Origin of the sequence: Kribbella antibiotica (assembly GCF_004349055.1) — a bacterium.
In the GTDB taxonomy this organism is placed as follows: Bacteria; Actinomycetota; Actinomycetes; order Propionibacteriales; family Kribbellaceae; genus Kribbella; species Kribbella antibiotica.
Map to the genome: position 1 here is coordinate 1 of NZ_SMKX01000006.1, position 57,391 is coordinate 57,391.

Genomic DNA, 57,391 nt, shown 5'->3' on the forward strand with positions numbered 1-57,391 from the left:
GTTCCCCACCCGTGCCCCCTCTGTAGCCCCAGACCCTCATCCTCTCGCAGGACGAGGGTCCGGTGCTGCCTGACGCGAATGCCAAAAGCAGCAGAGTGTTTGCTCGAAGGTCTCGGCGCGCCGCCTTCTCTTTGTGCTCGAGGTGGATCTTTGAGCACCCACCAGTCATTTTTCCGGCCGGAAAGTGGTTGGTGGGTGCACAAAGTCGGGGTTGGTGCACAAAGCCTCGGACATCTTCACTCGAACGCGAGATGCAGGAGGCCTCCGGAGAATGTCGGGCGAAGGATCGCTTCCACTCGGACGTACTGCGCACGTACTGGAGTGAAGGTGGTTGTGTTCAGGCGGTCGGTAGCGACGCCGTACGGCGTGGGGTTTGTGACTGGGCGCCAGGTGGTGCCGTCTAGCCAGAGGACTCGCCAGGAGGCTGGGACTCGGCACTGGCCGGAGCCGGTGTCGTCGAACCAGTACGCCGAGGCCTGTCGGAGCTCACGGACCTCTCGCAGGTCGTACTGGATCCACTCCGTGGAGCCGCGCCGGTCCCACCAGGTGAAGCGCGGAATGGAGGTGTCGGCGGAGGACGAGGGCAGGCGGCCGTCGTCGGCGGCCTCTAGGGAGTCGCCGTCGAACACATGTGAAGCAGTGATCCGCGTACGGCGCTTCCAGGCGGCGCCAGTCGTGGTGGCCTGGGGGAAGGCGGTGATGCGGAGCCGTGCCGCGCCCATGGGGATCAGGGTGACTGTCTCCAGCGGCTCTGTCGTCTTGGCGGGGCTTGGCTGGAGCAGGCCGACCACGTTCTCGCTGTCGGTCTCCCACTGCGGGATGCGGCGCGCCTTCGCGGTCAGGGCCACCGGCACACCCGCAGTCGTGAACGGGTCCGCCCCGGGCGCGGGAGTCCGCCGTACGACGGTGAATCCGGCATCTGGCGCCAGACCGTAGTTCCACGGGGAGTCCGCATGCACAGCGAGCTCGGGCCACTCCGTCGTACCGCCGATGCGCTCGTAGCGTTCGCTGATCGCTAGCGAGTAGGTGAGCGGACCACGGTCGACCGAAACCGAGCCCTGGTTGGCGGTCCACTGCCTAGTGGTGACCTGCATCGGCAGGACCAGCTTCACGCGGTCACCGGACTTCCAGGCCCGGTCCAGCTGGATCCAGCCACCTTCCGCGCGCACCCGGGCCCTCTCACCGTTCACAGCGACGGAATAGCCGTCTGCCCAGCCAGGGACCCTTAAATACAAGGGGAAACGCGAGTTACCCTGCACAGTGAGGTTGATGGTGTCGCCGAACGGGTACTCGGTGTCCTGCACGATGCTGACAGTCTCACCGCCGCCCACCTTCGCAGTGACCTTGCTGGCGGCGTAGAGCGAGGCGGCCAGCCCGTTGTCGGTAGTGGCCAGCCAGAGCTCCTGCGCGTAGTACGGCCAGCCCATGCCGTAGTTGTGCGGGCAGCACCGGTACTGGTGGATGCCGTACTTGTAGGCCAGCATGGCGAACCCGTTCTGGAACTGCCCATGCTTGATGGTGTCGTCGAGCTCCACACTGTTCGCACAGGTGATGTAGTGCATCACCTGCTGCTTCGGGTCGTAAGAGGCAGTCAGCGAATTGAACGCCAGCTCCTCGCACCGGTCCGCCCACACAGTCTCACCGGTGAAGCGGGACAGCATCTCGAAGCTGTGCATCAGCTCGACGATGCCGCAGGTCTCGAAGCCCTGCCGCGGGTCGCCGAACCCCGGCCGCGAGTTCTCATCCCCCGCGAACCCTCCGCCCGGGAACTGTCCGTACTGTCCCAGCACAGTGTCGTAGTTCCGGTACGTCGCCGCCCGGTGCTGCTCGTTGCCCGACAGAAGCCAGTACTGCAAGGGCTCTCGGAACCCCTGGGCGATGTTGACGTTGTGCCAGGTCGGAATGCCGTTCACATAGTCGGCCGAGCCGGAGTGCATCTTGTTGACCAGGTCGAGCAGCCATGACTCACCGGTGCGGTTGTAGAGCCAGTACGCACTGTCGATGTTGTCGCCCCAGCGGAACGCACCCCACGACCGGTTGAACACCTCAGCCGGCTGCGTGTTCTGAAACCGCAGGTACTTCGTCATGAACGGTACGACGCGCTGGTCGCCGGAGTACTCGTACCAGGACCGGATCGCGCCCAGCAGTGGCATGCCCGGCCAAAAGTCGGGTCCACCCTGCAGCGAGGTCCGGAGTCGGTCCGGACCGAACCAGCCGTCGGCTGCCTGGGTGCGCAGGATGCCGTCGATCCAGCGCTGCGCTCTGGTCAGCACACCGGCGTTTCCGGTGACATAGCCGAGGTCACCGAAGCCGCGGAGCCAGTACGGCAACTCCTCCCACGCATCCTTGGTGCGGTCGACCCACCCGTTGGTGTCGTAGACCAGGAAGTCTGAGATCTCGTCGTACCGGCCGCAGAGGCCGTCGACCTGGAGCTGCAACTGCTGCTTCAGCCAGCCGCGTGGCTCGATCGCGCCCGGCGGCAGCTTCTGGAACGGCACTGGCCGCAGTGGGGCTCGCTGCGGCACGTAGTAGCCGCCACGGCCGGCTGGTGGGCCCAGCGGTCGCGCAGCTGAGGCGGTGGACGGTTCGACGGCGCTCACGGCAGCCGCCGCGGCAAGGGTGACACCGAGAAATTCACGGCGCGGCCAAACATTTTCAAACTGGCCCTTCGGAAAGGTCATGGCACGGCCTGCTTTCGGGTGATTCGGGGGCGGACGATCACACACGAGCCGGAAAAACGGCACACGTTTTCCGGCACTGATAACGTAACACCATGAAGCGCCCGGCGGTACGGATCACGGATGTCGCGGCACTGGCCGGCGTCTCCGCCGGGACGGCCTCCAAGGCGCTCAACAACACCGGCCAGCTCAGCCAGGACACCCGCGAGCGCGTACGGCGTGCTGCGGCCCAGCTCGGCTTCACACCGGACGTGCGCGGGCGCGCGCTGTCATCGGGGCGCACGTTCACGGTCGCCCTGCTGACCACCGACAGCTCCGGCCGGTTCAGCATCCCGATCATGCGGGGCGTGGAGGACGTGCTGAGCGCCGGCGAGCTGGCGACTGTGCTGTGCGACACCCGAGACGATCCGCTCCGCGAGCAGAGCTATCTGCGGTCGCTGGTGGCACGCGGGGTCGACGGCATCGTGGTGACCGGCCGACGAACCGAGCCGCGGCCACCGATCGACGTACCGCTGCCTGTTGTGTACGCGCTGGCTGCCTCGACCGATCCGGCAGATGCGTCGGTGATCGTCGACGACGCCGCCGGTGCGGCCACTGCGATCAAGCACCTGCAGGCTCTCGGGCGCACCCGCATCGCGCATGTCACCGGCCCGGCCGATCACCGCTCCGCTGTCGAGCGCGCCCAGGCGATGACGGCTCTGGTCGGCGAACCGCTGTTCGGTGACTGGAGTGAGCAGTGGGGTCGGCAGGCGACCGACCTGCTGCTCCGCACGCACCCCGACGTCGACGCGATCAGCTGTGGCAGCGACCAGATCGCCCGCGGTGTCTGCGACCGCCTGCGCGAGCTGGGGCGCGCCGTACCGGCTGAGATTGCGGTTACCGGCTACGACAACTGGCCGGTGATGGCACTGGCCAGCCGGCCGCCGCTCACCTCGGTGGATCTGCGACTTGAGGAGCTCGGCCGACGAGCAGCGCAACTCCTGCTGGATGCGATTGCCGGCAACCCGCATCACGGCGTACTGGAGCTTCCCGCGCAGCTCGTCCCGCGGGAATCGACACTAGGTCCCTGAGTAGCCCTACTTGGTGGCTTGACCTCGCCGGGCCCACCGGAACGCGACGGCCGTCCAGAGGATGGCCGGCACGCCGAAGATCGCTGCCGCGACCTCGCGGCCGAAGACCAGGAACACCAGCCCCAGCAGGAAGAACGGCGCCGCCAGCCAGGCGGCGCCAACAAATGCCGCCCAGCGCCAGCGACCGGTCGGCCGCGGCGTTGGCTGGTACAGCGACGGAGTGGGTAGGCCCACGAAGATCGGCTGCAGATCGGCATGCGTGACCGCCTCATGCAGCCGGTCGACCCGCAGATGCAGCTCCGCCTCGTCGAGCCGGCCGATCGCAAACTGCTCGGACAGCTCGTCGGTACAGACCCGCCGTTCCTCATCGGTCAGCCGGATACTGGCCATGCGTCGTCGCGCCGCGACAACGCGTGCCTCCTGACCAGCAGCCGCCGCCCGACCCATCAGGTCAGCCGGCTTCACCGGACGCCGCTCCACCATCCGCCTCACGCTCCCTTCCTACGAGTGTGCCAGACGATGGGGCAGCGCCAGGTCGGGTGTGGCGGCCCAGCGCCGTAGCGAGCAAGTGCTCGGTGCGGTGCATCGGTGCGCTGGAGGGGAGGCCTCGATGCTTTTCCATCGTGGCCTTTCCTCCAGTGCGGCGAGGTGCCGTGCCGAGTGCTGCGCAGTAGGTGATGGGTCGCCACACCCGACCAAGGTCCTCAGAGTCAGCCGAGGGCGGCCGGGAGGGTGGCGGACCAGACCTCGCGGAGCTCGGTGAGGGGGATCTCGAACTGGTCCTGTACGTCGAGGGTGTCGCCGGTGATGACGCCGATCTTGGTGTGCGGGAAGCGGCGGGCGGTGCACATGTCGGTGAAGCGGACCTCTTCAGTGCGCGGTACGGCGACCACTGCGCGGCCGGCGGACTCGGCGAACAGGAACAGGAACGGGTCCAGGTTGTCCGGCGCCCACACCCGCGCACCGACGCCACCGCGGAGGGCGGACTCGACCAGCGTCTGGGCGACGCCGCCGTCGGACACGTCGTGGGCGGCGTCGATCAGGCCGTCGCGGGAGGCGTTGATCAGGATGTCGGCGAGCTGCTGCTCGGCCGCCAGGTCGACGGCCGGCGGGCGGCCTCCGAGGTGGCTGTGGACGACATGCGCCCACTCCGAACCCGACAGCTCCTCGGCGGTCTCACCGAGCAGGTAGAGCTGGTGGCCCTCCATCTCGCCGGTGAAGCCGATCGGCGTCCGGCGGGTGACGTCGTCGATGACACCCAGTACGCCGATGACCGGCGTCGGCAGGATCGCCACGTCGCCGGTCTGGTTGTAGAACGACACGTTGCCGCCGGTGACCGGGATGCCGAGCTCCTTGCAGCCGTCGACCAGGCCGCGAATCGCCTCGGTGAACTGCCACATGACGTCCGGGTCCTCGGGGGAGCCGAAGTTCAGGCAGTCGGAGACGGCGACCGGACGGGCGCCGGTGGTGGCGACGTTGCGGAAGGACTCGGCCAGCGCGAGCTTGGCGCCGGTGTACGGGTCCAGCTTGGTGAAGCGGCCGTTGCAGTCGGTGGAGACCGCGACACCGAGGCCGCTGGTCTCGTCGACGCGGATCATGCCGCTGTCCTCGGGCTGCGCGAGCACCGAGTTGCCGAGCACGTAGCGGTCGTACTGGTCGGTGACCCAGGACTTGTCGCACAGGTTCGGCGACGCGATCAGCTGCAGCAGGGTCGCCCGCAGCTCGTCCGCAGTCGTTGCCCGCGGCAACTTCTCGGCGCCGTCTGCCTGCAGCTCGTCCTGCCAGGACGGCCGCGCGAACGGACGGTTGTAGACCGGGCCCTCGTGCGCGACGGTCTCCGGCAGTACGTCGACGACGCGCTCACCGTGCCAGTCGATCTCGAGCCGGCCGGTGTCGGTGACCTCACCGATCACGTCGGCCTGGACGTCCCACTTGGCGCAGATCTTCAGGAACTCCTCGACGTTGGCCGGCGTCACGCAGGCCATCATCCGCTCCTGGGACTCGCTCATCAGGATCTCTTCCGGCGACAGCGAGGCGTCCCGCAGCGGCACCTTGTCCAGCGAGACGCGCATGCCGCCGTCGCCGGCGCTGGCCAGCTCCGAGGTCGCACAGGACAGACCGCCACCGCCGAGGTCCTGAATACCCTCGACGACCTTCGCGGCGAAGAGCTCGAGCGTGCACTCGATCAGCAGCTTCTCCATGAACGGGTCGCCGACCTGGACCGCGGGACGCTTGGTCGGGCCGCCTTCGGCGAAGGTCTCGCTGGCAAGGATCGAGACGCCGCCGATTCCGTCACCACCGGTCTTGGCGCCGTACAGGATCATCTGGTTGCCGACGCCGGTCGCGTTGGCCAGGTGCAGGTCCTCGTGCCGCATCACGCCGACACACAGCGCGTTCACGAGCGGGTTGCCGATGTAGGTCGGGTCGAAGACGACCTCACCACCGATGTTCGGCAGGCCGAGGCTGTTGCCGTAACCGCCGATACCGGACACGATCCCCGGGAGCACGCGCTTGGTGTCCGGAGCGTCCAGCGGACCGAAGCGCAGCGGGTCCATCACCGCGACCGGGCGGGCGCCCATCGCGATGATGTCGCGGACGATGCCGCCGACACCGGTGGCCGCACCCTGGTAGGGCTCCACGTACGACGGGTGGTTGTGCGACTCGACCTTGAAGGTGACCGCGTAGCCCTCGCCGATGTCGATCACGCCGGCGTTCTCACCGATCCCGGCGAGCATCTTGCCGGCCGGCGTCTCCTGCGGGATCTCACCGAACCGCTTGAGGTGCACCTTGGACGACTTGTACGAGCAGTGCTCGCTCCACATCACCGAGTACATCGCCAGCTCGCAGCTGGTGGGGCGCCGATCCAGGATGTCGCGGATCCGCTGGTACTCGTCCGGCTTCAGTCCGAGCTCGGCCCACGGCTGCTCGACATCCGGGGTGCTGGTGGCGTTGGTGACGGTGTCGGTCGACACGTTAGGACTCCTGCACTAGGTGGGACACAGGTGGAACGGTACTGGGCTGCTCGGTGGTGATCAGGTGCGCCACGAGCAGAGGTAGGGCGAAGCCGGTCATGATCGCGGGCAGTGCGACTCCGGCGTCGTTCAGCAGCATGCCGACCAGACCACAGGTCGACAGTGCGAGCAGAGTCGGCCGGATCATCGGCAGACTGGAGTAGTAGGACCGGTACGACGCGGAGGGGACTCGCGCGGGGAGCACAGTCGCCAGCATGGCGAGCACCACCCCGACGAGCATCAGCCAGCCGACCGGACCATTGAAGAAGGCAACAGCCATCTGCAGCTTGCGGATCAGCACGTCGGCCACGTCACCGTCGAGCAACCGCGCGACGAACGCACCGAAGTGACTGCGCTGGTCCGCCGGACGCAGGTAGTCGAGGAAAGCAACAGCAGACACAGCCAGTACGCCGGCGACGCCCACACCGACCAGTGCGCGGAAGGAGATGCTGCCGCGCCAGGTGAGCCACGCCATGAGCAGCACAGCCGGGGTCAGCGCGATGATGCCGCCGAAGTCGGTCCCCCAGCCCGGTCTACCGTCCACGACGATCGCAGCGCCGCCAATCGCGAGCACTGCAAGGGCTGCCTGCACCCTGCTCTTGTCGATCAGCTTCTGCGCGACCCAGCCGGCCGTGACGAGCGCACCGACCGCGAGAGTGGCGAAAGTCGAGTTCCCGAAGCCATAGAAGCGGCCACCGATCACAGGTCCGTCGGCAAACATGCTGCCGACCTGCAACGGCGTACCGAGCACTCCGTCGACCAACAACAGCAGGTAGGCGGCCAGCGCGAGGCCGACGAAGGCGTAGCGCTTCAGGAACACCTGTGCGAGCGCGGCCGAGAGAACGCTGATGCCGATCGTCACGGCATACAGGGAGAGGCCGGGCGACGGCCAGCGCCACCACAGCGTCGCTTGGGCCAGGAAGACCGCGATGAAGAAGCCGCCCAGCGTGAGCAGCGTGAAGACGACCGTACGACGGGATGCGGGGCTCCGGCGGATCAGGAACCACACAAGCGCCAGCAGGACCGCGCCCACGATCGTCGCTGCCACCGCACCCAGCATCGGCCGTGGCTGCTCGAACCGCTGATTCGCATCCAACCGGTCCTCGATCACTGCAGCGGCATCCGTGTGCACGTCACCGGTGAACCCGATCTCGGTGCCGTCCAGTGGTGCGGCCTGCGCAGATGCGGCCGGGTCGACCGGCTTGGCCTCGCCACGGAGCACGGTGGCAGTGATGTCGGTCAGCTGGATCAGACCGGGCCGACGGGTCGAGTCACTGGTCAGCCAGCGCGGACCGTTGTCCGGCGGAAGCTGCATCGCCACGAGGGTTTCCTGGTGCGTGTCGGCCGTCTCCTGGCCAATGCCGACGAGCAGCACCCAGCCATCGGCCGCTTTGGCCTGCCCGACCAGATCCGCGACCCGGCGCAGCGCCTCCGGCCGCCCCTCGCGCAGTGGCAGCGCACCGGCGTCGACGATCGAGTCACGGCATTCAGGGCTCGCCAGTCGGGGCAGGTTGAGATCAGGCAACCAGTTCGACACCGTGCCATCCGGCCGCGCGACAGCTACAGCCGCGCCCGGGCCGAAGCCGCACAAGCGATCGCCACTGATACCGAGCCGACCCAGTGGGGCACCGGTGTGGTGCTCGGCCTGACGGTCGATGTAGGTCTGCCAGTTGGCGACCTTCCCGCCGTTGACCGCGGGCAGGTCGGCACACGGCTGACCCAGTTGGCTGCCCCAGGCACGAGTGCCGGCGCTGATCGTCAGCCAGCCGCCCACCGGACAGGTGTGCGGCCCGGCCGACTTCACCGAGATCGAGCCCACATGCGACTGGTCCACCAGCGCGGTCAACTCGGGCGATGACTTGACGTCCTGCCAGGTCAGCCCCGGTACGCCGATGACCACGACCTTCGCCAGCAGGTCGGTCGGCTGGGCGTTCGCCGTACCGGCTCCCACGCAGGCAAGGACACCCGCGGCCGCGGCAAAGAGGGTGCGGAGCAGGACGCGCCGCACCCCTGAGCGTCCCATCAGGAGGCGACGACGGCCTTCAGCACCGAGGTGAAGAAGCCCAGGCCGTCCGTGGTCGGTCCGGTGAGTGTCTCGACGGCGTGCTCCGGGTGCGGCATCAGGCCGACCACGTTGCCGCGCTCGTTGGTGATCCCGGCGATGTCGCGGTAGGAGCCGTTCGGGTTGTCGACGTAGCGCGCGACGACGCGGCCCTCACCCTCCAGGCGGTCCAGCGTCGCCTCGTCGGCGACGAACGAGCCGTCCTGGTTCTTCAGCACGATGGTGATCTCGTGGTTCGCGTCGTAGTCGCTGGTCCAGGCGGTGGTGTTGTTCTCGATCCGCAGCACCTGGTCCCGGCAGACGAACTTGCGCAGGCTGTTCTTGATCAGCGCACCGGGCAGCAGGTGCGACTCGCAGAGCACCTGGAAGCCGTTGCAGATCCCCAGCACCGGGAGGCCCTCACCGGCCTTCTTGATGATGGTCTCCATCACCGGGGCAAACCGGGAGATCGCACCGGCGCGCAGGTAGTCGCCGTACGAGAAGCCGCCGGGCAGGACGACCGCGTCCACGCCGTGCAGGTCCGCGTCAGCGTGCCAGAGCGCAACGGCCTCGGCACCGGCCACGGCCGCAGCGCGGCGGGCGTCGGCGTCGTCCAGCGAGCCGGGGAAGGTGACTACCCCAACCTTCACTGGTCGGCCTCGACGTGGAGGGTGAAGTCCTCGATCACCGAGTTGGACAGCAGCGTGTCCGCGGCCTTCCGGATCTCGGCGACCCGTTCCTCGGTCGCCTCACCGTCCAGGGTGATCTCGAACCGCTTTCCCTGCCGGACATCGGCCACGCCGTCGAAGCCGAGCCGGCCGAACGCGCCGTGCACCGCCTTGCCCTGCGGGTCGAGGATCTCGGGCTTGAGCATGACGTCGACGACAACGCGAGCCACTGATTACTCCAGGTCTCGTTCCGGGGTGACGCCGTGAATCCTACCGACCGGCTGCCCAGAATCCCGCATCGGCAAACTATTCACTCAGTACATACACGCGATGTATAGTCCAGAACATGGCAACCGCTGAACTCGTCCTGGGCCTGCTCTCCGCAGGTCCAGCGCATGGGTACGACGTGAAGCGTGGCCACGACAGCTGGTTCCCCGACGGGCGCCCACTGGCATTCGGGCAGGTCTACACGACGCTGGGGCGACTGGAGCGGGACGGACTGGTCGAAGTGGTCGAGAAGACCTCCGGCGGCGGCCCGGACCGGACGGTCTACGCACTGACCGACAAGGGTCGCAAGCACCTGGCCGACTGGCTGGTCGACCCGGTGCCGCCCGCGTGGGGCAGTGCAGACGAGGTACTGCGCAAGCTCGTTGCCGCGGTCCGCACCGGCGGTGATGCCGCGGCCTTTCTGGCCAGACAACGAGCCAGCCACCTACGTCGGATCCGTGAGCTGCAGGAGAGCCCTGCCGGCCAGGACCCGACCTCGCCGCTCGTTCGCGACTACACCGTCGCCCACCTGGATGCCGACCTGCGCTGGCTCGACAGCGCCATTGAACGTCTTTCCGAGCAGGAGACCTCATGATCGCCCTTGAGCTGACCGACATCGAGTACTCCTACCGGCGCAACACCGCCCTGCGCGGGGTCTCGCTCCAGGTCGAGGCCGGTGAGATCGTCGCGATCACGGGCGCCAGTGGCTGCGGCAAGTCCACCCTGCTGCACTGCGCGGCCGGCATCCTGACCCCGGACAAGGGCTCGGTCCGGCTGGACGGCCAGGACCTGGCGGAGCTGTCAGCCGACGCCCGGGCCGCCCTGCGCCGGACCAAGATTGGCGTGGTCCTGCAGTTCGGCCAGTTGGTTCCGGACCTCCCGCTGATCGACAACGTCGCGCTGCCGTTGCTGCTCGCCGGTCACCAGCGGTCCGAGGCTCACGAGCACGCACGCGAGTGGCTGACCCAGGTGGGCATCCAGGACGAGGCAGACGCCGTACCGTCTGAGCTGTCCGGTGGTCAGACTCAGCGGGCGGCCATTGCACGCGCCCTCGTCAGCGGTCCGTCCGTTGTATTGGCGGATGAGCCGACCGGCAGCTTGGACAGCCGGGCCGGCAAGGAACTGCTCGACGTCCTCGTCAGCACTGCTCGCTACCGCGGCGCGGCGCTGGTGATGGTCACCCATGACAACCTCGTGGCCGCTGCTGCCAACCGGGAGATCCGGCTCCGCGACGGTGTCATTCAGCACGAAGTAGCCCTGTGATGACTATCGAGACCCTGCTCCTGCTGGCCAGGACGCGGACCGATGCTGACCGCAGCCGCATCCGTCTCGCCACCGCAGCCCTCGCCTTCAGCGGCGCACTGCTGATCGACGCTGTTCACATCGGCCTGCTGGGGTCTCGCGAGCTGTCCTACGAGACCTCCAGTCGCTACGTGACCGAGCTGGGTCTTCGGCCTGGTCTCATCGCAGTACTGGTGGTTCTGTCGGCACTGGCCGCCAGCCTGGCGGTGCAGGCGCTGCGGATCGGTACTGCGGCACGCGACCGTCGCTTCGCAGCGCTGGAGCTCGCTGGCGCGACCAAGGGCCAGGTGCGGCGCTTGTCGACCGTGGATGCGGGTTTGATCGGCCTGTTCGGCGGCCTGCTGTCTGGTCCGCTCTATGCCATCCTCACCCTCCTTTTCAGCTGGTTCCCACCGCTGGTCAGGGTCTTCCCCGGCACATCCGTCACGGACGTCGGAGTCTGGGCCGCAGTCACTGTCGTGCTCACGGTGAGCGGTACGGCGATCGGTCACTTCACCTACCGCAGTCCAGCAACCCGTACGTCGTCCGTGCGTCTCCCGCGGGTGATGGGCATGGCCAGCGGCGCCGCACTCCTGGTGATCGGCCTGGTGAGCGCGGTCGCGTACGTGCTCCCCGCCATGCCGCTGACCCTCGCCGGTCTGGTCTTGCTGTGGATGACGTTGGCACCGCTGCGGATCCAGGCACTGGGCCGACGCCTCAGTGCGTCAGGTGACCCGGCTCGGCTGCTGGCCAGCGCCCGCCTGATCAATGACACCCGCTCTGTCGCGCGGCTTGGCGCCCTCCTCCTCGGATGCGCCTTCCTCGTCGGTGTTGTGACCCAGATGTCGCTCGAGATCCTCCGTGAGGCCAATAGCTACGATCTGGCGTTCTACCTGACCGGAATGGTGATGTCTGCGCTCGCGCTCGTCCTGATGGCTGCCATCGCGCTTGCTGCGCTGACAGTCGGAGTGGCCGACCAGCTCGTCGACCAGCGCCGTCAGCTCGCCTGCCTCACCGCGCTGGGAGTCGACGTGACCTTCCTGCGCCGCGTCGTCCGTGGCCAGATCGCCATGGTTGCGGCTCCGGCGCTGATGACCGGTACCTGCCTCGGCCTGCTGGCTGGCCCCAGCGGACTGGCAACCTATCTGGTCGAGCCGCTACCGCTGCTCTACCTCGCAGGCGGCCTGGCCGGTCTCCTGCTGCTGTCCTGGGGGTTCGCCGTCGGAGGTGCGTCCCTGGCCGGTTACCTGCTTCGCAATCAACTGCGGGATGCACTCGATCCCGAGAATCTGAGGGCTGCCTGATGGCCGCTGTTCCCATCCCACTGGCGGTCCGCCCGGCCCTCCTGCTCGGCGTCCCCAACCAGATCACACTGGTCCGGACGGTGATCGCCATGGTGATCGCTGCGATCGCGTTCCGCACTCACGACCTGACCTGGCTGATCCTGGGCTACGCGACGTACTGGCTGGGCGACATGGCCGACGGTGCGGTCGCCCGGCGCCGCAACGAGGAGTCCGAGGGCGGTGCGGTGTTCGACATCGTCTGCGACCGGGCCTGCTCGTTCCTGCTGGCCGCTGCGTTCATGGCGGCGTTCCCGGAGACCATCGGACCGCTGGCCGTCTTCCTTGTGCAGTTCGGCGTCCTGGACACCATGCTGTCGCTCTCGTTCCTGCTCTGGCGCGGGACGCTCAGCCCGAACTACTTCTACAAGGTCGACGACCCGATCTACCTCTGGAACTGGTCGAAGCCGGCCAAGGCGGTCAACACCGCCGCCGTGGTCATCTCACTCGTCATCGCGCATCACACCGGCGCGCAGTGGCTGCCCTACACCGTGGCGATCGGCGCTCTCGTGGTGAAGGTGGTCTCGTCGTACCGGCTGGTCGCCATCCTCCGCGGACGCACGCCCGCCGCACCGCGAGGATGAAATGTTTGTGATTGCTCAGGCCGCAACGAATAGCCTCGAGGTCATGTGGGTGTGGCAGTTGTTGCTGGCGGTCGGGTTCGGGATCGGGTCCGCCATCATTCCGGTACTGAACGCCGAGGCCTACGTGCTCGGCGTCGGCGTCTCCGGCGCACTCAACCCGGTGGTGGCCGCCGTCGGCGTCTCGATCGGGCAGACCATCGGCAAGGTCGCCATGTTCCTCGCAGTCCGCTACCGCCCGGGCTATGCCGCACGGAAGACCAAAGAACCGAAGCCGGTCAACCTGGACACCCGCAGGGGCCGCTTCGTGCAGTGGAACCGGGATGTCAGCAAGCGCCTGCTGGATGCGATGAGCGACCGCCGCCTGGGCGTCCCTGTCACGCTGCTGAGCGCGTTCGTCGGCGTCCCACCCCTGTACGGCGTCGCTCTGATCGGCGGCGCCTCGCGGATGGGTGTGGTCGGCTTCGCGCTGTCCGTACTGGTCGGCCGCGGCGGCCGCTTCGTCCTGCTGGCCCTCGGCGTCGGCCTGTTCTAAGACAGCCGGTTCTGGAGCAGCTCGGTCTAAGCGATGAAGGTGCGGCCGGTGAGCTGCTCGTAGGCGCCGATGTAGGCGGCGCGGGTGCGGTCGATGACCTCGTCGGTCAGCGGCGGCGGCGCCTCACCGGAGTGCCGGTCCCAGCCGGACTCGAACTCCAGCCAGTTCCGGATGATCTGCTTGTCGTACGACGGCTGCACCTGACCGGGCTTCCACTGGTCGGCCGGCCAGAACCGGCTGGAATCCGGGGTGAGCACCTCGTCGGCCAGCACCATGGTCCCGTCCGGGCGAGTGCCGAACTCGAACTTGGTGTCGGCCAGGATGATGCCGCGCTCCTCAGCCATCGCCCGAGCGCGCATGTAGATGTCCAGCGTCGCAGTCCGCAGCGCCGCGGCCGTCTCCGCACCGACAGTCGCCACGACCGCGTCGTACGAGACGTTCTCGTCGTGCTCGCCCAGCTCGGCCTTGGTCGCCGGGGTGAAGATCGCCTCGTCCAGTCGGGACGCCTCGACCAGTCCGGGCGGCAGCGGGATCTCACAGACCGTCCCGCTCGCCTGGTACTCCACGAGGCCGGAGCCGGTCAGGTAGCCGCGGGCGACACACTCGACCGGGAGCATCTCCAGCTTCTCGCAGATCACCGCACGGCCGGCGACCTCGGCCGGGACGTCGGTGGAGATGATGTGGTTCGGCACTCCGAGCTGCTCGAACCACCACAGGCTCATGGCGGTGAGCACCTTGCCCTTGTCCGGGATCGGCGTGCTCAGGATCCAGTCGAACGCACTCTGGCGGTCGCTGGCCACCATCAGCAGCTCACCGGACTCCAGCTCGTACAGGTCGCGGACCTTGCCGGAGTGGATGTGCTTCGCACCGGGGATCTCAGGAGCCTGCAGAGGTGTGGTCACAGGCCGATTGTTCCACTAGCCCTTTCGGCGGAGTGCTGCAGCACCTCGAGCCGCTAGCGCGCCAGCTGCCATCAGCACGTCCCGCACTCCGATTGCGAGTGGGTTGTCCAGTTGGCCGAGCTGACCGATCTGCCGGGACCGCTTGACCAGCTGCGTGGCCACGGGGCGCCGCTCAGCGTCGTACCGGGTCAGTGCGGTGACTGGGTCGGGTGCTGCCTGGAGGTGTTTGGCCAGCGCGCCGGCGTCCTCGATGGCGGTGCAGGCGCCGCGTCCCATGTTCGGAGTCATCGCATGAGCGGCGTCACCGAGCAGTGCGATCCGGCCAGCAGCGAACGGGACCAGCGGCAACGGCAGGTCGTAGATGTCGTTCTGCAGCGCAGTCTGGGTCGCTGCGAGGATCGATGGGATCGGATCGTGCCAGCTGCCGTACCTGCGGACCACTGCGGCTAGGTCACCACCCTGTCCGGCCGGCTGATTCGCAGTGGCGTACCAGTACGTGCGCCCGTCGATCAGCTGGGCGACGCCGAATCGCTGCGCCGGCCCCCAGGTCTCTCCGCCGTCAGTTGCCCGTACGTCGGCAATCCCCCGGTACGCCGTATAGCCGGAGTACCGGGGTCCGGCGTACTGCGGATAGAGCGCGCCGCGGATCACACTGTGCAGACCGTCGGCCGCAACGACCAGGTCGGCCCGGAGTTCGTTGTTGATCAGCACACCGCTGTCATCCTGCGTCACGGTGACGACCGGGTAGCCGGTCCGGACGGTCACTGCCGGACCGAACTCGGCGGTGATCAGCTCATGCAACTGCCCCCGATGGATCATCACCGGCAACTCGACGCCCAGATCCGCCGCACCGACCACCCAGCGCCCACTGGGCTTCCGCAAGCCGACCGGGCCGGATAACGCCGCCGACCGCTCGATGCCCTTGACCCCGAGCTCGGCGAGAACGGCGGCCGCTCCCGGCCACACCGAAATCCCGGCGCCAACCTCCCCCAGCGCGGCCGCGCGCTCCAGCACCGTGACTTCCCAGCCACACCGCTGCAACGCCACCGCCGCGGTGACCCCACCAATCCCCGCCCCCACCACGAGCACAGTTCTCATACAACAACTCTACGCCTGTAGAGCCCGCTTTGAATAGGAGATCTCCCGGAGTACGCCGGAAATTGGAAGCATGCGTCGCATTGCTCAGCATTCCTCGCGCTCGCAAGGCTGTTCAAGGGTTTCGGCGCGATCGGCGACCGGCACAGGGCGACTGCGAATTGCACGTTCCTGCAGCTGACTTCAGTAGTGGCGACGACCCTCCGCCGATACCTTGTGGGGGTGCACGCACGGTGAGGCTCTGTGCACATTACGAGGGGAGATTCATGCGTTCCAAGAGATTGACCTGGGGATTGGCAACGGCGCTGGTGGTGGCGAGCACCGCTCTGCTCAGCGTCGCACCCGCGCAGGCGGTCGGCGGCAATTGCAGTGCGGGGAAGGACAAGAACCCCGAATACGACCAGTACCGGGGGAAGGCCGCGTGTAAATCGCTGCAGGGCGACTCAAGGGCTCGGCCCAAGCTCATCCGCGACGGTGGCCCTGACTACACCGGGGCCTATTTCACACGGCTCGACACCTTGTATTACACGAAGTGGTACGGCTGCTACCTGGGCTGCGAAGGCGCCTACGAGATCGCCCACGTGTGATCTCGGTACCGGCCCTGGGCCGGGTGATCTTCGACCCGTCCCAGGGGTGGGTCCCCGGCGGGCCAGAGTATGCGGCAGAGTGCGGCCCATGATCGTGCTGGACGGGGTGACTGTCGAATACTCGGACTCTGTACCGCTGGAGCGGGTCACATTGGAGCTGGAGCCTGGTTGTACCGCGGTCATGGGCCCAAGCGGCAGCGGCAAGAGCACGCTGCTGCGCATCATCGCCGGTCAACAGAAGCCCACAGTGGGTGCTGTCGCGATTGACGGCGTGGCGGTGGCGGCGGCTTCCTGGCGCTCCAGTGGTGATCCGCGGGTCGCCCTCATCCATCAGGACTACCGGTTGGTGCCTTTTCTGACGGTAGAGCAGAACCTGCTCCTCGCGGCTGAGCTTAGAGAGGTCAACCGATCTGCCGTTGACGTTGACGACGCGCTGGACCGAGTCGGCCTGCCGTCAGCGATGCGCTCCCGGCTGCCGCGGACAATGTCCGGTGGCGAACAACAGCGAGTCGCCATCGCCCGTGCTTTGATGACGGGCGCACCTGTCGTCCTCGCGGACGAACCGACCGGTGCCCTCGATGAGGGAAACACCGAACGCATCACCGAGGTGCTGGTGGATCTCGGCCGGAAGGAACGGCTGGTGATCGTGGTGGCCACCCACGACCCCGGGGTGGCGCGCCGGATGGACCGCTGTCTGCGGCTGATCGACGGCAAGCTGGCACCCGCCGGATGAGCTCGAGAGTCAGCGGGCCGCGGCTGGCGTGGGCATTCGTTCGCCACCGGCAGAGCCAGACCTTCACCCTCTTTCTGCTGGGATTCGTCCTCGCCTCGATGACGCTCGGGCTCGCCGCGGTCCGGAGCAGCGCCGAACACGCGATCGTTGATTCACTGCGAGCGGATCTCGGCGGCAGGGCCTATGCCCTGCAGACCGGGAATCCCGCCGCGATCACGACGCTGCGTGGGCTGTCCGACGTATTCGGCGTCCAAGATGAGCAGGGCCAGCTCACGGCCGATGGACTGACCGGGCCGGTGGTGGTGCGTGCGATCGGCCAGCCGTCGCTCGAACTCGGCCTACTGACCGACGGAACACAGCCGCGCCAGGTCGGCGATGTCCTCCTGTCCGAGCTCACGGCAAAATCACTGAGCATCGCACTCGGAGACCCTGTCCGCATCCGGGCCGGGGACCTGGCGACCGAGGGGCGCGTCGTCGGGTTCTCAGTGGATTCCGCCGACGAATACGCCAGCACGGCGGTGGTCCTGGTCGACGGTCATTCGGCCCAATTCCGGCCGACGAGGTGGCTCAGCGACACCGACTTCTACCAGCAGCAGGGGCTGCGCCTGCCGCTTGACCGTCGGGTGGCCACGTACCAGTCCGTCGATGTCCTCCTCGAAGCCGCAGCGCAGAACCGTCCACAGTTCCTCAGCGCGCTGAGGTTCGTCCCTGCCGGCGCGGGCATCCTGCTCGGAATTCTCTTCCTCGCGGCCTGCACCGTGTTCGCGCGCGGGTGGAAGACCGACGTCGACGCACTGCTCGCCGCCGGTATGGCGCCGGCGCGCGCCTGGAGTCGCATCCTTCGAATCGTCACAGGTATCGCGCTGTGTGGACAGATCGCCGGCGCAGTCGCGGCGTGCCTCCTCGTATGGTTGTTTCGTAGCCCGGTCTCGGGCTGGCTCGACCAGCACTGGACCGGGATCGCGATCCCGTGGCGTGAGCCGGTTCTCTTGATCGCACTCACCATCGTTGTGTCCCGGCTCGCGATACCGGCCACGCGTCTCGTCCAGCGACTGACCAAACGGACCACCGCTTCATCTGCTCGGCACCGCTTGCTCCCAGCAATCATGGTCGCCGCCGGTGCCGTCGGCGTTGCGCTCTGGATCGTGGGCATCCGCCACATGCTTCAGCCCAACGGCGACAGCGACCACGCAGCGATCCTGGCGCCCATCGGTGCCCTTGCCGTAGCAGCGGCGATCCCGTACGTCGTCGCTCCCCTCCTGAGTCTGGGCACTCCCGCCGCGAGCGGAGCGCTTGTCCGCTACCTCGCCAACAGCCTTCGCCCGATCGCGTCAGTGACGGCAGTGGTCGTCGTCGCAACCAGCACCTGGGCAGCGACCACCACGTACGACGCCAATGCCGGCGAGGCAGCCTCGAGCCCGCTCCAACCGGCCGGATCGTTCGTGATCAGCGAAATCCCCGACACCGCGGTCGCCGGCTTGCGGCGGCTCTACGCAGACCACGGTGGCACCCAGGTCGTCACCTTTCAGATTCCGGACGAGACCGCAGCCAGGCTACGAGTCACCAGCCCGGCTCTGGTCACTTGCATGGCACAGAAAAAGGGTCTCTCTCCGGACCAATTGCCCGACAGCTGCTACCCCCGGGATGCCGCGGCACCGATCAACATCGTCATGCTCGGCGCCCCCGGCTCGCCGCAGCGCGCGGACCCACATCTGCTCAGCCAAGGCAAAGTGGGCTTGATGCTGTTCACGGGCGCCGACGGCACTGCCTCAAGGCTCGCTGATACCAACGCGGCCGCAGACCCGATGCTCGGCGGTAACGTGCCCGGCCTCGTGGTCGCCCCGGACAGCAACGTCGCCCGCGAGTTCAAACTCCGCCCGGGTGGCACCAGCGAAGTCGTCTTGGTGGACTTCACCGAGCTGACCCCACAAGCACAGTTCCTGGTCCGGTCCGGTGTCCTGCGACTCGCGCCCGGGGCCACGACCGCGGACGGAACCGATCCGACCGCCTACGACCGACTCAGATCGGTCGCCAACACGGTCGGTTTCCTCGGCGCCGCTGCTGCCCTGCTCTTCGTCCTTCTGGGCGGCGGTGCGCTGGTCGTCGCGCACTCGGTCACCCGGCAGTCCCTGATCGACCTCGGCAGCAGGTCCGGACCGCGCCGGCGACTAGCCAGCCGATGGATCGCTCTCCTGGTGATCAGTTCGGCCGCGGCGCTCGCTCTGGCGATCCTGACCGCCGCTGGGGCCGGCCGACGCACTGGCCCTAGCTACGGCATTCTGTGGCTGCTGCCGGGCAGTTTCGCCGTCGCGGCCGCCTTCGTCGTGGCAGTTGCGTTCCTCCGCGTACCACCGACCGCGCGGGAGTGAATCCGTCCTCGAACGGAAATGCGAGACTGCGGGCGTGACGAAGCAGGTGCCGTTGGGGGCGGATCGCCAGGATGCGATCGCCGATGCTGCGATCCGGCTGGTGGCCACGCGGGGGCTGCGGGGGCTCACGCATCGGGCGGTCGACGGTGAGGCCGGGCTGCCACCGGGGTCTACGTCGTACTACCTGCGGACCCGGAGCGCGCTGCTCACCGCGTGCGTGAACCGGATGCTGGCACGCGACGTGGACACGGTCGCACCCGCGCAGACCAAGCTCGCTCCGGCCGAGCTGGTGGTTGCGATGGTCGTCGGGCTGGCCGCCGAGCGTCCGGCCGATCTGATCGCGCGCTACGAGCTCTCCCTGGAGGCGAGCCGACAACCCGAGCTACGCGCCGCGATCGACGCGGGTGGACGACAGCTACGAGTGATGCTCGGCCAGCTGCTCGCGGCACTCGGCGTACCGGAACCGGAGCGGGCCGCCTGGCCGCTGGCGGCGATGCTGGACGGCCTCCTGTACGACCGGGTCGCCGGAGCGGGGTCGACACTCTCCGAGGCCGACTACGAGGACGGCGTACGGCGTGCTGTTGGCGCGGTGCTCGATGGGTTGGTCAGAGGCGGTCCGTCAGCGTCACCCAGGTGAAGTAGCCCGCGCCGAGGAACACGCCCACATGGCCGAGCAGCGAGAGGCCGGCGCCGGAGCCCCAGGAATCACCGTGCGCATGCTCGGAGTGTTTGCCGCCACTCGGCAGCCAACGGGCCAGGAGCAACAAACCGACGACGGCGAGCAGCCACCACCCGGCCAGACCCAAGAGAGCGATCTCACGGCGACCGGTGACCAGAGCAACGATCCAGACCAGCAGTGTGAGGACGCCTGCGGTGGTGTGAATCCGCAGCAAGGCAGCCGAGTATCCGACCGCTCCGCTGGATCGGCCGGTGCCCTCGACCACCGCAGCTCCGAGCCGGACACGCGTCAACAGCACGACGACCGCACCGAGTGCGGTCAGGAACCACGTGACGTTCGACCATTCCATCTCCAGATGGATACCCCACTACGCACCCGTAACACCACCCCTTGTGACGAAACGCCCGGTGAGCTTGGGAGCTCACCGGGCAACCTTCCGTCTAGCCGGGCTGGCCTTGCTGACCCTGCTGGGGCTGCGTCTGCCCCGGCGGCACCTGCCCGCCTTGACCGTTCCCCGGGAACTGGCGAAGCCCGCCACCACCAGGACCACCGAACTGCGTCGGCGTGGTCGAGCTCCCGTCCCACGCATGCCCAACCGCCATCCCACCAAGGAAGGCGAGCACCGCCACGAGCGATCCAGCCCCGGCGAGCACCAGCCCACTAGGCCGACCGGTGTTGGTCTCGCGCGCGGGCGTAGCCACAGATGGGGAGCCGCCGAGGGGAGCGAAGGTGGAGGCGGCCGGGGAGCTCGTGGCGGGAGCCGCTTCGCTCTGGAAGCCACCCGCCGGCACCGCGGCCTGCGACTCGTTGGGGAACTGAGGATTCGTCATTACTAGCTCCTAGTTGCTGGTCAGGTCGTAGACGGTCGAGGTGCCGATGGTCTGGGCCTGGAAGTTCTGCGCCACCCAGGTGGAGATCTCCGAGGAGGTGCCGCCGCTCCGGCCACCGCCGAAGCCGCCGCCGGTGCTGCCGATGAAGTAGTGGACCTTGCCCTGGGCAACCAGCTCCTTGAACTGCGCGAGGCTGGGTGCGGGGTCGGTCCCGTTGAAGCCGCCGATCGACATGATCGGCACCTCGGCGGCGATCTGCAGCGGCGCGGCGGCGTTCGAGGTCACGGCCGCGGCGGCCCAGGTGTAGCCGTTCTTCCCTTGCTGCAACAGCGTCACCAGTTCACTCGACACTCCGCTGATCCCGCCGCCACCAAGGAAGCCACCACCACCGCGCATCCCGCCGGTCGGCGCACCTGTCGTCGCGCCACCAGTCGTCGCACCACCTGGCGGAGTCCCGGTCGTAGCACCCGGCGTACCCGTCCCGGTCTGCCCAGGCGGACCACCGGCGCGGTTGAACCCGCCGCCGCCCCGGCCACCGACACTCGCCGGCCCGGCGGTCGGGATCGCACCGGCGTGCGTCGTCGCGATCGTGCTCACCGAGTACGCCGTCGGTCCGGCCAATGCGGTCACCACGAGCAGCGCGCCGGTGAACAGCCCGGCCCGTCGAGCCGTCGTACGGGTCAACTTCAGTTCAGGCACCATCAACACCGCGCCCGCCGCAAGAGCTCCGGTCACCAGCACAACCCAGCGCAGCCACGGGTTCCAGGTCGGCGACGCATTCAGCAACGCGAAGCTCCACCCGGCCGTGAGCAAAATCCCGCCCGCAAGAGTTGCCCGCGGCAACCATTCGGCCCGCCGCTTCCAGAGCACCATCATGGCCGCACCGATCACGGCACCGATCGCCGGTGCCAGCGCGACCATGTAGTAGCTGTGGATGATTCCCTGCATGAAACTGAAGACCAGGCCGGTCACCACCAGCCAGCCGCCCCACAGCAACGCAAACGCCCGCGTCCGATCCGTCCGTGGCGCCTTTCCAGCAGCAACCACCAGTACGACGGTCGCCAGCAGCGCGGCCGGTAGCAACCAGGCGATCTGTGAGCCGAACTCACCGCCGAACAGCCGCTGGAGTCCCGTCGCACCACCCCAACCGGGGTTTCCGACACCACCACCAACGGACCCGGTCTCGTTACCGTTCAGCCGGCCAAGCCCGTTGTAGCCCAGCGTCAACTCAAGAATGCTGTTGGTCGACGAACCACCGACCCACGGCCGCGCCGACGCCGGCACCAGCTCCACGATCGCGATCCACCAACCAGCACTCACGATCATTGCGACTAAGGCGAGCCCACTATGCACAACCCGCTTCCCGAGCGCGGGCTTGCCGGCCACCAGGTATGCGATCCCGAACGCAGGAAGGATCAAGAACGCCTGCAGCATCTTCGCCAGGAATCCGAACCCGACGAGCGCCCCGGCGAGCATCATCCAGCGCGCCGCATGCTTCTCCGAGTCGATCGCCCGCGTGACTGCCCACGCGCCGGCACACAGCAACATGATCAGCAGCGCATCGGGGTTGTTGAAGCGGAACATCAGTACGGCGACCGGTGTCAGCGCAAGGATGCCTCCGGCAAGCAATCCGGCATTGGCCGAGAACCAGCGCCGGACTGAGACGTAGACGAAGCCAACGCTCGCGACGCCCATCAGGGCCTGGGGAACGAGCATGCTCCAGCTACTGAAGCCGAAAATCCGGCCCGACAAACCCATCACCCACAAGGCCCCTGGCGTCTTGTCCACGGTGATGAAGCTCGACGAGTCGAAGGCTCCGAAGAACCAGGCTTTCCAGCTCGTCGATCCGGCCTGGACGGCAGCGGCGTAGTACTCGTTGGCATAGCCGTTCTTGGACAGGCCCCAGAGATACGCGATCGCGGTGAGGACCAGCAGGCCGCCGTACAGGGCTTTGTCCCGGCTGATCGTGAGTGGTCTGGCGATCACTCGTGGTCTGGATTCGGTCAGTGTCGCCATGTCAGCTGCTCCTGAGTTTCGAGGGTGGCGGGACGGTGTTTCATTGCCGGGAGGGTGGGTGCGTCGTCGTCGAAGACCCAGGCTTGGAAGAGGCTGAACCGGACCACGGTCGCGGCGAGATTCGCCAGTGTCAGAACAGTTACCTCGACCGCTTGATGCGGCACCGAGACCGCGGTGTGCAGCAGCCACAGGGCACAGGCGGTCAGGCTCCAGCCGATGCCGAAGGTGACGAGGCCGCGCAGTTGATGCCGCCATCGGCCCTCGACACCGCGGACGCCGAAGGTGATCCGGCGGTTGAGTGCGGTGTTGCCGACGGCGGTGATCAGCAGCGCCAGCAGGTTTGCGACCTGCGCCGGCATGCCTTGCCGCAGGACGAGATAGAGCAGCGCATAGGCCAACGTGCTCAGTACGCCGATCGCGCAGAACCGCAGTACTCGCGCGGCGAGCGCCGTACGGGGATCGAGGACCCGCGGTCGGCCGTAGGTCTGGCGGATCGGCTCGAGGTCGACCCGGCTTCGGGTCAGTCGCGCGATACCCCGCAGGTCCTCGCCGACCGTCTTGGCGATCGCGACCCGCGAGTCGAGGTCGTCGACCCAGTCGACCGGGACCTCGTGGATCCGCAGCCCGGCTCGCTCGGCCAGGACCAGCAGTTCGGTGTCGAAGAACCAACTGGTGTCCTCGACATGCGGGAGCAGTTCGCGCGCCACGTCGGCACGGATCGCCTTGAAGCCACATTGAGCATCGGAGAAGTGCGTACTTAGTGTTGCTCTGAGCAACAAGTTGTAGGACCGGCTGATGAACTCCCGTTTCGGTCGCCGGACCACTCGTGAGCCGTTCGACAACCTGGTGCCGATGGCAACATCACTGTGCCCGGCGAAGAGCGGTGCCACCAACGGCAGCAGGGCGTTCAGGTTGGTGGACAGGTCCACGTCCATATAGGCGAGTACGTCGGCGGTCGACTCCGACCACACCTGCTTCAGGGCGCGCCCGCGGCCCGGCTGCTCGAGCCGGACCACCCGCACTCCGCGCAGCTCGGTCGCCAGTAGCGCGCCGATCTCGTACGTCGCGTCGGTACTGCCGTTGTCGGCGATGCAGACCTCGGCCGGATACGGAAATGCGGTGTCCAGGAACTCCCGCAACCGCCGGATATTCGGGCCGAGGTCGTGTTCCTCGTTCTTGACGGGTACGACGATCTCGACCCGAGGATGACCTGATGTCTGCATGGCTTCGATGCTGTCCGGCGAACCTGGGCCAGCCCCTGCGGAGAGCTGGCAGTTCACTGGGAGTCGCGACATGCACGGCCAGGCAGGATGGCGACGGGCACCCTAAAGTGGCAGTTACTTCCACTTTATAACGCCCTGGGGGGCCACCATGGTCGAGTCAGCTGCCGAACGCTTCGCCCGGATCACCGGGGTGGAGCGACCGGCGAAGCCGCAGGTCCTGATGGAACGCGCGGTCGTGCTCGGCGCGAGTATGGCCGGCCTGATGGCGGCCCGGGTGCTGTCCGATCACGCCGACGAGGTGCTGATCATCGAGCGGGACACGACCGGCGACTCGGTCGAGCCGCGCCCCGGCGTACCGCAGGGCAGTCAGGTGCACGCACTACTGCCGGCCGGACACGCCCAGCTGGATCGCTGGTTCCCTGGGTTCTCCGAGGAGGCTTTGGCCGCTGGGGCGGTGAACCCACCACCGGAGCAGAGCCGGACCTACATCAACGGTGAGCTCCGTCCGGGACCGCCGCCGGGCTCGATCGGTGCGGCACTGATCAGTACGCGGCCATTCCTCGAGGCGATGGTTCGTCGCCGTACGCTCGAAATCGGAAACATCCGGCTCGTGAACGGCCGCGCGGACGGCATCGACTTCACCGACGACCGGGTCACTGCCGCCCGCTATCAGCCCGACGGCACCGCCGGACCGGAGTCGGTGGTCACCGTGCCGGCCGACCTGGTTGTCGACGCGACCGGCCGCTCGAGCCGGCTCAGCGACTGGCTCGGCTCAGCCGGGTGGCCGCAGCCCGAGATGCGGCGGATGCCGATCAAGCTCAACTATGCCAGCGCGCTGTTCCGACGGGATCCGAAGATCTCGGACATCGGCGTCTCGATCGCGCAGAACCAGCCCGGCAGTGGGCGACCGCTACGTCAGGGCGGCATCCTCGCCGTCGAGGGCGATCGCTGGCTGGTGCTCGTCGCCGGTTACGCCGACGATCGGCCGACCCGCGATATCGACGACTTCCGGAAGCGGTGCCGCTCGGACTACCCGACCGAGTTCGCGCAGATCGCCGAACACGGTGAGCTCCTCGGTGAGGTGAACACGTATCACCAAGCCGACAGCCGGCGGCGGGACTATCACGAGCTGGAACGGATCCCGGCCGGGCTGTTCGTGGCCGGGGATGCGGTCGCGTCCTTCAACCCGATCTACGGGCAAGGGATGACGTCGGCGACGCTGCATGCGTCGTGCCTGTCGGCGTACCTGTCGTCAGATCCTGACCTGTCGCAGCCGGCCCGCTCGTACTTCAGCGATGTCAACGTGGTCGTGGATGTCGCGTGGCAGCTGTCGACGCTGGCCGACCTGGCGCTACCGCATGTCGATGGGCCGTATCCGCGCGGCTACAAGCTGACGAAGTGGTTCTCCGGCCTGATCTTCGCGGCGACCGCGAAGGACGACGACCTGAATGTGCAGTTCAACCGAGTCACCACCATGCTCGACCACCCGACCGCGCTCGCCCGACCGCAGTTCATCCTGCGGGCACTGCGGTTCGCGCTGCTACCGAGTGCGACGTAGCCAGAGCAGGCCGAGGATCGGGAGCACCAGCGGAACGAAGCCGTAGCCCTGGCCGAAGTGCGACCACACGGTCGCCTCCGGGAAGTCCTCCGGTACGGCGTAACTGAACGCACCGATCCCCAGTACGCCGATCAGCTCGATCGCGATCGCGATTGTCGCCACTCGGCGGGAGAGCGCGGTTGCCTTCGCGAGGGCGAAAGTCGCCGCGCAGTAGATGACCGCGGCGACCGCTGAGAGTAGATACGCGATCGGGGCCTCGGCGAACTGGAGCGCGATCTGGACGCCAGCGCGGGCGGTCGCGGACAGCGCGAAGACGCCGTACACGAGGATGAGGATCCGGCCGGGCCCGTGCCTGGTGGCCTCTGGGGAGGTCATGCGACCCAGATTTGGTGCAGGCGCAGTTCGACGACGGGCATCACGAAGCAGGCGACGGCCAGGGCGCCTGCACCCCAGCGGCTGCTCTCGGCAAGCGCCCACAGGGCACCTACCGGGAGCACGAGCAGCGAGCCGATCAGGTAGCCGACGAAGAACGGGCCGGAGACATCCCGGTCCGTGCCGACGAGCTGCACGATGCCGACCACGAGCTGCGCCAGCAGGCCGACCTCGACCACGCCGAGGACGCCCAGCAGCGGCCAGCTGATCCGTTTGTCGCGGGCCGCCAGCGCGATGGCATAGGCCATCGCGGCGAGCGAGAGCCCGACCAGGGCCCAGGTAAGCGGTACGAACACGAGCTAGAGAATGTCACCCGGGCTGTACGACGCTGCCTCGGGGTACCGCTTGGCGAGCTCGTCGATGCGCGCAACGACCGCGCCGACCTGCGCGACAGCCGCACCGGTGAAGGACAGCGGCTCCCCGACGATGCCGACGATCTGCTCCTCGGTCAGGCCGAGACGGCCGTCCGCGCCGAGGCGGTGGAACAGGTCGTTCGCGGCCAGGCCCTTACGCAGGTCGAGGGCGGTGGCGACCGCGTGCTCCTTGATGACCTCGTGTGCGGTCTCGCGGCCGACACCGTTCTTCACCGCGGCCATCAGGACCTTCGTCGAAGTCAGGAACGGGAGGTACCGCTCGAGCTCCCGGCTCACGACCGCCGGGTAGACCCCGAACTCGTCGAGCACGGTCAGGAACGTCTCGAACAACCCGTCCAGCGCGAAGAACGCGTCCGGCAGGGCAACCCGCCGTACGACGGAACAGAAGACGTCGCCCTCGTTCCACTGGTTGCCGGCCAGCTCGCCGGCCATCGACGCGTACCCGCGGATGATCACGGCGAGGCCGTTCACGCGCTCGCAGGAGCGGGTGTTCATCTTGTGCGGCATCGCAGAGGATCCGACCTGGCCCTCCTTGAAGCCCTCGGTGACCAGCTCGTGGCCGGCCATCAGCCGGATCGTGGTCGCCAGGCTCGACGGGCCGGCGGACAGCTGGACGAGCGCCGAGACGACGTCGTAGTCGAGCGACCGCGGGTAGACCTGGCCGACGCTGGTCAGCGTGTGGCTGAAGCCGAGGTGCTGGGCGATGTCGCTCTCCAGCTTGTCCAGCTTCGCCGGGTCCCCGCCGAACAGGTCGAGCATGTCCTGCGACGTGCCGACCGGGCCCTTGATCCCCCGCAGCGGGTAGCGCTCGATGAGCTCTTCGAGCCGCCCGATCGCCACCAGCAGCTCATCGGCCGCCGAAGCGAACCGCTTGCCAAGCGTGGTCGCCTGCGCCGCGACGTTGTGCGACCGCCCGGTCAGCACCAGCGCCGCGTGATCCGCAGCCTTCTGCCCAAGCCGTACGGCGGTCGCGACCGCGCGATCGCGGACGAGCTCCAGCCCGGCCCGGATCTGCAGCTGCTCGACGTTCTCGGTCAGATCCCGGCTCGTCATGCCCTTGTGAATGTGCTCGTGCCCGGCGAGCGCGCTGAACTCCTCGATCCGCGCCTTCACGTCGTGCCGCGTGACCCGCTCCCGCGCCGCGATCGACTCCAGGTCGACCTGGTTCACGACGCGCTCGTAGTCCTCGACGACGCCGTCCGGAACCGCGACGCCAAGGTCCTTCTGCGCCTTCAGCACCGCCAGCCACAGCTGCCGCTCCAGCACAATCTTGTGCTCCGGCGACCACAGCTGCGCCATCGACAAACTGGCGTAACGAGACGCAAGAACATTCGGGATCCGGGGCTTCACAGGGCTCGACACACTCCCATTCTCCCAGATCCGTCGGCGAGCCTCAGACGGTGATCTCGCCGCGAGCAGCTTTGAGGGCGATGTCGGTGCGGTGCTGGGAGCCCTTGATGCGGATCTGGCCGACGGCTGCGTAGGCGCGTTGGCGGGCCTCGTCGAGATCCTTGCCGGTGGCGCTGACCGCGAGTACGCGGCCGCCGGCGGTGACGAGGTCGTCGCCGTCGAGCGCCGTACCGGCATGGAAGACGCGGACGGTGTCGCCCTCGGCCTGGTCGATGCCGGCGATCGTGTCGCCGCTGCGCGGGTTGACCGGGTACTTCTTGGCAGCCAGTACGACGGCCACCGCGGAGCCGTTCCGCCAGCTCAGCTGGTCGTAGTCGGCCAGCTTGCCGGTGGCGGCCGCGAGCAGGAGGCCGCCGAGCGGGGTCTTCAGCATCGGCAGCAGGGCCTGGGTTTCCGGGTCGCCGAAGCGGCAGTTGAACTCGATCACGCGAACACCGCGGGAGGTGAGTGCGAGACCGGCGTACAGGAGGCCACTGAACGGCGTACCGCGGCGGCGCATCTCGTCGACGGTCGGCTGCAGCACCTTGTCGGTGATCTCGGCAACCATTCCTTCCGGTGCCCAAGGCAACGGTGTGTAGGCGCCCATACCGCCGGTGTTCGGGCCTTCGTCGTTGTCGCCGAGACGCTTGAAGTCCTGGGCGGGCTGCATCGGCAGGACCGTCGTACCGTCGGTGATCGCGAACAGCGACACCTCGGGACCGTCCAGGAACTCCTCGATCAGCACCTGCTCACACCCGGCTGCGTGCGCGAGCGCCTCGGCACGGTCCGACGTGACCACGACACCCTTGCCGGCGGCAAGCCCGTCGTCCTTCACCACGTACGGCGGCCCGAACGCGTCAATGGCCTCAGCCGCCTGCTCAGGCGTCGTACAGACGTAGGCCCGGCTGGTCGGCACGCTCGCGGCGGCCATCACGTCCTTGGCGAACGCCTTCGACCCCTCGAGCTGGGCAGCGTCCTTGGACGGCCCGAAAACGGGGATCCCGGCGTCGCGGAGCGGATCGGCCAGCCCGGCGACCAGCGGCGCCTCCGGACCGACGACGGCCAGATCGACCCCGATCTCGGTCGCCAGCGCGACCACCGCGGCATGGTCCGAAACATCCACCGGGCGGCAAACAATCGTCTGCCCGTCGTACGCCGGATGCAAGGCGGCAATGCCAGGGTTTCCCGGGGCCGCCACCACCTGCTCGACATCCGCATCCTGGGCCAAAGCCCACACCAGAGCGTGCTCGCGGCCACCCGAACCGATCACCAAGACCTTCACGGGCGCTCAGCCTAGCGTGCCCTGGACCTCTCGGCCCCGGGCGGTGCAAGACTGCGCTCTGACTGGAGGTAAACGCTTGACTACCCATACCGTATCCGGACGGCGCCCCACGCCCGCATCCCTGCTCTCCTGGCTGATGCTCGTTCCCTGCGTGGTCATCTTCGCGCTGTTCATCGTCTGGCCGCTCGGCAAGTCCGTTTCGCTGTCGCTGCACGGTTCCGACCTCTTCGGCCGCCCCGACGCCTTCGTCGGGCTGCAGCACTACCGCGACATGCTCGGCTCCGCAGAGTTCCGGCACATCCTCTGGGTGACGCTGGCCTTCGTTCTGCTCACCGTGATCCCCGGGGTCCTCGGCGGGCTGCTCGTCGTCCTGCTGCTCGAACAGCACATCAAGGGCATCCGGATCTTCCGGACCGCGTTCGCGCTGCCGTTCGCGTTCTCGGTGGCCAGCGCGTCGGTCATCTTCGCCACCATCTACAACCCGGCGATCGGGCTGGCCAACGGCATCCTCGGCAAGTTCGGGGTGGATCGGATCGGCTGGCTGACCGACCCGTCGTGGGCGCTGATCAGCGTCGCGATCACGACGGTCTGGATGAGCATCGGCTACAACGTGCTCGTCCTGTCGGCCGGTATCGGTGCGATCCCGGACGAGATCAACGAGGCCGCGACTCTGGACGGCGCCGGCGGCTGGCGGGCCGCCCGGTTCATCACCGTGCCGATGCTTGGTCCGCAGCTGTTCTTCCTGGTCGTCATCTCGACGATCCAGTCGCTGCAGAGCTTCGGCCAGATCAAGATCCTGACGCCCGAGGGCGGGCCGGAGCAGTCGACCAAGACCTTGGTCTACTCGATCTACCACACCGCCTTCGCGAACAACGCCAGCGATTTCGGCGCCGCGTCGGCCCAGGCGATCGTGCTGTTCGTGATCCTGCTGATCTGCACGGGGATCCAGTTCGGCGTCCTCGAGAGGCGGGTGCACTACAAGTGAGACAACTGACGGCCGGACGCGTGGTCACCTACGCCGTCCTGATCCTCGCCGCACTCGCGGTGATCTTCCCCGTGTACTACGTGATCGCGGGCTCGGTCATGTCCCCCGGCCAGATCTCGTCATACCCGCCGGATCTGTTCCCGCACGGGCTGTTCACCGGCAACTACGAAGGCGCGACACACTCGGGGACGCCGATCGGGCAGCAGTACCTGAACTCGATCCTGCAGACCTCGGTCATCACGCTGTCGCAGCTGATCACCAGCGTGCTCGCGGCGTACGCGTTCGTCTTCATGAAGATGTGGGGCCGGACGGTGCTGTTCGGGCTGTTCCTGGCCACGCTGATGGTTCCCTGGGAATCGATCGTGCTGCCGAACTACCTGACGATCACCGGCTGGTCGATCGGTGGCGAGCGCCTGACCGCGTCGCACGCCGGGACCATGCTCGCGCTGGTCCTGCCGTTCCTGGCGAACGCGTTCGGGGTGTTCCTGCTTAGGCAGTCGTTCCTGCAGTTCCCGCTGGAGTTGCGGGACGCGGCGACGATCGACGGCGCCGGGCACTGGCGGTTCCTGACCCGCATCCTGATGCCGCTGAACAAACCGGCTCTGATGGCAGTCAGCCTGTACGTCTTCCTGGCCGCCTGGAACCAGTTCTTCTGGCCGCTGCTGATCGGCGACTCGGCATCCCGCCGGACGCTGCAGATCGGGATCAGCCAGCTCAACGACGCGGAGGCCGCCGACCCGGGACTCATCCTGGCCGGCGTCACGCTGTCGATCCTGCCCACCCTGGCCATCGTGATCTTCGGCCAGCGCTTCATCGTCCGCGGCCTGACCGCGGGCGCGATCCGTTGATGTACTCGAGAGAGGTTCCTGTGATGCGTTCAATCCGACGTACGGCATCCGCGGTGTCGGTCCTGGCCGCACTGGCGCTGATTGCGGCCGGCTGTGGCGGCAGCGACACGAAGGGCGACTCCGCCGGCTCGGTGGACGCCCCCGACGCGAGCGCGCTCGACAGCGCGACCGGCGTCACGAAGGTCACCTTCTGGCACGGCATGAAGGGCGCCAACGGGACGGCGGTCGACAAGCTGGTCGCGGCGTTCAACGAGGCCAACAAGGGCAAGATCGAGGTCACCCCGGTCTACCAGGGTGACTACGACGAGACGATCACGAAGTACAAGACGTCGGTGCAGCAGGGCAACACGCCCTCGGTCGTCCAGATCTACGACATCGGCTCGCGGTTCATGATCGACTCCAAGCAGACGGTCGCGATCCAGAAGTTCGCTGACAAGGACGGCTACACGCTGGACTCGATCGAGCCGAACATCGCGAACTACTACTCGATCGACGGCAAGTTGAACTCGATGCCGTTCAACACCTCGATGCCCTTGCTGTACATCAACAAGGAAGCCTTCGTGAAGGCCGGCCTCGACCCCGCGAAGCCGCCGGCGAACCTGGACGAGATCATGGCGGCGGCGAAGAAGCTGACCGTCAAAGAGGGTGGCAAGACCGTTCAGTACGGCTTCAACGCGGCCATCTACGGCTGGTTCGTCGAGCAGCTGATCGCGCAGTCCGGGACGACCTACTGCGACAACGAGAACGGCCGCAAGGACCTCGCCTCGCAGGTGGACTTCGCCGGTGAGCAAGGCGTGAAGATCGCCACCTGGTACCAGGAGATGGTCAAGCAGGGTCTGATGCCGAACACCGGCAAGAAGACCGACGACGCCCAGGCCGTCTTCAAGTCCGGTACGTCGGCCATGCACCTGGAGTCGACCGGCTCCCTGCGCGGCTACATCGACGCGGCGAAGGGCAAGTTCACCGTGATGACCGCGCCGTTCCCGCACCTGAGCGCGACCGACACCGGTGGCCCGATCATCGGTGGCGCCTCACTGTGGGTCGACGGCCCCGGCCACTCCGACGCCGAGAAGCGCGCCTCCTGGGAGTTCGTGAAGTTCGCCTCCACCCCCGAGCAGCAGGCGCTGTGGCACACCGGGACCGGCTACTTCCCGATCAACTCCAAGGCCCTCGACCTCCCGGCCGACAAGGCCTGGGTCGCGCAGTACCCGCAGTTCACCACCGCCATCACCCAGCTCCACAACACCAAGCCGACCAACGCCTCCTCCGGCTGCATCCTCGGCGTCATGCCGCAGGCCCGCAAGGCGGCTGAGGACGGTCTTGAGAAGGCAGTCCTGGGAACCGACCCGGCCACGGCCATGAAGGCCGCCGCCGAATCCATCAAGCCCCAGATCGACACCTACAACAAGGCAGTCAAGAAGTAACTCGTACTGCGCCGACGCCCGTTGCTACTAGTAGTGCCAGTAGTAGCGGGCGTCGGCGTTCCAGTTCACGGGGACCGTGGTGCGGTTGGTGAAGGCCATGCCTTGGCCTTTGGCAAGCTCCAGGGTGCGGGAGAGCTGGAGGGCATAGGCGTGGTTGTTGTCGTCCCACCACTCCTCGAACTGAGTGATGCAGGTCTGACCGGTGAAGTACGGGTTGGAGCAGTCGTGCGGGGGCGACCACTTCTGCAGGTGGCGGAAGTTGACCGTCGTGGAGCCGTTCGGGGGCTTGATGGTGCCAGTGGCGTCGAGGCAGTAGCCCGTCGCGGGGATGTTCCACTTCACGTAGTGCTGGCGGCCGTTCGACGACGGGATCGGTGTGAGGTTGTTGCAGTTGGCATCGCCGATCTTCTCGGACGTGACGCGCTGGATCTGCGTGAGCGGGCGGCCGGCGCCGTCGTTGTAGCCGTCGAGCAGGACCCAGTCGCCGTCGTGGATGAAGCGCTCGGCCGATTTCGGCGGCCAGGTCTTCGGGTCGCCCCACGAGATGTCGGACTCGGTTGCGCTCAGCGGGGTCCAGGCCCACTGGCCGGCCGCGGAACCACCGGCCCAGTACTGGCCGGCTGACTTCTCGAACATCAGCGAGTACTCGCCGTAATTCGGCCCGGCGGCGTGCGCCGTACCGGTACCGGCCATGGTCAGTGCAACTGCCGCGAACGTCGCCAGAAGTTTTCTCCGCATGGCCATCGAGACTAGTGCGGTCCGGGTGCAGGCGCGGACCCCTTCGATTCTCCTCGAAAGAACGCCCTCGACGCGCGCGGCGCCCACAGCAGGACGACCAGCGCGACCTCGACCAGCCCGACCACCGGGATCACGGCGTGGAACATCGGGGACGACGACCACGACACGAAGCCGAACACCACCGACAGCACCTGCGAGACGGTCGCCAACCGGCGGACCCACGGCAGACCGGTCGGCAGCTTCACGATCAGCCACAGCGCCAGAGCCAACAGCAGAACGTGGAACACGACCGCCGAGCCGACGGCCACGTCGACCGCCTTGCCCAGCTCGACCGGGCCGAGCTCGGGCGACCCCTCCGCGATCGTCGTCCGCAGGTCAGCGCGGGCGGCCCACATCACGATCGGCACGATCAGATGGCTGAGCGCAACCAGTCCGAGCAGCCCGCGCGCCCACTGCACCGGCCGGGGCGTCATGACTGCCCCTGCATAGTACGGCGCCAGCGTGGCCCTGCACCCGGTCTTGTCAGCGGGATATCGGTACGGCGGCGCTCGGCCCAGGTCGTGTTCAGTCGCTCGATCAGCTCGCGGGCGGCGACCACGTCCTCGTCAGGCCAGTCCGCGATCACGGTGGCGAAGGCCGCCGTACCGGCCTCGACCGTGGCGACGGAATCGGCGCGGCCGCTCGCGGTGATCCGCGCCAGGAAGGTGCGGTTGTCGTCGGGGTCGGCCTCGAACTCGATCTGGCCGGCCTGCTCCAGCGCCGCCAGGTGCCGACTGGTCGACGACGCGGTCAGCCCGAGGTCAGCCGCGATCACGCTCGGCCGGATCGGGCCGCGCACGCCGACAAGCGCCAGGATCCGCACGCGGGTCAGGTCGAGCCGCCGGGAAATCTGCCGGTGCCCCTCGTCGATCAGGTCCATCACCGCGAGAGCCAACGCCGTACGATCATTTCGTTGCGCCACGAAATGACTTTAGCGCCGACTCGCGACATCTCCAAGGAACGGCTCTAGGCTCAGACACACCAGCCATCGGAGGAGCACGCATGCCGGAGATCACCCTTCCCGGAGTCACCCTGACGTACGACGTTCGCGGGAGTCTGACCGATCGCGACCAGCTCGTGCTGCTGCTGATCGGGTGCCCGATGGGCGCGGGTGGATTCGCGACTCTGGCCTCGCACTTCACCGACCGCACGGTCGTCACCTATGACCCGCGCGGCGTCGAGCGCAGCGTGCGGAGCGACACCGGGGAGCTGAACCCGGAGATCCACACGGCCGACCTGATCGCGCTGATCGAGACGCTCGCCGTCGGTCCGGTCGACGTCTTCGCCAGCAGCGGCGGCGCCGTGAACGCGCTGGCCCTGATCACCGCCCGGCCCGACCTCGTCAACAAGCTGGTCGCCCACGAGCCCCCGCTGGTCACGCTCGTGCCGGACGCCGAGGCAGCGCAGGCTGCGACCGACGACATCTACGCGACCTACCAGCGCGATGGACTCGGCGCCGGGATGGCGAAGTTCATCGCGTTCGTCAGCTTCGAAGGCGAGGTCCCCGCCGACTACACCTCCGGCCCGGCGCCCGACCCCGCCATGTTCGGCCTGCCCGCCGAGGACGACGGCAGCCGGGACGACATCCTGATCGGCCAGAACCTTCGTGGCACGACGTCGTACCAGCCGGACTTCGAGGCGCTCGCCGCCGTTGCGGACAAGCTCGTGATCGGCGTCGGCGAAGAGTCCGCTCAGCAGCTCGCGGCCCGCGGCGGCCAGGCGGTCGCGGAGCGGCTCGGTCTCACGCCGGCCGTCTTCCCCAGCAACCACGGCGGCTTCCTCGGCGACGAGTACGGCATGCCTGGCAAGCCCGCCGAGTTCGCGGTGAAACTGCGCGAGGTCCTCGGCTGACATGCCCACGCTGACCACGCCGGCGATCGCCAGTACGACGTTCGCCGGCGCGCAACCTCTGCTCGACAACCTCCGTCCGTGGCGCCAGACCGACGTACCGGCGGTGCTCGAGGCCTTCGGTAACGCCGAGATCCAGCAATGGCACGTCCTGCGCCTCGACGACGAGGCCGAGGCCCGTGGCTGGGTCGACCAGTGGGCCCCGCGCTGGTCCGCCGCCGAGGCCGCCTCCTGGGCGATCACGGCAGCGGGCGAGGTCGCCGGGCAAATAGGCCTGCGCCACATCTCCCTCTCGAACGCCACCGTCGAACTCTCCTACTGGGTGCTCCCCGCCGCCCGCGGCCAGGGCCTGGCGCCCCAAGCCATCGCCACGCTCGAGCGCTGGTGCTTCGCCCTCGGATTCGAGCGGATCGTCCTCCAGCACTCAACCCGCAACCAGCAGTCCTGCCGAGTCGCCGAGAAGGCCGGCTACGCGCTGGAAGGCACCCTGCGCAGCGCCTGGCGACTCGCCGACGGCCGCCACGACGCCCACCTGCACGCACGCACCACGCCCTGACCCGCTGAACCGGGTGGACCAGGGGTCTGGTTAGCCTGGTGGCATGACTGACAAGCCAGAGATCGACTTTCCCGACGGACCGCCGCCGGCGGATCTCGAGATCACCGACATCACCGAGGGCGACGGCGCCGAGGCAGTAGCCGGCTCGCGGGTGAACGTGCACTACGTGGGCGTTGCGCACTCCACCGGCGAGGAGTTCGACGCGTCGTACAACCGGGGCGCGCCGCTGGGCTTCCAGCTCGGCATCGGCCAGGTCATCCAGGGCTGGGACACCGGCGTCCAGGGCATGAAGGTCGGTGGCCGCCGCAAGCTGGTCATCCCGCCGCACCTGGGCTACGGCGACCGTGGCGCCGGCAGCGCGATCAAGCCGGGCGAGACCCTGATCTTCGTCGTCGACCTGCTGAGCGTCGGCTGATCTCACTCCTTTGAGCCCCCGCGATCGGTCACACTGACCAGGATCGCGGGGGTTCTTCGCGTAGATGTACTCATCCGCGTCGCCCAGCGGTCGGTTTGACTGAGAGCATGACGACGATGGTTGCTCCGCCGACAGCACCGGACACCCGCACCAGCCGGGTCCGGTACGCCGCTCTGATCGCGAAGGTACTGCTCTTCGCCTTGTTGCTGACGGCCCTCATCTGGCCCGACCTGAGCGGGATCAAGGGCAAGGCCTCCGGGGCGCGCCTGGTCGTCTACCCGCTCGGCGCCATGGTGCTGCCGCTCTGGTGGTGGGCCTACGGCCGCACCCGCAGCAAGCTGCACCACGCCTTCCCCTGGCCCGCCGACCTGCTGCTGACGCTGCCGTGGCTGATCGACCTGCTCGGCAACCGCCTGAACCTGTTCGACACCGTCACCTGGTGGGACGACGCCATGCACTTCGTCCTCTGGGGCTTCCTCACCGCCGGCGCCCTGCTCGCCTTCGCTCCGCGCAACCTCTCCCTCGCCGTCACCGCCTTCGTAGCCCTCGGCTTCGGCACCACCGCCGCCGTCATCTGGGAACTCGGCGAATACGTCGCCTTCGTCCGCCACTCCCCCGAACTCCAGTCGGCCTACACCGACACCCTCGGCGACCTGGCCCTAGGCACCCTCGGCGCCCTGCTAGCAGGCCTCCTCCTCCACCGCCTAGCCTTCCGCCCCAAAGCCAACTAACCGCGCTAACGTCCGAAAGACCGGAGGGCCCGCGTCCGGTCCTTCGGACGTTGTGACGGTGGCGGGCGGACGTTCGACGGCAAGCGCTCGACGCTCCGGCTCGGTGACAAGCTCACGGGTCCCCCACCAATCCATGGGTCTACCCACCAGGTGGTGCGGCAGGTGCGCCCCGACCCCATTTGATGGGCTGACCCATGCGCTTGTGGGTGGGCTCATCGCATGCGGTGGGCCCACCCACAACCCGGTGGGCTGACCCATCAAATGGGACCCGCGGACGAGGGCGGTGACCGAGGGGGTTAGGCGTCGGTGGGGCGGTGGAGGGTTTCCAGGAGGTGGGTTAGCACTTTGTCTGGGGATTGGATCCAGTCGGCGGTGAGGACGTGGTGGACTCGCCAGCCGGTGGTTTTGAGGGCGGCTGGGTGGGTGGTGAGGCGTTCTAGGAGGGTGTCGGCGGAGACTCGGGCTGGGGTGTCTACGAGGACTGCCATGCGGTAGCCGGGGTCGCCGGGGAGGCGGAGGGCCAGGTCGCAGCGGAAGACGGAGTTGCCGACGGTGGTTTCGACCTCGACGCCATGGGCTTCCAGCGCCTCGCGGAGTTGGGTGACAACGGCAGCCTGTACGGCGGTAGCAGTCGCCGGTGCGGACGCGCGACGGGCTGGGGCGGTGAACGAGGCGAGCGCGGCGCGGGCTGCGGGGACGTCGCCTCGGGAGACTGCGGAGGCGTAGCCGAGGAATCGGCGGAGGGTGTTGGCGCCGTCGTTGTAGGTGTTGGTGATCGCCTCGGGCTCGATGCTGCTGACGACGACCATGTGGTGGCGGGCTCGGCTGAAGATGACGTTCAGGCGCTTCTCACCGCCGGAGGTGTTGATCGGGCCGAAGTTCATCAGCATGCGGCCGTCGGCACCGGCGGCGTAGCAGACGCTCATCAGGATGATGTCGCGCTCGTCGCCCTGGACGTTCTCCAGGTTCTTCACGAACAGGCCGACGTCTTGCTCGCCCTGCGTCCGCACCTGTTCCGCGTCGTAGAGCGCGCCGAACTCAGGATCGCCCTCCGCCAGTTCGTCCAGCGCACGCTCGATTTCGGTCTGCTGGGCCTCGGAGAACGCGACAATCCCGATGCTCTTCCCGGTCTCCCGCGACAACAGCTCTCGCACGAGTTCCGCGATCCAGCGGGCCTCGGCCGGGTTGGTCCGCCGTACGTAGACGCCGTCGGCCAGCCGGATCGAGGTGATGCTGCCGTTCAGCAGGCTGTCGCAGACCTCGCTCACCATCGGCGCGTCCGAGCGCAGGAGCCACGGCGGCGCGACGTTGGCCGGGAGCCGATCCGGGACTGTGGCCAGCCGGCTTTGGTAGAACGCCGAGTTGCTGAACGAAATCAGCGCCTCCGAACGACTGCGGTAGTGCCAGGTGAGCATCGTGGAGGCGAGTCGCAGCGCACTGATCGAGAGGAAGCTGTCCTCTGTCAACGCGACCCCGACCTGCTCCGAGGACTCCTCCTCAAGATCCCCATCCGAGCGGACCCGGAAGTACTGCGTCGGCGGCAGCTGCATCTGGTCGCCGACGACGACCACCTGCGGCGCCCGATGGAGGGCCGGAATCGCTTCCTCCACTGGGATCTGGCTCGCCTCGTCGTACACGACGACATCGAAGTCCGCGGTCAGTGGCAACGTGTCCGACACCGACGACGGACTCATCAACCAGACCGGCCGGAGCGCAGACACCACGGCACCCGGAGCACCCGAAGCCAGGTCGCGGATCGACCGGTACCGCATCACCTTGCCGAACTCGTGCTCCACCTCCCGCCGTCCGGTCGCGAACTGCTTCTTCCGAGCGCGGTCGTCCGGCGACATCCCGGTGACGCTCTGCTCGGAATGCTGAACCTCAGCGAGGAACCGCCGCCGAACCCCCGCGACGATCACCTCCGCCTCGAGCTCGGTCAGCTCGTCGTACACGACTCCCAGCTCGCCGACGATCGAATCCACCCGCGCTGACGGCAACCGCAGCGCCGCGGCCGATCGGGCCCGCTCCCATTCCGCCGCACACACGGAGTACTCAAGCTCATCAGGTGACGCGTCCAATCGCCGTACCGCGGTCTGCACGGTCGTCGATGCGGTCTGCAATTCGCGCAGCACCGGACCGACCGCCCGCACGACAGAGTCCGCGGCGATGAGTCGATCCACCATCTCGCGGAGCGCGTCGACAGTCAGCGCCGCGTACTCCGCATCCAGCAGCTCCTGCGTCGGCCCCGAGGCAGCATCAAGCGCGCCCGCCAGCAACACCAACCGCTCCGGTACGCCGTCCGCCAGCGCGAACCGCCAATCCGGCAACCGGGAATCAGCGCGGACCGCGGCCAGCCGCTCGACCAGCTCGCGCGGATCGTCCACGCCCCACTCGGCCCGCTGCTGCTCGGCATGCGCAACCACTGCTGCAGTCGCCGAATGTGCAGCCACCAAGTCCGTCAGTATCTCCACCACGGCCGGCCGCACGGCCCGGCCCGAGCTGTCGAACCGGCTGTTCACCAGGCTCTTGACGCGTCGCCAATCCCCAGCCAGGAAGGAAAAAGGACCACCTTCCTTGCTCTGGGCAATGATCAGGGCCGACTTGGCATCGGCCGGAGCCAACGGCTCACTCCACCCCGCTGCACCCTCCCAAGCACTCCGCTCGGCGCCGGCCAATCGCTCTCGCTCCGCGGCACTCGAGGCGAGACGCATGGCAGCATCCGAGCGTGGATCCAGCGCCTGCGCCCGATCCCGCCCGGCTAGGGGCGCCAACACCCGCCCCAACCTGGCGAGCGCCGCCACCTGACCCACAGTCCAATCACTCTCAGCCTCGGCTGTGATTGCTGCGGTTAGGGCGTCGGCAACGGTCGTCCATGCAGTGCGGACTGTGCGGGCGCGGTCGGACAGCTCGTCATCCGCCCAGCGAGCGGCAGCTACGTAGGCCAATGGGCTCCGAGCCAGCACTCCTCCGGTCTGCGGATCGGCGCTCGCCAGCTCTCGAGCTATCGCACGGACGGCATCGCGCGCAGGCCACCACTCGGCGGCCCGCGGAATCAGGTCGCCCTCAGCCTCGAAGCGATGGTCACGGAGCTCGGCGAGGCGGTCGACAACCTCCCGGAGCCGGGGTGAGCCCGCAGCCAGGATGCCCTCGAAATCGCCGACGGCGACCAGCAACCGGTCAACCCGGGCGACCAACTCGGAGCGCCGTTCGGTCAACTCGTCGAGGTTGTCCTCGCTGGCCAGCCAGGCTTCGTAGGTCTCGCGCAGCCCGTGCACGAACGCCTTCTTGTCCGCCTGCGAGTCGTGGATCAGCGTGCACAACCCGTCCAGCCGCCGGCTCGCCAGCCGCGCGTGCACAACATCCAGCGCCGCCCGCTTCTGGCACACGAACAGCACTCGCTGCCCGCGCGCCACGAAGTCCGCGATCATGTTGGTGATCGTCTGCGACTTCCCCGTCCCCGGCGGCCCTTGGATCACAAAGCTCTCGCCACGCTGCGCCCGCGCGATCGCACCGACCTGCGAACCGTCCGCCGGCACGACGAGGTGTCGCTCCCCCACCGGCAGCTCCGGCGGCACCGGGCTGATCGGTCGCGGCCGATCCGAGAACAACTGATCGAACGACGCCGCGCTCTCACCCGAAGAAAGCAGCTCGTCGTAGTCGCGGACCAGCCCCAACGTCCGGTAGTTGAAGTTCGCCAGCGACACCGCACACAAGTCGACGTCCCACGAATACGGTCCGCCGCCCGTGTCGAGCGAATAGGTGTCAGTCTCGATCGCCGCCGGATGCCGCGGCTCCGCGCCCAGCGCGACCCCCAGCGGCAGCACCTGCTGGACGATCTGCGACCGGAAGATCTGCACCCCGAGCGGCTGATAGTCCGACCGCCGGTACGAATACGCATACTGCTTGCCCGTGAAACCGACAGCTCCGCGCCGCTTGCCCCGCTGGTAGCTGCGCAGTTTCACGATCGCCCGCTGCCGCACGAGGTCGATCCGCGGCTTCTCCTGCAGGTGCAGCTGCAACCCTGGCTCGGTCGCCTGAATCTCCTTCGCCAGCCGCTCGTGGAGCATCATCAGCGCACCACGCTCGGACAGATCCACCGTCTCCGGCAACGTGATCCCGTACAGCTGATGCAAGTGATGACGCAGTGTCGGATTGACCTCGGCGATCGGATCAGTCACCCGGATCGTGTACGAGTCACGCACTCCGCGCTTCTTCGCCAGCTCAACCTTCACCAGGACCAAGGGCGAGGCCAGTCGCGTCCCCGGATCGTTCTTCAGGTCATGCCAGCGCAGGAACGCCGGCACCAACCGCAACTGATCCTGCCCGTACTCCGTCCGGTCCCGACGCGCCGTCGCGATCAGCTTGTCCAGCGTGCTCGCCGCGTACGGCGCCTCGTCGTACCGGATCCACTTACCGAGCGCCTGGGTCTTCCCCAGCAGTTGCGCTGCCAGGTCGTCGCGCCACGTGAACAACTGCTCCGCGCGGATCGTGCGGACGTCGAGCATCAGCGGCACCGACACCTCGGTCAGGTTCAGCGTCTGGCCGGTCGGGCGGAAGTTGATCAACCGGTTCCGCCGCGACAGATCAAAGAGCCGGTTCCGGAGCGCGCCGAGCACCGCCGTACGGCGGTCAGCTCCCGCAGCCGTGATCGCGGTGACGTCGAAGTCGAGCGGCTGGTCGCGGTAGTTCTCCAGCTGCTCGATCAGCGAGTGCAGATCCTGCGCCCGGCGGTGCCGATCCGGCTCGGCCATCTGCGCGGCGATCGAGACGATCACCGGATGCAGTTGCGGCGCCAGCCGATAAAGGTTGCCGCGGGCATCGATCAGCTCGGCCACGTCCTCCGGACGGGACAGATCCAGGCCGATCCCCAGCGCCAGCAGTAGCTGGCCGAGGCTGTAGACATCGGTCAGCGGGTCGTGATGGCCGACCACGTGCTCCCAGCTCTGCCACCCCGGCACATGCGTCGGCGCAGTGATCGCATCCGGAACGGGCTCAACCACCGACGTCTTGGCCCGACCACCGTCCGAACCGAGATCCAGCTCCGCCTGGCGATGCGCCACCACCTCGACGGCCGAGCTTCGTGGCCCCTGGCGACGGTCGATCTCCATCACGGCCAGGGTCGGTCGCCCGGCATCCTCGGGCCCGAACCCAAGCTGATGCTGATCATCAACAGTCAGCCGATCCAGCCCACGCAGCGGCGCCACCAGCCCTCGCTCGTGCACCTCGGCAGTCGCCCGGAACAGCGGCAGCACTGCGGCGAGCAGCGCATCGCTCCCGAGGCCATCCTCGGTCACGGCCAGCACGACCAACTCTTCGGCGCTCACTCGGCCGCCTCCCCGACCAGCCGAGCGCGTTCCTTGTCGCTCCACCCGAGCTCGCTGTCCGCAACATCGACGTACCCACCAAGCCCAGTACGACGGGCAATCCCGAGCGACGCGATCAGCCCATCAGCACCGGTATCGGGATCAGCGGTGGCCAGGTCCAGCAGCAGGTACGCCAGATAGCGCCTGGTGGAGTCGGCCAACGGCCGGGGTCGAGGCAATGGCGCGCCATCAACCGGCCGCACCGTCAGCGGCTCGTCGAACCGCAACACCGACCCAGGCACCCCCAACGGCCCCGGCGGATCCGCGAACCCGGCCGCCGCCACCGCGACCGCTTCCGTCGCCAACCCGTCCGTCCCAGCGATCAACGCCGCGAAGTCCCGACTGACCTCAGCCAGCAACTCGGCATCGAGCAGATCGGGCGCATCCACGTCGAGCGCGCCGGTGACCACGGACTCCACGTTCTCCTCCGCCAGCCAGCCCTTCAACGCCCAGGCCCGCATCACCGCCTCGGGATGCGACGTCCCCCGGCTCCCCGAACTCAGATCGACCGTCTCCGCCTGCCGCAGGTACGCCGCCGGGTCCGCCGAACTCAGCCCGGTCTCCAGCTTCAGCAACGCGCGAATCGTCGTACCGAGGTCGCCGCACGCGGTCAGTGCACCGCGGTCGGCAAACAGCTCGGTCGCCAGCGACCAGCGTCGATGCGTCTCCAGATATTGCGCCGACGTCCGCGCGTCACCCGCCGCCGCATCAAGCAAACGATCGACAGCGAGATACGCGCCGTCCTCGCTCTGCCACAACAGCCGATGGGCCAGCTCGTGCCCAATGACGGCCGTCAGCTCGTCTTCGTCCAGCCGATCGATCAGGGCGCCCTGGAACAGCACGACCGCCCGCCCAGCCTGATGCAGGTACGACGCGTTGGGCGCGCCGTTCACCTGGTAATACTCGACCGCGCTGTCCATCTCGAGGGCCTCAGCAGCACGCTGACCGGCCCGATGCACGCCCGGGTGTGCGTCAGCGGTCAGGAGATAGGCATTCCGGCGCAAGGCATCGTCGAGCTCGCCGTCGGGCGCACCCCGCAACGCAGCCCACGCAGCCTCGTCCTGACGGCGGACAACCGTCAGGACGGCTCGGTGATAACCCAGGACGGACAACATGGCGGCAACCTAGTGTCGGGAGTCGGGAGGTCGGCGAGTGCCGGAGGGGTCCAGGTGCGTGCATCGCAAGGCGGAGGAGCGTCCTCGATGCGGTGTTCATCGTGGATGCTTCTCCAACGCAGCGAGGTGCGTGCCTGGGCGCCTCCGGTGCCGTCGAACTTCTGACTCCCGACACTAATCGGGCCCGCCGACAAATTGGATCGGTCAGCGTTCCGAGGGCTTGCAGACCCCGTTCGCGGCCGCCGAAGCAGCTAGTGCGGCCACGGCGGAGTTGCTCGCAACCATGTCCTGAACGCGGTCGGTCCGGGTGGTGTGCCGACCCAGCGGCACGACCATCGGCGTACCGGCGACCGGGTCCGGGATGATCTTCACGTGCAGCCCGAAGACGTCGTGCACGACCTCTTCGGTGATCACGTCCGCCGGGTTGCCCTTGGCAACGATCGCGCCGTTCTTCATCGCGATCAGGTGGTCGCCGAACCGGCAGGCCTGGTTCAGGTCGTGCAGCACCAGGACGATGGTGCGGTTGTCGCGCTTGTTCAGGTCGACGAGCAGATCGAGGACCTCGAACTGATGCGTCAGGTCGAGGAAGGTGGTCGGCTCGTCGAGCAGCAGGATGTCGGTCTCCTGGGCGAGCGCCATCGCGATCCAGACCCGCTGGCGCTGACCACCGGACAGCTCGTCGATCGGCCGGTCGGCGAGCTCCAGGACGCTGGTCGAGGTCATCGCGTCCGCGACCGCCTCGTCGTCGGCCTTGGTCCACTGCCGGATCCAGCGCGTCCGCGGGTAGCGGCCGCGACCGACCAGGTCGGCGACCGTGATGCCTTCCGGCGCGGTCGGTGACTGCGGCAGCAGACCCAGCTGGGTGGCGACCTCACGGGTCGGGATCGACTGAATGCTCTTGCCGTCCAGCAGCACCCTGCCCTTGGACGGCTTGAGCAGCCGGGCCAGTGTCTTCAGCAGCGTGGACTTACCGCACGCGTTCGCGCCGACGATGACGGTGATCTTGCCGGTGGGGATCTCGACCGACAGGTCGGCGATGATCTGCCGCTGGTCGTAGCCGACGGCCAGCCCCTCGGCCGCAAGGCTGTGCTTGGTCTCGGGCTTCTCCACGGAGTTCTCCATCTCAGCCACCACTTCCCACCCGGTTCGTCCGAGCCAGCAGATACATCAGGTACGGAGCGCCCACGACGCCGGTCACTACCCCGACCGGCAACTGCGTTTCGCCGAACGCATGCTGGGCAATCAGGTCGGACACGGCCACCACCAGCGCACCGATCAGCGCGGAGGTGATCATCGCCGGTCCCGGCGACCGGGTGAGCCGGCGCGCGATCGGCGGGCCGACGAACGCGACGAACCCGATCGGGCCGGCCGCAGCCGTCGCAACTGCCGCCAGGAACACACCCACCACGATCAGCCCGAGCCGCGAGCTCTCCACCCGCAGACCCAGCCCGTACGCCGTCTCGTCGCCGAGCTGCAGAATGCGCAGCCGGTGCACAAGCCAGACCGACAGCGGCGCGCTGATCGCCAGCGTGACCGTCATCGCCTGGACGTTCGACCAGTCCCGCCCGTTCAGCGAGCCGGTGAGCCAGATCAGCGCCTGCTGGGCGATCTCGACCCGCGCTTTGGTCAGCAGGAAGGACGTGATGCTGGTGGCGATCGCACCGATCCCGATCCCGATCAGGATCAACCGGTAGCTCGACACCCCGTGCCGCCAGGCCAGGACGTACATGATGAACGCGGTCAGGATCGCGCCGGCGATGGCGAACCCGGACACCGCCAGCCCGGTCATCCCGAGCGTGACGATCGCGAACACGGCGAACGCACTGGCGCCGTACGTGACACCGATGATGTCGGGGCTGGCCAGCGGATTGCGGGCGATGCTCTGGAAGATCGCACCGGACATGCCGAGCGCCGCGCCCACCATCAGGCCGGTCAGGGCCCGCGGCAACCGGAGCCGGTTCACGATGAACTCGGTGGCCTTGTCACCGCCACCGAACAGCGTCTTCACAACGTCGATGACCGGGATCTTGAAGTCACCCAGCGACAGCGAGACGCAGAACGTGACGAAGACGAGCATCGCCAGTACGCCGATCACGGCGACCGTGCGCGCCTGCCGGACCGCTCGCGCATGGCTGATGATGTGGACTGCTTCTTCGGCGGTGGTCACAGGTCTGCCAGCTTCCGCCGGCGAACCAGCATGATGAAGAACGGAGCGCCGATGACCGCGGTCACGATGCCGACCTGCAGCTCACCCGGCAGCGCGACGACCCGGCCGATCACATCGGAGCCGAGCAGCAGGATCGGCGACAGCACCGCGGAGTACGGCAGGATCCAGCGGTAGTCGGGGCCGGTGATGAGGCGCGCGACATGCGGGATGGTCAGTCCGACGAACCCGATCGGCCCGGCCGCGGCGGTGGCGGCGCCACAGAGCAGCACGACGACGACCGCGACGAACAACCGTGCCAGGCCCACGCGCTGGCCCAGCGACTTCGCGACCTCGTCACCCAGCGACATCGCGTTCAGAACGCGGCCACAGAACATCGACAGCACGATCCCGATCAGGATGAACGGCGCCACCTGGCTCGCGATGTCCGAACCGCGACCGGCCAGCGACCCGACCGACCAGAAGCGGAACTGGTCGAAGGTGTCGACATCGCTGATCAGCAAGGCGGTCGTCAGCGACCCGAGCATCGCGGTCAGCGCCGCACCGGCCAGCGCGAGCTTGACCGGCGTCGCGCCTTCGCGGCCGAGCGAACCGAGGAAGTAGACCGCCACCGAAGCCGCTGCCGCACCGGCGAAGGCGAGCCAGACGTACGCCGTCAGGCTGGCCAGCCCGAACCAATAGATGCCGCCGACAACGAAGAGTGCGGCACCGCCGTTGACGCCGAGAATTCCGGGGTCGGCGAGCGGGTTGCGGGTGACGCCCTGCATCAAGGCACCGGACAGCCCGAGTGCGGCACCGACCAGAAGGCCGATGATCGTCCTGGGCACACGCAGTGAGTGAATGATGACGTGATCGGTGTTCGACTCGTCGTAATGACGCAAGGCATCGATCACCGTCGACAACGGAATCTGCTTCGACCCGACGGCGATACTGAGCAGAACCACCAGCGCGAGCAGGGCGATCGCGCCGACCAGCCCCAGCACCAAGATGGCGCGCCGGGTCCGGCGCGGGCGTGCCGAAACGGCAGCGGTCGCAGCGCGACCTGCGGAATCGACCGTGGAGCTAGGCGGCATCAGGCTTTTGGTTTCCTCTTAGGTAAGGCTAACCTCTAGGTGCCTCAGAATAACCCGAGCCTTCCCGCCTGCGCACCCGAGGCTGATGTGGAGTGACCTGATGACCGCTGTCGCCACCCCGCCCATCATGTTCGACTCGCTGTTCGTGACCGTCCAGGCAGTCGAGGATCTGAGCCCGCACCTACGTCGCGTGACGTTCGTCGCACCGCGGCTCACCGACGCCGTCGTCGCCGGTCCCGACCAGCGGATCAAGATCCTGCTGCCGCCCCCGAACGGCAGCAACCTCAAGCTTCTGTCCGGCGAGGACTGGTATGCCGACTGGTGCGCCCAACCCGAGGACGAGCGCTTCATCATGCGGACGTACACGATCCGCGAACTGCGCGCCGAGCAGGGCGAGCTGGATATCGAGTTCGTCCTGCACGGTGTGAACGGACCCGCGTCGGCGTGGGCGACGGACGTCGTACCGGGTGCTGAGATTGCGCTGCTCATCCCGTTCGCGGTCGACACGACCAGCGCCAAGGGGATGCTGAACTCGGGCGTCGACTACGTGCCGCCGAGCACGAGCAAGCACCGCGTCCTGATCGCCGACGAGACCGCGCTCCCGGCGCTGACCGGCATCCTCGAGCAACTACCAGCCGATACGCACGCCACCGTTTTCGCCCAGGTCCCGGACAAGCGCGACATCCGCCCGCTGCCGACCCCCGGCACCGCCGACATCACCTGGATCACTACGGCACCCGACTCGGACACCGACCTTCCGTTGCTCGAGGCCCTCAAATCCGCTGAACTGCCGGGGTCCGTCGACTTCGCCTGGGTCGCCGGCGAGTCCTCGATGATCAAGTCGGTACGACGCCACCTGGTCAATGTGGTCGGTCTGCCGAAACCGTCGATCTCGTTCCAGGGTTACTGGAAACGCGGCGAGGCGATCGGTTGATCCAGTTGGTTGCGCAAGGCAAATTTCTGGATCTTCCCCGAGGCGGTGGTCGGGAACTCCTCGACCACCCGCCACACTTTCGGGACCTTGTGCCGCGCCAACCGCCCGTGCAGGAACTCTTCGAGCTCGGCGATCGAAACCGGGCCTACCGGCCGCACGAAAGCCGCGACCTGTTCACCCCAATGATCGTCCGGTACGCCGACCACCGCGACGTCGGCGACCGATGGATGCGTCGCGATCAGCTGCTCGATCTCGCGCGGGTAGATGTTCTCGCCGCCGCGGATGATGACCTCCTTCAGCCGCCCCTCGATCCGGCAGTAGCCACGCGTATCCATGCTCGCGAGGTCGCCGGTCCGAAGCCAGCCGTCTTCGCCGAGGGCCGCCGCGGTCTGGACGGGATCCTCGAAGTAGCCGGCCATCACGTGGTAGCCGCGCGTCCACAGCTCGCCGACCTCATCCGCCGCCGCAAGCTCACCGTCGGAGGGCCGGACGATCTTCACCTCGGCGCCAGGCAACGGTCGGCCGATCGTGTCGGATCGGTCCTCCGGTGTGTCATCCAGTTCGGTCATGGTGATGACCGGCGAGGCCTCGGTCTGCGCGTAGACGATGGCCAGCGGTACGCCGAGCTCCGCCTCAACCCGCCGTACCAGCTCTGGCGCGACGGTGGCACCGCCTGACACTGCGTAGCGCACGGAGGAGAGATCGGTGGTCTTGAAGGCCGGGTGGCCGAGGATGGCGAGCAGCATCGTCGGTACGGCGCCCAGCTGCGCCCCGCGCTCGGATTCGATCAGGTGCAGGTGCAGCGCCGGATCGAACCCTGGCAGCAGCACCTGTGTCCCAAGGCTGATCAGCGGAGCGAGTGTCCCCTGCACACAGCCGGCGGTGTGGAACAGCGGCATCGTGTTGATGAACACCTCCCCCGGCTGCATGTCGAATGCCCGCACATACGACAGCCTGGCGTTGTTGGTGATCCCCCGGTGCCGCAGTACGGCGCCCTTCGGAGCCCCCGTCGTACCGGAGGTGTACTGGATCTGCGCTGGGTCGTCAGGGTGGACTGTCGGGAGCACCTGGGTCGGTGACGCGGTCTCACGGAAGCTCTTCCAGTCCTCGAAGAGCAGGACCTCGCGCAGGTCGGGTAGCTCGTTTCTGATCGCGAGCAGTGTCTCCAGCATCGGGTTGTCGCGGTACTGCCGGATCAGGAAGATGCCGGCCGAGCGGGACTGCCGCAGTACGTGCACGACCTCTCGCTCGCGCAGCGCCGGGTTGACGGTCACGAGGGTGAGACCGGCCAGACCGGCCGCCATCTCCAGCAGGGTCCACTCGGGGAGGTTGTTGGCCCAGACGGCGATCCGCTCACCATGTGCGAATCGTCCAAGCAGGGCCTGCGCTACCTGCTCAGACTCGGCCAGCAGCTCGGAGTAGCGCCAGCGCCGCCGGTCGGTGGGAGTCCCCTCCACCAGTGCAACTGTGGACGGCGCCTGCTCGGCGGCATGGCGCAGCAAAGACCCGACCGTGTCCTCGGTGATCATGCGTTCCTCCCATCGATCCAGAACGGCTCCGCCGGCGCCGTACCGGTCAGCCAGTAGGAGTCGAGCTCCTCCGCCGTCCAGCCGCGCTCGGTCAGGATCTCCTCGTCGGTGAGCATCCTCCCGGTGCAGGTCCGCGGCTCGCTGGTCAGGATCTCCATGGCGGCGTCCACATAGATGTCGACCCGCCGCCACTGTGCCGGATCACCCATCCGCTCGCTACCCCAGTTGCGCGTCGCCGCAGTGTCCACCGGCGCAGCCGGCCACAGTGCGTTCGCAGCAACGTTGTCAGCCAAGTGTTCGGCCGCAATGCCGAGCTGCAGCCGGCTCATGCCCATCTTGGTCGTCATGTACGCCGCCTTGCCCGGCGTGGCCATGGTCGTCACCTCCGGACTGTTGGTGAGCAGATGCCCCCACCCCTGCTCGACCATGTGCGGCAGCGCGTAGTACGCCGCCAGATAGGCCGCCCGCACATTGACCTGCCACATCAGGTCGTACCGCTTCGGCGGAGTGTCCATCACCCGCTCCCACCACAGCGCACCAGCATTGCTCACCACAATGTCCACCCGGCCGAACTCTTCAACAGTCCGCCCGATCAGCCGCTCCACCTCAGCCTCATCCCGCACATCAGTCCGTACGGCGAGCGCCCGGCCACCCAGCGCCCGCACCTCCTCCGCCACCGAGTGGATCGTGCCTGGCACGCGGGGGTCCTCGGTCTCGCTCTTGCCACTCACCACCACATCCGCCCCAGCGCGCGAAAGCGCCAGCACCAATGCACGCCCAATCCCCCGGCTGCTCCCGGTCACCACTGCGACTCGTCCGCTCAGCTCACCCTTGTGATCCCGGTTCTCCATCGTCGCAGCGTCGGTCCGCGCGGGCGGGCGGACAATGTCTGCGCTGAGCGACATCGCAGCGCCAGATTGTTCGGTCTGACAACTCCTGTGGGCTGACCTGCGGAGTTACGCTGCTGCAATGAGTGAGCTGCCGGCGCTTAGCTCCCTGGTTCTCGAGCGGCTCGACGCAGTGGTCGAGTCGATGAGCCGGCGCGTTTACTCCGAGCTGCCGTTCTACTCCGAGGGCGATGTGTCGACCATCGATCTACGCCGGTCGATCTACGGCAACCTGGTGCCGGTACTGCGCAGTCTGAGCGCGGCTGAGCCGCTGGATCTCGGACCGGCGCGGGCGACCGGTCGGGAGCGGGCCGAGCAGAACGCACCGCTGCCGGAGGTGCTGCGGGCGTTTCGGATCGGGTTCGAAGAGCTCTGGCATGACCTGGTGACGACCGCCCGGACCACTGGGATCGCCAGTGACACCAGTCTGGTCGATGCGGCGACCACGGTCTGGCGACTGGCGGGTGAGTGCACCGATGCGCTCGCCATCGCCTACCGCGCGTCCTCGACCGAGCTAGCTGTCCAGCTGGAGCACCGGCGGCTCGCACTGCTCGATGCGCTGTTCCTTGGGACCGCATCTGACACCACGACCCTGTGGGAGATCGGTGAAGCACTCGGTACGCCGCTCAGTGGGCGGTTCCTGGTCGCGATCACCAGGAGCGGGGAGGGCCAGGAGCTGACGACGCAGTTGCGGCGGCACGGCGTTCACTCGACCTGGCGGTGGCAACCGGATGCGCTCACTGGGCTGCTGTCGCTCGGCCGCAGTACGACGGAGGCCGCCGTACTGGCTGATCTTGAGAGCAGTGCTGAGGGTGACATGGGAGTCAGCGCAGTGTTTGAGCATCTGCGGGACACTCCGCGGGCGCTGCATGATGCGCGGATCGCCTTGACCACGCTGACGCATCGCGGCGGCAAGGTGGTGCAGTACGACCCGAGTCCGCTGGCCATGCTCGTCAGTGCGGCGCCGGTTGAGGCAGAGCGGATCAGTGCCGCCGTACTGGGTGAGTTACTGGCGCTTGGGGTGCATGAGAGGTCCGTACTGATTCAGACGCTGCGCACCTGGTGCGCCAACGAGGGTTCACCGAACCGGACTGCCGAGCAGATGCACTGTCACGCCAACACCGTTCGCTACCGGCTGCGGCGCATCGAGACGCTGACTGGACGGTCGCTGCGTGATCCACAGCAGCTGGCTGAGCTGGTCACCGCGCTCAGTGCGCTGCGAGTGACGTCGCACTGATGGCCCGAGAGCACCACTGAGGTACTCCCGGGCCACAGCCTGAGTCTGCTACCTCAGGCGGGGTTCTCCGCGTGGGTCAAGGTCTCCCAAGCCACGAAGAGTGCGTTCGTACCGGCGGGCCGGTTGGCCTCCGTGAGCGCCTGGGTGTTCGCCATGGCGATCCCCAGCCGGGTGTGCAGTGCGTTGTAACCGACCTCGGTGATCGGGCCGAGACCGCGGTTCACGCTGCCGCCGCACAGCCAGGACGGAACCGCCTCGGCCTGCCGCTCGTACTTGGCCTGGAACCCGAGTGCCTGCCGCAGCCGCTCGCCGTACTGCGGGTAGAGGTCGATGCCCTGGATGCGCGAGGTCTCCAGGACGTGCGAGATCGAGGAGATGCCGTAGCCGGTGTGGACGAAGTCGCGACAGGTCTCCTGAGTCAGACCGCTCACGAACGTGCCCTGCCCTTGCCAGTAGCTGACGATCTTGTCGCGGGTGTTGAGGTTCTGGCTCGGCACCGTCTTCGGCAGCGCGCCGTCGGACTCCAGGTACACGTACGCCGGAGCGCGGTTGGCGAACAGCGAGAGTGCCTTGTCGTAGATCGTCCGGTCCTCGAGGAAGACGCCGATCCCCTGCAGGGCCTCGATGATCGTCAATTCCCAGTTACCGTTGGAGTTCGAGCCGTTGATGATCTCCGGCACGTAGACGTTGCGCAGCATGGTGCCGAAGCGCGCCGAGTTCGGCCAGTTGCCGTAGGCATGCTTGATGATCTCGGCAGCCTTCGGCCAGGATGACGCGGCCCAGCCGGTCTGCAGGGCTGCGTTGCTGTTGGTGTGATCGCGGATCGTTGCCGACCAGGCGTCCATCAGTGCAATGGACTTCTGGGCGTAGCGCACGTCACCGCTGATGTACCAGATCAAAGCATCCGTGTACGCCGCGATCGCGTCCTGACGCTCGTTGGTACAACCGTTGTTCGGCTGGGAGTAGGGACCGCATTCGACCACCGCGCGCGGCGTCGGCGTCCGGGACAGCGAACCGTAGGCACTGTTCTTGGCCTGGTTGTACGCGTTGGTCCACGGCTGCGCACCGGCCAGGACCTTCGCCTTCACGAAGTCGAGCTGGGCCCGGCTGACACCGACACCGGGATGCGCGAACACAGCCGGCGCCTCGGCGGGCGCGGGAGTGGGCGGCTGCGCGGCAACTGCTGGGCTGCTCAACGCGCCGGCCACCAGACCGGCACTCGCCACAGCCACCAGAAGAGGCTTGATTCTCATGGGCGGATTCCTGTTCCTCGGGGCGGAGGCTCTGCGGCTCCCTCCCAGAGCGCTCAGAGCGCCCGATCCGCAGAGTCTTTTCGGAAGTTTGACGACGGACCGTAAGCGCGTCAACATCTCAGCAGGCATTACTTCACGCTGGAACTAATCGCCCCGTTTTCCCAGCTCAGTGGAACAAAGTGAGGATTCGTCCCATGAAGAGACGTCAGTTCCTGACCGTCGGAACCGCAGCCCTGGCCGCCCCGGCGCTACCCTCTGTCATCACCACCGCCAGCGCGGCTCCGCCCGCGAACAGCCTGCCGCGGCGGGCCGACATCATCGCCGTGGTGCGCCGCGTCGCCGACCAGTGGATCGCCACGCACAGCAACTCCGGCGACAACGGCTGGGCCCGCGCCACCTTCTTCAGCGGCCTGATGGCTGCCCACAAACTGACCGGCGAGGTGCGCTACCTGAACTACGCGCGGGCCTGGGCCGAGCGGCACAACTACGGCATCCCCGGCGGCGTCACCACCCGGCATGCCGACAACCACAACTGCATCCAGACCTACCTCGATCTCTACGATCTCGAAGGCGGCGCCAACAAGCTCACCGCGTCGGTCGACACGTTGAGCCGGATGGTGAACAGCACCAAGATCGACGACTGGTGGTGGTGCGACGCCCTGCACATGGCGATGCCGCCGTTCGCGCGAATCGGCCGGTTGCGCGCAGATCCGGCGTACTGGACGAAGGTCTACCAGCTCTACAACCACACCAAGCGAACCCGGAAACTGTGGATCAGTTCGAACGGGTTGTGGTACCGCGACGACCGCTTCCTACCGACCGGAATCCTTTCTCCCAACGGGAAGCCGGTCGTCTGGTCCCGCGGTGACGGCTGGGTCGCGGCCGCTCACGTGAAGACCTTGAAGGCACTTCCGGGCGAGCAGGCGAATGTCGCGGAATACAAGACCGGCCTGACGCAGCTGGTGGGTTCGTTGCGGTCGATCCAGCGCACCGACGGCTTCTGGAACGTCAACCTGGCCGACCCGCAGCACCTGCCCGGCCCCGAAACCAGCGGTACGGCGTTCTTCGCGTACTCGGCCGCCTACGCCGTCCGGGCCGGGTTGTTGCCTTCGGTCACCTATCTGCCGATGGCGGCCCGGGCGTGGAACGGAATGGTGCAGACCGCCGTGCACCCGGACGGCTTCCTCGGCTTCGTGCAGAAGGTAGGCGACCGGCCGGAATCGAGCCAGCCGGTGAACTACGAATCGACCGCCGACTTCGGCGTCGGCGCGTTCCTGCTGGCCGGCGCTGAGCTTGCCCAGCTGACGAACTGATCACGACACCCCTGGCGACCGTCGGGTCGTCAGGGGTGGCCCAGCTGGCTGGTGATGCGCTCGACAGTGACACCAGCCGCGAAACGCGGCGTACCGGGCGGCTCGACGTCCGACCAGTCACCGACGTACTTGTGGGCAATGGCCTTCTCGAGCTGGAGCTCCGGATCGGGCATCAACTCGTCGACCCGGCCGCGCAGCTCGAGATAGTACGTCGGTCGCGCGGGGTCGACGATCAGCACCGAGATCGCCGGATTCCGCCGGAGGTTGCGCAGCTTCTGGCGGCCCTCGACCAGACTGATCCGGACCTGCTCGCCGTCCCAGAGGAACCACTGCGGGGTGATCTGCGGCTCGCCCTGCTTGCCGATCGTGCCCACGATCGCGACAGCGGTCGAGGACAGCAGATCCTTGAACTCGGCGGGAATCTCCATCCTCGGACGGTACCCCGGGGTCAGTTCAGGTGACCGGCCAGTTCCGGAACGTGGATACCGGCCGCGTCCAGCAGGGCGCCGGCGGTCAGCACGCCGATGCCGCCGAGCTCCCGGGCGCGAACCACGGCCCGCGCGGCGCCGCCGTCGTAGATCAGCGTCAGCTGGATCGCGAGCGTGCCGGGATCCTCGGCGCCGGCCTTCGCCAGCTCCCGGTGGAAAAAGTCGGTGAGCTGCTGCTTGAAGTGCCGGGCCACCACCGACCCCGGGTGCTCCGGATCCTTCAGCTCCACGGCCGTGGCGACGTACGGGCAGCCGAGGAAGTTGCCTTCAGCAACAAGATTGTCCTGGCGCTCGAAGACATCCACGATCCGCTCCCGCGGCGACCGGTCGTCCGGACCCGGATACAACATCGCCTGCAGTGCCGGACCACGGCTCGCGAGGCTCTCCGCGATCAGCTCGTCCTTGGAGCGGAACAGCTGGTACATCGACTTCTTCGACACCCCGGCAGCCTTGCAGAGTGCATCCACTCCGATATTCACGCCGTCGCTGTAGAAGAGTTCACCCGCGGCCTCGAGGAGGCGTTCGCGGGGTGTCGCCGAGCTGCTCATACGACGAGGGTACCGGCTGGATTTGGGAATAGAAACAGATCGGTTTACGCTCTGGGAAACAGATCGGTTTCCATTTCACTCAGGAGCAGCTCATGACCGCATTGCAAGGCGCCGTCGTTCTCGTCACCGGCGGACAGCGTGGTATCGGCAAGGCTCTGGTCGACGACCTGCTGGCCCGCGGGGTCGCCAAGGTCTACGCGACAGCCCGTACGCCGAAGCCGAGCGCCGACCCACGCGTCGTACCGCTCCCGCTGGAGGTCACCGACGCAGCGTCGGTCGCCGCCCTGGCAGCGGCGGCGCCTGATGTGACAGTGCTCATCAACAACGCTGGTGCGAGCGCGCCAGACAGCTACCTGGACGCACCGACCGACGACCTGCGTGCCGTCTTCGAGGCGAACTTCTTCGGCCCGTTGGAGGTCACCAAGGCCTTCGTCCCGATCATCGAGCGCAACGGCGGCGGCCACATCCTGAACGCGCACTCCGCGCTGTCCTGGGTCGCGCGGCACGGCGTCTACTCGGCCACCAAGGCGGCCTTCTGGCTCCAGTCGAACTCGCTGCGCGTCGAACTGCTGAATCGTGGCGTCGGTGTCACCGGACTGCACATGGGGTACGTCGACACCGACATGACCGAAGGCATCTCCGGTCCGAAGACTTCGCCGAAGGACGTCGCCAAGCAGGCGCTCGACGGGATCGAGTCCGGCGCCTACGAGGTGCTCGCCGACGACACTGCGCGGTGGGCGAAGCAGTCGGTCTCCGGTGACCTCGCGGCGGCGTATCCCGAGCTGCAGAAGAGCTGACAACGCGGTGTCATGAGTCAGGCCATTGGGCGCAGGGTTTGGACCGCTGACCGCAGGAGTGTGGTCCGGCCCGAGCTTGGGGCCAGGTTGTCGCCTACCAAAGGGTCTGACAACCGCCCCGCCCCCGGAGGTCCGCCCATGCCTCGACGTCTTTTTGCTGTGTCTGTCATAGCCACCCTGCTGGCTTCGACGGTCACAGTGCAGGCCCATGCTGTCCTGCCTGCACTCCGAGATCCCGGAACCGGATGTGCAGCCGCAGCAGTCGGCTACACACCCATCCTGCAGCTGACACTGCCCGAGCGCGCCGGCTGGCTCGACCGGGAGCTGCCGTACACGCTGGACCGCCGTACCGAGGTGGGGTCGAACTTCGACCGCGTCGGCTACTGCCTCGAGCTGAACGGGCCCGACGGGCCGCAGCGGGTCTGGACCGCGATGGAGCCGTTCTCAGCGGACGCCCGCACCATCGGACTGCCCACTAAGGCCGGACAGGTCACCAGGCAGCGCGTCGACGACCTTGAGGTCGCGTCGAACGTGCCGAACGTGACCACTGGGCTTGGACAGACCGGCTACCTGGAGATGTGGCCGAACACCTACGCCGAACAGACCAGTACTCAGGTAGCGAACACCTCTCCGATCACGTTCGACGTGGACGACAGCCCGACCACAGGTGCTTACGGGTCGTTCCAGATCTCGCAGGTCGGCGGGACGCGACCATCTGGCGCGGCTGCGAAGACAGTGCTGGCGATCAACTCCTTCACGCAGCCGGCCGACGTACCGCTATCGATCGGCATCGGAACGGCTGCTTCTGGGCAACCGGACTGGACGTTCGCCAACAACTCGGCGCGGTACACCCAGCGGAAGCTGACTGCGTTCGTCCGGACATCCCTGGTGAGTCTGTCCGAGGCGCCGCAGGACCGGCAGCTCATCCCACGCGACGCTGCGAACGGCGCCAACGTCGCGGTGGCCGGGCGGATCACTGACCCTGCTGTCAGCCAGGTGCAGCTGCGGGTGACCAGCCTTGGGCACACCGACACGTACACCTCGCAGTCCCGCGACTTCCGGTTCACTCCGCGGATCAACGCGGCGCTGCAGGAGTACACCTTCGAACTGCGTGCGATTGGCAGCGGAATCGATCGCGTGGTCGCTCGCCGTACTGGTGTGGTTTCTGGAGACGTGTATGTGATCCAGGGGCAGTCCAACGCGGAGGCGGCCAAGTTCAACGGCGCTGCGAATGGCGAGGAGTCGCCATGGCTGCGCAGCTACGGCACTCCAACCTCGGACGGACAGATCTCCGGAGCAGACCGGGTCTGGCACTACGCGACTGGTGACGTGACAGTGCAGTCCGGCTCGGTCGGCCAGTGGGCAATCCGGATGGGTCGCCGGATCGTCGACACGTACAAGGTGCCGGTGGCGATCGTCCAGGGAGCGCATGGTGGTCAGCCGATCAGCTTCTTCCAGCGGAACGACGCCACCCCGGATGACCTCACCACCAACTACGGACGACTGCGCACGCGGCTCAAGGCAGCTGGTGTGATCGGTTCGATCCGCGGAGTGCTCTGGTATCAAGGCGAGAGCGACAACGACAACGCAGCCGTGCACGTGACTGGATTCCGCGCTCTGCTGGCGGACTGGCGAGCCGACTTCGGTACGGCGACCCGGTACTACGTGAACCAGGTCCGCACGTCGCCGTGCAACAACACCACCAGCATCAACCTGCGTGAGGCGCAGCGGGCCCTCGGCGACACCGATGGCGTCGTACTGCTCTCTACTAACGGGCTGTCTGGACACGACGGCTGCCACTACGCGTACCTCGGCGGCTACCGCGACCTGGGCGACCACAACTTCGCAGTGATCGCCCGCGACCTGTACGGCGGCTCCTCGGCCGGCGTCTCGGCGCCGAACCCGGCCAGTGTCACTGCGAGTGGCACACAGCTCGTGGTGAAGCTGCGGACGACTGACCCGCTCACGGTGGCTGCTGGCTCGGCTGCTGACTTCCGGGTCGAGGGCGCTGCGGTGACGGTGTCCTCGGTGGCCTACCGGACCGACGGGAGTCTGGTGCTCACACTGTCTGGGCCGGCAACCGGAGTGACCGCTTTGGTCTACCAGAGCCACATCGGCTCCGGACCGTGGATCGCGAACGCTTCCGGGACCGGACTGCTCGCGTT

At 67.6% G+C, this 57,391-nt stretch carries 52 protein-coding genes (1 of these 52 cut by a window edge); 23 read left to right on the plus strand and 29 right to left on the minus strand.

Annotated features, from left to right (window positions below):
* Positions 1–236: 236 nt before the first annotated feature.
* Complete coding sequence (locus tag E1263_RS03235; protein ID WP_238161052.1) at positions 237–2,600, minus strand: beta-L-arabinofuranosidase domain-containing protein; 2,364 nt, start codon at positions 2,598–2,600, stop codon at positions 237–239.
* 173 nt (positions 2,601–2,773) lie between these two features.
* Here E1263_RS03235 and E1263_RS03240 point away from each other — a divergent pair, with 173 nt between their 5' ends.
* Positions 2,774–3,748, plus strand: coding sequence for a LacI family DNA-binding transcriptional regulator (locus tag E1263_RS03240; RefSeq protein ID WP_132165168.1), 975 nt, complete (start codon positions 2,774–2,776; stop codon positions 3,746–3,748).
* Between the two features lie 6 nt (positions 3,749–3,754).
* Here E1263_RS03240 and E1263_RS03245 read toward each other — a convergent pair whose 3' ends face one another.
* The 5 genes from E1263_RS03245 to purS form a co-directional block, all read right to left on the minus strand.
* Positions 3,755–4,231: a DUF1707 SHOCT-like domain-containing protein gene (locus E1263_RS03245; RefSeq protein ID WP_132165381.1), complete on the minus strand. Its 477-nt coding sequence runs from the start codon at positions 4,229–4,231 to the stop codon at positions 3,755–3,757.
* A 227-nt stretch (positions 4,232–4,458) separates the two neighbouring features.
* Positions 4,459–6,720, minus strand: a complete 2,262-nt coding sequence (gene purL, locus E1263_RS03250; RefSeq protein WP_132165170.1) for a phosphoribosylformylglycinamidine synthase subunit PurL — start codon at positions 6,718–6,720, stop codon at positions 4,459–4,461.
* 1 nt (position 6,721) lies between these two features.
* Positions 6,722–8,767 (minus strand): hypothetical protein, encoded by a 2,046-nt coding sequence (locus E1263_RS03255; protein WP_132165172.1) that lies wholly within the window; start codon positions 8,765–8,767, stop codon positions 6,722–6,724.
* Positions 8,768–8,781: 14 nt separating this feature from the next.
* Complete coding sequence (gene purQ / locus E1263_RS03260) at positions 8,782–9,450, minus strand: phosphoribosylformylglycinamidine synthase subunit PurQ (RefSeq protein WP_132165174.1); 669 nt, start codon at positions 9,448–9,450, stop codon at positions 8,782–8,784.
* The gene (gene purS, locus E1263_RS03265) at positions 9,447–9,698 is read right to left on the minus strand and encodes a phosphoribosylformylglycinamidine synthase subunit PurS (RefSeq protein ID WP_132165176.1); all 252 of its coding nucleotides are present in this window, start codon (positions 9,696–9,698) and stop codon (positions 9,447–9,449) included. The genes purQ and purS overlap by 4 nt, the downstream gene beginning before the upstream one ends.
* Positions 9,699–9,814: 116 nt before the next feature.
* On the opposite strand from purS, the gene E1263_RS03270 reads away from it, so the two are divergent.
* From E1263_RS03270 to E1263_RS03290, 5 genes are read left to right on the plus strand one after another with little or no spacing between them, the layout of a single operon-like run.
* The gene (locus E1263_RS03270) at positions 9,815–10,330 is read left to right on the plus strand and encodes a PadR family transcriptional regulator (RefSeq protein WP_132165178.1); all 516 of its coding nucleotides are present in this window, start codon (positions 9,815–9,817) and stop codon (positions 10,328–10,330) included.
* On the plus strand, positions 10,327–10,998 hold the full coding sequence (locus tag E1263_RS03275) for an ABC transporter ATP-binding protein (protein WP_132165180.1): 672 nt from the start codon (positions 10,327–10,329) through the stop codon (positions 10,996–10,998). The genes E1263_RS03270 and E1263_RS03275 overlap by 4 nt, the downstream gene beginning before the upstream one ends.
* The gene (locus tag E1263_RS03280) at positions 10,998–12,320 is read left to right on the plus strand and encodes an FtsX-like permease family protein (RefSeq protein ID WP_132165182.1); all 1,323 of its coding nucleotides are present in this window, start codon (positions 10,998–11,000) and stop codon (positions 12,318–12,320) included. The genes E1263_RS03275 and E1263_RS03280 overlap by 1 nt, the downstream gene beginning before the upstream one ends.
* On the plus strand, positions 12,320–12,940 hold the full coding sequence (locus E1263_RS03285; RefSeq protein ID WP_132165184.1) for a CDP-alcohol phosphatidyltransferase family protein: 621 nt from the start codon (positions 12,320–12,322) through the stop codon (positions 12,938–12,940). The genes E1263_RS03280 and E1263_RS03285 overlap by 1 nt, the downstream gene beginning before the upstream one ends.
* A gap of 43 nt (positions 12,941–12,983) precedes the next feature.
* Complete coding sequence (locus tag E1263_RS03290) at positions 12,984–13,472, plus strand: hypothetical protein (protein ID WP_132165186.1); 489 nt, start codon at positions 12,984–12,986, stop codon at positions 13,470–13,472.
* A 26-nt stretch (positions 13,473–13,498) separates the two neighbouring features.
* Here the strand turns inward: E1263_RS03290 and E1263_RS03295 are convergent, their stop codons facing one another.
* Both E1263_RS03295 and E1263_RS03300 read right to left on the minus strand, forming a co-directional pair.
* Positions 13,499–14,374, minus strand: coding sequence for a phosphoribosylaminoimidazolesuccinocarboxamide synthase (locus E1263_RS03295; RefSeq protein WP_132165188.1), 876 nt, complete (start codon positions 14,372–14,374; stop codon positions 13,499–13,501).
* Between the two features lie 15 nt (positions 14,375–14,389).
* A complete protein-coding gene (locus E1263_RS03300; protein WP_132165190.1) occupies positions 14,390–15,472 on the minus strand; it encodes an FAD-dependent monooxygenase in 1,083 nt (360 codons plus the stop codon).
* 263 nt (positions 15,473–15,735) lie between these two features.
* On the opposite strand from E1263_RS03300, the gene E1263_RS03305 reads away from it, so the two are divergent.
* The 4 genes from E1263_RS03305 (at position 15,736) to E1263_RS03320 (ending at position 19,795) form a co-directional block, all read left to right on the plus strand.
* Positions 15,736–16,056 (plus strand): hypothetical protein, encoded by a 321-nt coding sequence (locus tag E1263_RS03305; protein ID WP_132165192.1) that lies wholly within the window; start codon positions 15,736–15,738, stop codon positions 16,054–16,056.
* A gap of 88 nt (positions 16,057–16,144) precedes the next feature.
* Entirely contained in the window at positions 16,145–16,789 is a 645-nt protein-coding gene (locus E1263_RS03310; RefSeq protein ID WP_132165194.1) for an ABC transporter ATP-binding protein, read from the plus strand.
* A complete protein-coding gene (locus E1263_RS03315; RefSeq protein WP_132165196.1) occupies positions 16,786–19,158 on the plus strand; it encodes an ABC transporter permease family protein in 2,373 nt (790 codons plus the stop codon). Before E1263_RS03310 ends, E1263_RS03315 begins: the two co-directional genes overlap by 4 nt.
* A 34-nt stretch (positions 19,159–19,192) precedes the next feature.
* On the plus strand, positions 19,193–19,795 hold the full coding sequence (locus E1263_RS03320; RefSeq protein WP_132165198.1) for a TetR/AcrR family transcriptional regulator: 603 nt from the start codon (positions 19,193–19,195) through the stop codon (positions 19,793–19,795).
* On the opposite strand, the gene E1263_RS03325 is transcribed toward E1263_RS03320, so the two are convergent.
* The 4 genes from E1263_RS03325 to E1263_RS03340 form a co-directional block, all read right to left on the minus strand.
* On the minus strand, positions 19,764–20,186 hold the full coding sequence (locus E1263_RS03325; RefSeq protein ID WP_132165200.1) for a hypothetical protein: 423 nt from the start codon (positions 20,184–20,186) through the stop codon (positions 19,764–19,766). The genes E1263_RS03320 and E1263_RS03325 overlap by 32 nt on opposite strands.
* Positions 20,187–20,277: 91 nt before the next feature.
* The gene (locus E1263_RS03330; protein ID WP_132165202.1) at positions 20,278–20,667 is read right to left on the minus strand and encodes a hypothetical protein; all 390 of its coding nucleotides are present in this window, start codon (positions 20,665–20,667) and stop codon (positions 20,278–20,280) included.
* A 9-nt stretch (positions 20,668–20,676) separates the two neighbouring features.
* The gene (locus E1263_RS03335; protein WP_132165204.1) at positions 20,677–22,683 is read right to left on the minus strand and encodes a glycosyltransferase family 39 protein; all 2,007 of its coding nucleotides are present in this window, start codon (positions 22,681–22,683) and stop codon (positions 20,677–20,679) included.
* A complete protein-coding gene (locus tag E1263_RS03340; protein ID WP_132165206.1) occupies positions 22,671–23,906 on the minus strand; it encodes a bifunctional glycosyltransferase family 2/GtrA family protein in 1,236 nt (411 codons plus the stop codon). The genes E1263_RS03335 and E1263_RS03340 overlap by 13 nt, the downstream gene beginning before the upstream one ends.
* A 148-nt stretch (positions 23,907–24,054) precedes the next feature.
* On the opposite strand from E1263_RS03340, the gene E1263_RS03345 reads away from it, so the two are divergent.
* Entirely contained in the window at positions 24,055–25,464 is a 1,410-nt protein-coding gene (locus E1263_RS03345; RefSeq protein ID WP_132165208.1) for an FAD-dependent oxidoreductase, read from the plus strand.
* On the opposite strand, the gene E1263_RS03350 is transcribed toward E1263_RS03345, so the two are convergent.
* The 4 genes from E1263_RS03350 to purD are packed head-to-tail and all read right to left on the minus strand — an operon-like array spanning position 25,447 to position 28,941.
* Positions 25,447–25,839, minus strand: coding sequence for a hypothetical protein (locus E1263_RS03350; protein ID WP_132165210.1), 393 nt, complete (start codon positions 25,837–25,839; stop codon positions 25,447–25,449). The genes E1263_RS03345 and E1263_RS03350 overlap by 18 nt on opposite strands.
* Entirely contained in the window at positions 25,836–26,192 is a 357-nt protein-coding gene (locus tag E1263_RS03355; RefSeq protein ID WP_132165212.1) for a hypothetical protein, read from the minus strand. The genes E1263_RS03350 and E1263_RS03355 overlap by 4 nt, the downstream gene beginning before the upstream one ends.
* A 3-nt stretch (positions 26,193–26,195) precedes the next feature.
* Positions 26,196–27,632, minus strand: coding sequence for an adenylosuccinate lyase (gene purB, locus E1263_RS03360; RefSeq protein ID WP_132165214.1), 1,437 nt, complete (start codon positions 27,630–27,632; stop codon positions 26,196–26,198).
* 31 nt (positions 27,633–27,663) lie between these two features.
* Positions 27,664–28,941 carry a phosphoribosylamine--glycine ligase gene (purD, locus tag E1263_RS03365; protein WP_132165216.1) on the minus strand — a complete coding sequence of 426 codons (1,278 nt, stop codon included), beginning with the start codon at positions 28,939–28,941 and terminating at the stop codon, positions 27,664–27,666.
* A 76-nt stretch (positions 28,942–29,017) separates the two neighbouring features.
* Here purD and E1263_RS03370 point away from each other — a divergent pair, with 76 nt between their 5' ends.
* From E1263_RS03370 to E1263_RS03380, 3 genes are read left to right on the plus strand one after another with little or no spacing between them, the layout of a single operon-like run.
* Complete coding sequence (locus E1263_RS03370) at positions 29,018–29,926, plus strand: carbohydrate ABC transporter permease (protein ID WP_238161053.1); 909 nt, start codon at positions 29,018–29,020, stop codon at positions 29,924–29,926.
* Positions 29,923–30,774, plus strand: coding sequence for a carbohydrate ABC transporter permease (locus E1263_RS03375; protein ID WP_132165218.1), 852 nt, complete (start codon positions 29,923–29,925; stop codon positions 30,772–30,774). The genes E1263_RS03370 and E1263_RS03375 overlap by 4 nt, the downstream gene beginning before the upstream one ends.
* Before the next feature lie 23 nt (positions 30,775–30,797).
* Positions 30,798–32,198, plus strand: a complete 1,401-nt coding sequence (locus E1263_RS03380; protein ID WP_132165220.1) for an ABC transporter substrate-binding protein — start codon at positions 30,798–30,800, stop codon at positions 32,196–32,198.
* Positions 32,199–32,225: 27 nt separating this feature from the next.
* Here E1263_RS03380 and E1263_RS03385 read toward each other — a convergent pair whose 3' ends face one another.
* Genes E1263_RS03385 through E1263_RS03395 form a run of 3 tightly spaced genes read right to left on the minus strand, consistent with a single transcriptional unit; the run spans position 32,226 to position 33,897 of the window.
* Complete coding sequence (locus E1263_RS03385; protein ID WP_238161054.1) at positions 32,226–32,936, minus strand: hypothetical protein; 711 nt, start codon at positions 32,934–32,936, stop codon at positions 32,226–32,228.
* Between the two features lie 11 nt (positions 32,937–32,947).
* Complete coding sequence (locus tag E1263_RS03390) at positions 32,948–33,409, minus strand: hypothetical protein (protein WP_132165224.1); 462 nt, start codon at positions 33,407–33,409, stop codon at positions 32,948–32,950.
* The gene (locus E1263_RS03395) at positions 33,406–33,897 is read right to left on the minus strand and encodes a MarR family winged helix-turn-helix transcriptional regulator (RefSeq protein WP_132165226.1); all 492 of its coding nucleotides are present in this window, start codon (positions 33,895–33,897) and stop codon (positions 33,406–33,408) included. The genes E1263_RS03390 and E1263_RS03395 overlap by 4 nt, the downstream gene beginning before the upstream one ends.
* An 80-nt stretch (positions 33,898–33,977) precedes the next feature.
* Here E1263_RS03395 and E1263_RS03400 point away from each other — a divergent pair, with 80 nt between their 5' ends.
* The 4 genes from E1263_RS03400 (at position 33,978) to E1263_RS03415 (ending at position 36,525) form a co-directional block, all read left to right on the plus strand.
* Positions 33,978–34,826: an alpha/beta fold hydrolase gene (locus tag E1263_RS03400; protein WP_132165228.1), complete on the plus strand. Its 849-nt coding sequence runs from the start codon at positions 33,978–33,980 to the stop codon at positions 34,824–34,826.
* Position 34,827: 1 nt separating this feature from the next.
* Positions 34,828–35,379, plus strand: a complete 552-nt coding sequence (locus E1263_RS03405) for a GNAT family N-acetyltransferase (RefSeq protein ID WP_132165230.1) — start codon at positions 34,828–34,830, stop codon at positions 35,377–35,379.
* A gap of 43 nt (positions 35,380–35,422) precedes the next feature.
* Positions 35,423–35,794, plus strand: a complete 372-nt coding sequence (locus E1263_RS03410) for an FKBP-type peptidyl-prolyl cis-trans isomerase (RefSeq protein ID WP_132165232.1) — start codon at positions 35,423–35,425, stop codon at positions 35,792–35,794.
* A 107-nt stretch (positions 35,795–35,901) separates the two neighbouring features.
* Positions 35,902–36,525, plus strand: a complete 624-nt coding sequence (locus E1263_RS03415; protein WP_132165234.1) for a DUF2238 domain-containing protein — start codon at positions 35,902–35,904, stop codon at positions 36,523–36,525.
* 296 nt (positions 36,526–36,821) lie between these two features.
* Here the strand turns inward: E1263_RS03415 and E1263_RS03420 are convergent, their stop codons facing one another.
* The 5 genes from E1263_RS03420 to E1263_RS03440 all read right to left on the minus strand — a co-directional run bounded on the left by E1263_RS03420 (position 36,822) and on the right by E1263_RS03440 (position 46,240).
* Positions 36,822–41,849, minus strand: coding sequence for an AAA domain-containing protein (locus E1263_RS03420; protein WP_132165236.1), 5,028 nt, complete (start codon positions 41,847–41,849; stop codon positions 36,822–36,824).
* Positions 41,846–43,003 carry a M48 family metalloprotease gene (locus E1263_RS03425; protein WP_132165238.1) on the minus strand — a complete coding sequence of 386 codons (1,158 nt, stop codon included), beginning with the start codon at positions 43,001–43,003 and terminating at the stop codon, positions 41,846–41,848. The genes E1263_RS03420 and E1263_RS03425 overlap by 4 nt, the downstream gene beginning before the upstream one ends.
* A 204-nt stretch (positions 43,004–43,207) precedes the next feature.
* A complete protein-coding gene (locus tag E1263_RS03430) occupies positions 43,208–44,125 on the minus strand; it encodes an ABC transporter ATP-binding protein (protein WP_132165240.1) in 918 nt (305 codons plus the stop codon).
* A gap of 1 nt (position 44,126) precedes the next feature.
* Entirely contained in the window at positions 44,127–45,170 is a 1,044-nt protein-coding gene (locus tag E1263_RS03435; protein WP_132165242.1) for a FecCD family ABC transporter permease, read from the minus strand.
* The gene (locus E1263_RS03440) at positions 45,167–46,240 is read right to left on the minus strand and encodes a FecCD family ABC transporter permease (protein WP_132165244.1); all 1,074 of its coding nucleotides are present in this window, start codon (positions 46,238–46,240) and stop codon (positions 45,167–45,169) included. The genes E1263_RS03435 and E1263_RS03440 overlap by 4 nt, the downstream gene beginning before the upstream one ends.
* 100 nt (positions 46,241–46,340) lie before the next feature.
* Between E1263_RS03440 and E1263_RS03445 the strand changes: the two genes are divergently transcribed.
* Positions 46,341–47,174: a siderophore-interacting protein gene (locus tag E1263_RS03445; protein ID WP_132165246.1), complete on the plus strand. Its 834-nt coding sequence runs from the start codon at positions 46,341–46,343 to the stop codon at positions 47,172–47,174.
* Here E1263_RS03445 and E1263_RS03450 read toward each other — a convergent pair.
* Together E1263_RS03450 and E1263_RS03455 are read right to left on the minus strand one after the other, a co-directional pair.
* Complete coding sequence (locus E1263_RS03450; RefSeq protein ID WP_132165248.1) at positions 47,144–48,703, minus strand: AMP-binding protein; 1,560 nt, start codon at positions 48,701–48,703, stop codon at positions 47,144–47,146. The two genes, E1263_RS03445 and E1263_RS03450, sit on opposite strands and share 31 nt — an antisense overlap.
* The gene (locus tag E1263_RS03455; RefSeq protein WP_165956448.1) at positions 48,700–49,554 is read right to left on the minus strand and encodes an SDR family oxidoreductase; all 855 of its coding nucleotides are present in this window, start codon (positions 49,552–49,554) and stop codon (positions 48,700–48,702) included. Before E1263_RS03455 ends, E1263_RS03450 begins: the two co-directional genes overlap by 4 nt.
* Before the next feature lie 118 nt (positions 49,555–49,672).
* Between E1263_RS03455 and E1263_RS03460 the strand changes: the two genes are divergently transcribed.
* Positions 49,673–50,827, plus strand: coding sequence for a PucR family transcriptional regulator (locus E1263_RS03460; RefSeq protein ID WP_132165252.1), 1,155 nt, complete (start codon positions 49,673–49,675; stop codon positions 50,825–50,827).
* A 53-nt stretch (positions 50,828–50,880) separates the two neighbouring features.
* Here the strand turns inward: E1263_RS03460 and E1263_RS03465 are convergent, their stop codons facing one another.
* Positions 50,881–52,080: an alginate lyase family protein gene (locus E1263_RS03465; RefSeq protein ID WP_132165254.1), complete on the minus strand. Its 1,200-nt coding sequence runs from the start codon at positions 52,078–52,080 to the stop codon at positions 50,881–50,883.
* 194 nt (positions 52,081–52,274) lie between these two features.
* On the opposite strand from E1263_RS03465, the gene E1263_RS03470 reads away from it, so the two are divergent.
* Positions 52,275–53,393, plus strand: coding sequence for a glycoside hydrolase family 88 protein (locus E1263_RS03470; RefSeq protein ID WP_132165256.1), 1,119 nt, complete (start codon positions 52,275–52,277; stop codon positions 53,391–53,393).
* 29 nt (positions 53,394–53,422) lie between these two features.
* On the opposite strand, the gene E1263_RS03475 is transcribed toward E1263_RS03470, so the two are convergent.
* On the minus strand, positions 53,423–53,821 hold the full coding sequence (locus tag E1263_RS03475) for a PPOX class F420-dependent oxidoreductase (RefSeq protein WP_132165258.1): 399 nt from the start codon (positions 53,819–53,821) through the stop codon (positions 53,423–53,425).
* Between the two features lie 20 nt (positions 53,822–53,841).
* Positions 53,842–54,429, minus strand: a complete 588-nt coding sequence (locus tag E1263_RS03480; protein WP_132165260.1) for a TetR/AcrR family transcriptional regulator — start codon at positions 54,427–54,429, stop codon at positions 53,842–53,844.
* A gap of 92 nt (positions 54,430–54,521) precedes the next feature.
* Here E1263_RS03480 and E1263_RS03485 point away from each other — a divergent pair, with 92 nt between their 5' ends.
* Together E1263_RS03485 and E1263_RS03490 are read left to right on the plus strand one after the other, a co-directional pair.
* Positions 54,522–55,226: an SDR family oxidoreductase gene (locus E1263_RS03485; protein WP_132165262.1), complete on the plus strand. Its 705-nt coding sequence runs from the start codon at positions 54,522–54,524 to the stop codon at positions 55,224–55,226.
* Positions 55,227–55,364: 138 nt separating this feature from the next.
* On the plus strand, positions 55,365–57,391 hold the 5' portion of the coding sequence (locus E1263_RS03490) for a sialate O-acetylesterase (protein ID WP_165956449.1). Its footprint extends 19 nt past the window's final position; 2,027 of the gene's 2,046 nt are visible here — the first part of the coding sequence; the start codon lies at positions 55,365–55,367; its stop codon lies beyond the right edge, outside the window.

Coding starts and splice junctions, on each gene's coding strand:
- E1263_RS03240 (WP_132165168.1), top strand. CDS start 2,774: ATGAAGCGCCCGGCGGTACGGATCACGGATGTCGCGGCACTGGCCGGC.
- E1263_RS03285 (WP_132165184.1), top strand. CDS start 12,320: ATGGCCGCTGTTCCCATCCCACTGGCGGTCCGCCCGGCCCTCCTGCTC.
- E1263_RS03455 (WP_165956448.1), bottom strand. CDS start 49,554: ATGGAGAACCGGGATCACAAGGGTGAGCTGAGCGGACGAGTCGCAGTG.
- E1263_RS03335 (WP_132165204.1), bottom strand. CDS start 22,683: ATGGCGACACTGACCGAATCCAGACCACGAGTGATCGCCAGACCACTC.
- E1263_RS03315 (WP_132165196.1), top strand. CDS start 16,786: ATGAGCTCGAGAGTCAGCGGGCCGCGGCTGGCGTGGGCATTCGTTCGC.
- E1263_RS03415 (WP_132165234.1), top strand. CDS start 35,902: ATGACGACGATGGTTGCTCCGCCGACAGCACCGGACACCCGCACCAGC.
- E1263_RS03475 (WP_132165258.1), bottom strand. CDS start 53,821: ATGGAGATTCCCGCCGAGTTCAAGGATCTGCTGTCCTCGACCGCTGTC.
- E1263_RS03245 (WP_132165381.1), bottom strand. CDS start 4,231: ATGGTGGAGCGGCGTCCGGTGAAGCCGGCTGACCTGATGGGTCGGGCG.
- E1263_RS03310 (WP_132165194.1), top strand. CDS start 16,145: ATGATCGTGCTGGACGGGGTGACTGTCGAATACTCGGACTCTGTACCG.
- E1263_RS03350 (WP_132165210.1), bottom strand. CDS start 25,839: ATGACCTCCCCAGAGGCCACCAGGCACGGGCCCGGCCGGATCCTCATC.
- E1263_RS03330 (WP_132165202.1), bottom strand. CDS start 20,667: ATGACGAATCCTCAGTTCCCCAACGAGTCGCAGGCCGCGGTGCCGGCG.
- E1263_RS03325 (WP_132165200.1), bottom strand. CDS start 20,186: ATGGAATGGTCGAACGTCACGTGGTTCCTGACCGCACTCGGTGCGGTC.
- E1263_RS03400 (WP_132165228.1), top strand. CDS start 33,978: ATGCCGGAGATCACCCTTCCCGGAGTCACCCTGACGTACGACGTTCGC.
- E1263_RS03425 (WP_132165238.1), bottom strand. CDS start 43,003: ATGTTGTCCGTCCTGGGTTATCACCGAGCCGTCCTGACGGTTGTCCGC.
- E1263_RS03460 (WP_132165252.1), top strand. CDS start 49,673: ATGAGTGAGCTGCCGGCGCTTAGCTCCCTGGTTCTCGAGCGGCTCGAC.
- E1263_RS03380 (WP_132165220.1), top strand. CDS start 30,798: ATGCGTTCAATCCGACGTACGGCATCCGCGGTGTCGGTCCTGGCCGCA.
- E1263_RS03340 (WP_132165206.1), bottom strand. CDS start 23,906: ATGCAGACATCAGGTCATCCTCGGGTCGAGATCGTCGTACCCGTCAAG.
- E1263_RS03275 (WP_132165180.1), top strand. CDS start 10,327: ATGATCGCCCTTGAGCTGACCGACATCGAGTACTCCTACCGGCGCAAC.
- E1263_RS03485 (WP_132165262.1), top strand. CDS start 54,522: ATGACCGCATTGCAAGGCGCCGTCGTTCTCGTCACCGGCGGACAGCGT.
- E1263_RS03270 (WP_132165178.1), top strand. CDS start 9,815: ATGGCAACCGCTGAACTCGTCCTGGGCCTGCTCTCCGCAGGTCCAGCG.
- E1263_RS03345 (WP_132165208.1), top strand. CDS start 24,055: ATGGTCGAGTCAGCTGCCGAACGCTTCGCCCGGATCACCGGGGTGGAG.
- E1263_RS03480 (WP_132165260.1), bottom strand. CDS start 54,429: ATGAGCAGCTCGGCGACACCCCGCGAACGCCTCCTCGAGGCCGCGGGT.
- E1263_RS03430 (WP_132165240.1), bottom strand. CDS start 44,125: ATGGAGAACTCCGTGGAGAAGCCCGAGACCAAGCACAGCCTTGCGGCC.
- E1263_RS03470 (WP_132165256.1), top strand. CDS start 52,275: ATGAAGAGACGTCAGTTCCTGACCGTCGGAACCGCAGCCCTGGCCGCC.
- E1263_RS03305 (WP_132165192.1), top strand. CDS start 15,736: ATGCGTTCCAAGAGATTGACCTGGGGATTGGCAACGGCGCTGGTGGTG.
- E1263_RS03450 (WP_132165248.1), bottom strand. CDS start 48,703: ATGATCACCGAGGACACGGTCGGGTCTTTGCTGCGCCATGCCGCCGAG.
- E1263_RS03410 (WP_132165232.1), top strand. CDS start 35,423: ATGACTGACAAGCCAGAGATCGACTTTCCCGACGGACCGCCGCCGGCG.
- E1263_RS03445 (WP_132165246.1), top strand. CDS start 46,341: ATGACCGCTGTCGCCACCCCGCCCATCATGTTCGACTCGCTGTTCGTG.
- E1263_RS03385 (WP_238161054.1), bottom strand. CDS start 32,936: ATGCGGAGAAAACTTCTGGCGACGTTCGCGGCAGTTGCACTGACCATG.
- E1263_RS03300 (WP_132165190.1), bottom strand. CDS start 15,472: ATGAGAACTGTGCTCGTGGTGGGGGCGGGGATTGGTGGGGTCACCGCG.
- E1263_RS03290 (WP_132165186.1), top strand. CDS start 12,984: ATGTGGGTGTGGCAGTTGTTGCTGGCGGTCGGGTTCGGGATCGGGTCC.
- E1263_RS03405 (WP_132165230.1), top strand. CDS start 34,828: ATGCCCACGCTGACCACGCCGGCGATCGCCAGTACGACGTTCGCCGGC.
- E1263_RS03465 (WP_132165254.1), bottom strand. CDS start 52,080: ATGAGAATCAAGCCTCTTCTGGTGGCTGTGGCGAGTGCCGGTCTGGTG.
- E1263_RS03440 (WP_132165244.1), bottom strand. CDS start 46,240: ATGCCGCCTAGCTCCACGGTCGATTCCGCAGGTCGCGCTGCGACCGCT.
- E1263_RS03390 (WP_132165224.1), bottom strand. CDS start 33,409: ATGACGCCCCGGCCGGTGCAGTGGGCGCGCGGGCTGCTCGGACTGGTT.
- E1263_RS03280 (WP_132165182.1), top strand. CDS start 10,998: ATGACTATCGAGACCCTGCTCCTGCTGGCCAGGACGCGGACCGATGCT.